Origin of the sequence: Pseudobutyrivibrio sp. ACV-2, assembly GCF_900107545.1 — a bacterium.
In the GTDB taxonomy this organism is placed as follows: Bacteria; Bacillota; Clostridia; order Lachnospirales; family Lachnospiraceae; genus Pseudobutyrivibrio.
In genome coordinates this window covers 115344-173014 of the sequence record NZ_FNQZ01000003.1, presented here as the reverse complement: position 1 = coordinate 173014, position 57671 = coordinate 115344, and the positions used below count along the sequence as shown (strand labels likewise).

The window sequence follows — 57671 nt, the reverse complement described above, 5'->3', positions numbered from 1 at the left end:
AGCTCCATGCCGTACTGCTTTGACATTTCCTCAAGCTTAGCATCAACGTCAGCATCTGTAGCTTCGATGTTCTCAGCCTTAACGATAGCTTCAAGAACAAGTGAAGACTGTGTACGTGAAAGTGCATCTGGACGAACCTGATCACGGAAAGCATCCATTGTCATGCCTGTGAACTGCATGTACTGCTGAAGTGAAAGACCCTGCTGAGCCATGTTGTTAGCGAAATCGTTAATCATGTTCTCAACCTGGTAGTCAAGCATTGCATCTGGGATTTCCATCTCAGAATCTTCTACGATCTTTGCGATAGCTTCGTCTTCCTGTGCACGACGGCCTTCTGCCTTTTTATTGTTCTCAAGACGTTCCTTAACTGAAGCCTTGTACTCTTCAACTGTTTCGAATTCTGTTGTATCTGCAACATACTCGTCATCAAGCTTAGGGATATCCTTGCCCTTTACTTCGTGGATGTGGCACTTGAATACTGCTGCCTTTCCAGCAAGATCAGCTGCGTGGTATTCCTCTGGGAATGTAACCTCAACTTCTACATCCTCACCAGCCTTGTGTCCGATAAGCTGCTCTTCGAAACCAGGGATGAATGAACCTGAACCAAGCTCAAGGTCGTAGTTCTCACCCTTTCCGCCTTCGAATGCTTCACCATCAACGAAGCCCTCGAAATCGATAACTGCTGTATCGCCCTTAGCTGCCTTGCCAGTCTTTGTAACTGTACGAGCTGCTCTCTCAAGCTCAGCCTTGATTGTGTTGTTAACTTCTGTAGCTGTAACCTTTGTGTCAACCTTTGATACAGAAACACCTTTGTACTTACCAAGCTTAACTTCTGGCTTAACTGCAACTTCTGCTGTGTAAACGAAGTCCTTGCCCTTTTCAAGCTCTGTGATGTCAATCTTTGGCTGTGAAACGATGTCAAGCTTAGACTCATCATAAGCCTGTGGGTATGTTTCCTGAATAAGGATATTAGCAGCGTCCTCATAGAAAATACCTGCACCGTACATCTTCTCGATCATGTGCTGAGGAACCTTACCCTTTCTAAAGCCAGGAACAGAGATGCTGTTCTTCTGCTTGTTGTAGGCCTTTGTGATAGCCTTATCGAGCTCAGCTGCGTCAACAGTGACTGTAAGCTTTGCCATGTTCTTCTCAAGATTTTCTACCTGTACGTTCATTTACTAATAATCCTCCTCTAACTATATACAAGCATGGGTAAAACCCTATAATTTACGTGTTAGTCTCACAGAGACTAAAAAAGTATATCAGAATTATTGCTCATTTTCAATAGCAGAAATCATATCTATTCTGATCTGATGTCTTCCGCCACCCTCAAATTCTGCCTCCAAGAAGCTTTTAACAATATCTTTTGCAAGCTCAGAGCCTACTATTCTAGCACCGAATGCAATCATATTTGCATTGTTGTGCTGGCGGATAAGACGAGCTGTTGCTGTATCTGAGCAAACTCCGCAACGGATGCCTTTTACTTTATTGGCTGCAAGAGAAATGCCTACACCTGTACCACAAATAAGAACACCAAGGTCTACTTCTCCGGAAGCTACCATATCAGCTGCTTTTTTGCCATATTCTGGATAATGGCAGCTTTCATTATCATCTGTGCCGATGTTAATTACCTCATGTCCTAGGCTTTCAATGTACTCCTTGATTTCGAATTTAAGGTCTGTTGCTGCGTGATCGTTTGCGATTACGATTTTCATTATATGTGTTCTCCTTTAGTTTATATAAATTTTATATATACAACACCTCATCCGCCCCTCGCCGGGGTGGCAGATAACGCTAAAGCATTATCTCTTCCCTCCGGGCACCTTCCCCTCAAGGGGAAGGCTATAAGTTCATTTTATATCCTAAAAGAATAAAAAATTCTAAGAAGCGTTTTAGGATAATTTGAGGCTCCTCATGCCATTTAAGAACTGGCTTTACGAGGATAGAATGAACCCCCGCTCTGTTTGCGCCCCATATGTCTGTAAGAATCTGGTCTCCGACAAATAATGTGTTTGTCTCGTCTGTACCCATTTGAGCCATGGCTTTTTGGTACCCTTTGGCGCTTGGCTTATTTGCCTTATAAATGTAGGAACAATAGGTGACAGCCTCTTTGAAGGTCTTGACCCTTGGTTCCTTATTGTTTGATAAAAGAAGCGCTTCAAAGCCTATGTCATGTAATTCTTTAAATAAAGCTTTTGCTCTGTCATCCGCTGGAGCGTTATGTGGAACCAAAGTGTTGTCCACATCAAATATGACACCCCTATACCCCTTGTTATATAACTCCTTGAAATTAATTGAATAAGTACTATCTACATAGTCTTTTGGATATAAATTACGTTTACTCATGGAGATGATTGTAGCACAACAAATCACATAATAAAAGAAGCACATCATTCGATGCGCTTCAAATTATTGTCCATTTTATAATGAAAAATTCTCTAATCCTCTAAATGAAGAAGAATCAATCACCGGTTTTTCCTGTACAAAATACTGATATTGATGAATGGTTGTGTCCTCTTCCATATCACTTACAGCTTTTTCAACATTTTTCTTGACTTCAACAAATCCTTCATACCTAATCTCTACTGTAGCAGCAGGTTCGTCTCCAAAAGTTTTTGTGGTATCTTTTGTGATATCTTCTACAGGCTGTTCCACAGGAATAGGATTAATATCTAGTCTGTTTCTTATTGAACTGTTATCGTAAAACTCCATTGATGGGCGAATACCTGATAAATTCATATGTGTCTCCATTTCTCGTAGACTAATTTCATCTCTCTGATCTATATGTCTGTGTATCGGATAGAAAGGATAAAAGCTTAATTTTACTTATCAAGAACTCGCTTAAGCTCATCCATAAATGTATTAACATCCTTGAATTCACGGTAAACTGATGCAAAACGAACGTAAGCTACCGGATCAACGTTTTCAAGGTGTTCCATTACGATTTCTCCGATTTTGGTGCTAGGAATTTCCTTTTCTTCTAATGAAAAGATTTCTGTTTCAATTTCATCTACTACTTTTGATATTTGAGCTGCAGAAACTGGTCTTTTACGGCAAGCTATGAGAACGCCCTTTTCAACCTTAGTGCGGTCGTATGGCTCTCTGTTATTATCTTTTTTTATTACAATAAGCGGAATAGTTTCCACCTTTTCGTATGTAGTGAAACGCTTTCCACACTCTGGGCAAGAACGTCTACGGCGAATAGAAGTATTGTCATCCGCAGGTCTTGAATCAATTACGCTTGTATCGTTGCTACCACAAAATGGACACTTCATAAATTCCTCCCTAATAGTTAATGGCTCGCACTGTTAAGGCATTAAATATTGGTATATCCCTAGTCCGCATTGTTACGCTATCAATCATGAGTATAGCTACGTTCGACTAGCATGTCTCACTGCGCAATACTCATAATTGATAGCTACAATGCTCATCTAATCACTATAGTGTGTTAATTTATGCTGTTAATTACAGTGCTATCTTTAATTTATTACACAATTAATTTATTTCGTTACGGATAATACCACAATATCTAGTATCATTTTATCAGTTTCGCTACTATGACGCAAGAAAAAAAGCCCCACGCTTTTAAAGCGCGGGGCTTAGATTATCTTGAATATCTATATCTTATGAATAGAGATCTACAAGCTTCTTAAGGTGTGAGTAACGCTCCTTAGCTGTCTCCTCGTTGAGTGCGAAGAGTCTCTCAGCACGCTCTGGGAATGCCTTTGTAAGACGAGCATAACGTGTCTCGTTCTTGAGGAAGTCCTGATACTTGCTGTAGTCACCTTCCTTAGAAGTAAGAGTGAATGGATTCTTTCCTTCCTTCTTAAGGTCTGGGTTGAATGAGAAGAGGTTCCAGTAACCAGCCTCTACAGCCTTCTTCATCTCATCCTGGCAGTGGTTCATACCGCCCTTAACACCGTGGAGCTCACATGGAGCGTATCCGATGATAAGTGAAGGTCCGTTGTAAGCTTCTGCTTCTGCAAGAACCTTAACAGCCTGAGCCATGTTAGCACCAAGTGCAATCTGAGCTACATATACATAACCGTATGACATAGCGATTTCAGAAAGAGACTTCTTAGACATCTCCTTACCTGATGCAGCGAACTGGCAAACTTCACCGATGTTAGAAGCCTTAGATGCCTGTCCACCTGTGTTAGAGTACATCTCTGTATCGAATACCATAACGTTTACGTTCTCGCCAGATGCAAGTACGTGATCAAGACCGCCGAATCCGATATCGTATGCCCAACCGTCACCACCGAAGATCCATACAGACTTCTTAGCGAGGTAATCCTTAAGAGCAAGTGCTGCCTTAGCGTCCTCTGAACCGTTCTTCTCAAGCTCAGCTACGAGTACGTCTGTTGCTGCACCGTTCTCACGTGTGCTGTTGATTGTCTCTTCGAACTTAGCGAATGCTGCCTTAAGCTCGTCTGAACCAGCCTCTGCTGCCTTCTTAGCAGACTCGATAGCGCGCTCGCGGAGGTACTTCTGACCAACTTCCATACCTAAACCGTGCTGTGCGTTATCCTCGAAGAGTGAGTTACACCATGCTGGACCCTTCTTAGAATCCTTGTTAACTGTGAATGGTGATGTAGCTGCAGGACCACCCCAAATTGAAGAACATCCTGTAGCGTTTGAAATATACATATGCTCACCGAAGAGCTGTGTGATAAGTCTTGCGTATGAAGTCTCTGCACAACCTGCACATGATCCTGAGAACTCAAGGAGTGGCTGGTTGAACTGTGAGCCCTTAACTGTAAGGTCAGAACCTGCTGCTTCCTTACGTCCAACATTAGCTACTAAGTAGTTGAATACTGGCTGCTCGTCTGCTTCTTCTGCCTGTGGAACCATTGTGATAGCACCAACTGGACATACAGTTGTACACTCACCACATCCCATACAGTCAAGTGGAGATACAGACATTGTGTACTTGTACTCAGAAGCCTTTGGCTTTGTATCAGCAAGCTTGATGTTTGCTGGAGCTGCCTTAACTTCATCCTCTGAAAGCATGTAAGGACGGATTGTAGCGTGTGAACATACGAATGCACACTGGTTACACTGGATACACTTCTCTGGATCCCATGTAGGAACTGTTACAGCTGTACCACGCTTCTCGTAAGCTGCAGCACCAAGCTCGAACTGTCCGTTTGGATTCTCTGTAAATGCAGAAACTGGAAGTGAATCACCATCCATCTTAGAGATAGGCTCAAGGAGATTCTTAACCATCTTAACAACCTCTGGGCGTCCCTCAAGCTCTGGCTTAACAGGATCTGCTACTGGGTTCTTCCATGAATCTGGAACTTCTACCTTATGTACAGCATCAACACCAGCGTCGATAGCGTTGTAGTTCATGTTTACAACGTCATCACCCTTCTTACCGTAAGACTTCTTTGCAGCCTGCTTCATGTAATCAACAGCCTCATCGATAGGCATTACATCAGCGAGCTTGAAGAATGCTGACTGAAGGATTGTATTTGTACGCTTACCCATACCAATTTCGATAGCCTTATCGATAGCATTGATTGTGTAAAGCTGGATGTTGTTATCAGCGATGTACTTCTTAGCTTCAGCGTTGAGCTTCTGCTCAAGCTCTTCATCTGACCACTGGCAGTTGATCATGAATACTCCGCCTGGCTTAACGTCCTGAACCATCTTCATGCCCTGTGTAACGTAAGCTGGGTTGTGGCAAGCTACGAAGTCAGCCTGGTTGATATAGTAAGGAGACTTGATTGGGTTGTCACCAAAACGAAGGTGAGAAATTGTAACACCACCAGTCTTCTTTGAGTCATACTGGAAGTATGCCTGGATGAACTTGTCTGTGTGGTCACCGATGATCTTTGTAGAGTTCTTGTTAGCACCTACAGTACCGTCACCACCAAGACCCCAGAACTTGCATTCCTTTGTACCAGGAGCTGAAGTAATAGGAGCTGGCTTAACCTCTGGAAGTGAAAGGTTAGTAACGTCATCAACGATACCGATTGTGAATCTAGCCTTAGGAGCATCCTTCTCAAGTTCCTTGTATACAGCGAATACTGATGAAGGAGGAGTATCCTTTGAACCAAGACCATATCTACCACCGCAGATAGTGATGTCGTTAAGACCTGCTTCACGAAGTGTTGTAGCAACATCAAGGTAAAGAGGATCAGCAAGAGCACCTGGCTCCTTTGTTCTATCAAGGATAGCGATCTTCTTTGCTGTCTTAGGAAGTGCAGCAAGGAATGCCTCTGAAGACCATGGTCTGTAAAGACGAACCTTAAGTACACCAACCTTCTCGCCATGTGCGTTGAGGTAATCAATAACCTCTTCTGCTACGTCGTTGATTGAACCCATAGCGATGATGATTCTATCTGCATCAGCAGCACCATAGTAGTTGAAAAGCTTGTAATCTGTACCAAGCTTTGCATTTACCTTGTCCATGTACTTCTGAACAACTGCTGGGAAGTTATCATAGTATGTGTTGCATGCTTCTCTGTGCTGGAAGAAAACGTCACCGTTCTCATGAGAACCACGCATTGTAGGATGCTCTGGATTAAGTGCACGAGCTCTGAACTCGTTGATTGCATCCATGTTAACCATTTCTTTAAGATCTGCATAATCCCACTTCTCGATCTTCTGGATTTCGTGTGATGTACGGAAACCATCGAAGAAGTTAAGTACAGGTACCTTACCCTCGATAGCTGCAAGGTGAGCTACTGGAGCAAGATCCATTACTTCCTGTGGATTTGTCTCGCATAACATAGCGAAACCTGTCTGACGACAAGCGTAAACATCTGAGTGATCACCAAAGATGTTAAGTGACTGTGTAGCAACTGTACGAGCTGATACATCGAATACACAAGGAAGCTGCTCTGCAGCGATCTTGTACATATTAGGGATCATAAGAAGAAGACCCTGTGAAGCTGTAAATGTAGTTGTGAGTGCACCTGCACCAAGTGAACCGTGAACGGCACCTGCAGCACCTGCCTCAGACTCCATTTCTACAACCTTTACCTGATTTCCAAAGATATTCTCAAGGCCTGCTGCTGACCACTGGTCAACGAAATCGGCCATTGGGCTGGATGGTGTGATTGGGTAGATAGCGGCAACATCAGTAAACGCATAAGCTACGTGTGCTGCAGCCTGGTTACCATCCATAGACTGTTTTGCTCTTGGCATTTCTAAATCCTCCTTATTATATGAGACATTTAAAGTTACCAGAGTGGACATATTTTCAAACCGGTGCCCACTCCCATAATGTCGTGATTATATATTAGAACTAATGAAAATAAATTTCAATAAAGCAAAAGGCCAATTCTGTTCATTTTGGGGTACAAAATTGTTAAATATTTTTGTCTGCTTATTTTCATTGGTAAAAATTTAACAAAATATCTCATTGACATTGTGAACTTTGTTAAATATAATTTTAAAAACTTTTATAGTTTTACAGTCATGAATTATAGAAAGCGAGGTTCCCCCTATGGCATCGATTATCGGTGATGGTATTACTTTCGACGACGTCTTACTGGTTCCACAGTATTCGGAAGTTACCCCAAATCTTATTGATCTTCACACAAAATTAACTTCAAAAATTACACTTAACATTCCTATGATGAGTGCTGCTATGGACACTGTTACAGAGTCACGCATGGCAATCGCAATGGCTCGTCAAGGTGGTATTGGTATCATCCACAAAAATATGTCTATCGAAGCACAGGCTGAAGAAGTAGACAAAGTAAAGCGCTCTGAGAACGGCGTCATCACTGACCCATTCTTCCTTGGTCCAGACAACACACTTGCAGAAGCAAACGAGCTTATGGGCAAGTTCAGAATCTCTGGTGTTCCTATCACAAAAGAAGATGGCACACTAATCGGTATCATCACAAATCGTGACCTCAAATTCGAAACAGATTTCACAAAGAAAATAAGCGAGTCTATGACCTCTGAAGGTCTTGTAACTGCAAAGGAAGGCATCTCTTTAGAAGAAGCAAAGGAAATCCTTGGCAGATCTCGCAAGGAAAAACTTCCTATAGTAGATGACAACTTCAAGCTCAAGGGTCTCATCACAATCAAGGATATTGAAAAGCAAATTAAATACCCTAACGCTGCAAAGGACGATCAGGGAAGACTTCTCTGCGGAGCTGGTGTTGGTATTACTGGAAATATGATGGAAAGAGTTGAAGCTCTTGTTAACGCTCAGGTTGACGTTATCGTTATGGATTCAGCTCACGGACATTCAAAGAACATCATCGAAGCTGTTAAGAAGGTTAAGGCAGCGTATCCTGATTTACAGGTTATCGCTGGAAATATTGCTACAGGCGATGCTACAAAAGCTCTTATCGAGGCTGGCGCTGATGCCGTAAAGGTAGGTATCGGACCTGGTTCTATCTGTACTACTCGTGTGGTTGCAGGTATTGGTGTACCTCAGATTACAGCTATCATGGATTGCTACGCTGTAGCTAAAGAATACAACATTCCTATCATCGCTGATGGTGGTTTGAAGTTCTCTGGTGACCTTACAAAGGCTCTTGCAGCTGGTGGTTCTGTATGTATGATGGGTTCAATGTTTGCAGGCTGCGACGAAGCTCCTGGTTCATTCGAACTCTTCCAGGGTCGTAAGTACAAGGTTTACCGTGGTATGGGTTCTCTTGCAGCTATGGAAAACGGTTCTAAGGATCGTTACTTCCAGGAAGGTGCTAAGAAGCTGGTTCCAGAAGGTGTTGAAGGACGTGTTGCTTATACTGGAAGCCTTGAGGATGTTATCTTCCAGCTCATCGGTGGTATTCGTTCTGGTATGGGTTATTGCGGATGCCCTACTATTCCAGAGCTTCAGGAGCGCGGCAAGTTCGTAAAGATTTCTGCTGCTTCACTTAAGGAGTCTCATCCACATGATATTCACATCACAAAAGAAGCTCCTAACTACTCTGTAGAAGGCTAAAGATAATAATTTAGAATTGAATAATATACGTTGAGAGGCCATTGTTACGGCTACAAACTTATAATCTCTACGCTCGGCTTAGAATGCCTCGCTTAAGAGATTATAAATTTGTTGCCTACAATGGCTTCTTTACGTTATTGAATTTTTTTATTGAATTAATAACGCTTCTCCGGAGAGGGCGTCGACGTCGGTGGGGTCGTGGGTGGTTAAGATTACAGTTTTGTTTGTAGTCAACTCTTTTATTAGAGAAATTACTTTTTCTTTTGTTTCTGTGTCGAGGCCTTTTAGAGGTTCGTCCATGATGAGTAAATCGAAGTCGGCTAGAAGCGCTCTTAGAATGGCTACTCGACGACACATTCCTCCGCTATATTCGGAAACTGTTTTTTTATCTGATGCATCTATGCCTATCTTTGAAAGCAGGCTGATTATTCTTTCATCAGAAATATGGCTGTTTTTTGGTAGCACCATTTTTATGTTTAAAAGTGCTGTAAGATTCATACATAGTCTGTCTTCCTGAAAAACAGCGCTTATTTTTTTGTCTGACAAACCATTTATCTGTCCTGAATCTGCGTTTTCAAGTCCCATCAGAATAGAAAGTAAAGTGGTCTTTCCTACACCGGATTTACCCATGATACAGGTGGTAGTGCCTTCTTTAAAGGTGTGAGTAAAATCATTTAATACGAGCTGCTCATCAAAAGCTTTCGAAAGATTTTTTATAGTTATATCCATTTATCTACCCTCCAGCTTGTTCATGATGAAATTGATAAAAACCATAAATAGCCTGTTAAAAATGATGCTCACTATGATTATGGTAATAGTCCAGGCGAAAAGCTCCGGCGTGTTGAAGTAAATTTTTGCTTCGTAAAGTCTCTCTCCTATTGAACCATTTGGCTGACCAATAACCTCGGCTGCTATTCCTGCTTTAAAACACAGGCCATTTGAAAGGGCGGCAGCTGCTCTATAATATGGTATGACCTGAGGGATGTATATAAACCTGATTTTTCTTGCTATTGAAAGTTTAAAGACCTGAGCCATCTCAAGCATATTTTTATCCATAGAATCAAGTCCCTGAAGAATGTTGGTGTAAATCACAGGAAATGACATTAAAAACGATATAAATACAGAGAGATTTTTAGATGGAATCCAAATCAAAACCAGAATAATAAAGGATGCTACCGGAGTTGATTTGGTAACCGCTATTGGTATGGAAATAAAGTCACGAAATGTTTTTGACAAATATGCGCCTACTGAAAAAAAAGTGCCAATTATATTGGCCAAAAAAAGCCCTACGCATATACGAATCAGTGTAAATAATATGGACTGCCAAAAAGAGGCTATTCCAAGCATATTCCATAGACATTTTAGGGTGTCTACGGGTGATGCTAATAGAATAGCCGAATCTACATACATTGATAGGAGCTGCCATACCAAAAGCCAGATAATGACAGCCCCTACTTTTATATTTTTTTGTTTTTTACTGGATGTAATAGAATTCATCTGTTGGTAATTTTCCGCCTACGGCCTGTGGATTCTGGTTGAAGAGCTCTTCAAGATAGCCTGAAAGCTTGTCCTTCATTTCAGAACCTGCGATAAATGTGATATTGCAGTAAGGAATAGCCTGTTTTGCCACTGCTGCTTTGATTATATCATATTTTTCGATAAGTTCAGAAGCTTCATCCACACTGTCATTTGTGTAGGCTGTAGATGCTTCATACTGCTCTAAGAAAAGCTTTACGGCATCTGGATGTTCATTAACAAAATCTGTTCTGGCAACAACTACACCTGTTACAAGGGAAGCTGATGATCCACTGTTCTTTGCTGAATTTTCCCACTCTTTTGTCATATCAAGAGCGATGCGCATGCTATCGTTTTGCATAAGTGCTGTAGTAACAAATGGCTGTGGAAGCATTGCTACTCCATCCTCGTCATTTGCAAGAGCTGCGACACATTCAGCATGCTCTGATTTGTATTCGATAGTTACATCTTTTTCTGGGTCGATACCATTTGATGAGAGCATGTAGTTAAGGGCAAATTCTGGGGTTGCGCCCTTTCCGCTGGCGTAGATCGTCTTGCCCTTTAGGTCTGAAACAGACTGGATTGTATCTCCGTTTTCAACGATGTAAAGTACTCCAAGTGTGTTGATGGCGAGTACCTGTACCTTACCCTCTGTCTTATTAAATAATACTGATGCAAGGTTGGCTGGAACTGCTGCGATGTCTACATTTCCCTGAACGATAGATGGTGTGAGCTCATCTGGTGCTGCTGAGATAGAAAACTCATAGTGATTTGTAGCGGTATCATCATTTTCTGCTGCTTCCATAAGCTGGACCATGCCCATAGCTGTAGGTCCTTTGAGGGCTGCTACTCTTACGTCGCAATCCTCTGCTGGAGTCTCTGCCTCTGCAGGTGCTTCCTCCTCTACTGTTTCTTCTACAACTGTCGCTTCCTGCTCTGCAGGTGCTGCTTCTTTAGAGGCACCACATGCTACTGTGCCTGATATAAGAAGTGCGGTGACACAAATAAGTGATAATAACTTTTTCTTCATATTGTTCCTCTTTTCTTTGATAGTTAAATTTTTAACTATGTTTACAGTTTGTTATGATAACACTAATTTGTGAAAAAAAATGTACTTTGTAGGGAACATGTAGGTACGGGCACCTCATCAGTCACCTGCGGTGACAGCTTCCCCTCAAGGGGAAGCCTTTTGGGTGTTGGTAGCATGGAGGTACGACACCTCATCAGTCACCTGCGGTGACAGCTTCCCCTCTAGGGGAAGCCTTCCCTCATCCGGCCTGCGGCCACCTTCCCCCAGAGGGGGAAGGCTTTTGTTGTTGGAAGAATGTAGGTATAGTACCTCTTCAGTCACCTAGCGGTGACAGCCTTTCCTCTAGGGGAAGGCTGTTTTTGGCTTCCCCCTGGGGGGAAGCTGTCAGCTTGCTGACTGATGAGGGGTCGTGTGTATAAACCCTTCTATAATACTACGGCCCTGTGGTGTCAAAATTGACTCAGGATGGAACTGGAGGCCGTAGATTTCGTGGTCAGTGTGCTTTACGGCCATGACCTCACCGTCCTCTGTGGTGGCTACTGCTTTAAGGTTCTGTGGTAGTGTGCCCCCATCCACCGCCAAAGAATGGTAACGGGCTACTGTTATTTTTTCTGGCATGTTTTTGAATAGTTTGCAGGATGCATCCAGTGTCACTTCGGATTGCTTGCCATGCATTAGTTCTTTGGCATAGGTGATGGTAGCCCCAAAGGTTTCACAGATAGCCTGATGCCCGAGACATATTCCAAGGATAGGAATCTTGCCTGCGAAATGGGCTATTACATCCTCACAGATACCTGCATCTATCGGGCGACCTGGACCAGGAGATATGATGATGTAGCTTGGAGCCATCTCTTCTATATCGCATATACGGTATTCGTCATTACGAATTACCTTTATGTCTGGATTTACACTTCCTATAAGCTGATAAACGTTGTAGGAAAAGCTATCGTAATTATCAATCAGTAATATCATATTAAGCCTCCCTCTGCCTGTTTCACAGCATTTACAACTGCCTTTGCCTTGTTGATGCACTCTACGGCTTCTTTTTCAGGAACAGAGTCATAAACTATACCTGCTCCTGAGCGGATGCAGATAGTATCAGCCTTTTTATATACAAGACGAATGGCGATACACACATCAAGATTTCCAGTGAAATCAATGTAACCCAATGCTCCACCATAGATTCCACGCTTGCTTTGCTCCAATTCCTCAATAATCTCACAGGCTCTAAACTTTGGAGCCCCCGAAAGTGTGCCAGCCGGAAGAATGGCATCAACTGCATCGATTACATCCTTATCATCAGCAAGCTCTCCGACAACAGTGGAACCTATATGCATTACATGGGAAAATCTCTCAATCTCCATGTACTTATCCACATTTACAGTGCCTATAGCGCTTATTTTTCCAATGTCGTTGCGGCCTAAATCCACCAGCATGTTGTGCTCGGCCTTTTCCTTTTCATCAGCCAAAAGCTCTTTTTCTAATGCCTTGTCTTCCACTTCATCCTCACCTCTTGGTCTGGTGCCTGCCAATGGAAATGTGCTGACCTTTTTCTGTTCTACTTTTACCAGCGTTTCAGGAGATGCTCCCGCAATTTCAATATCATCACTGGAAAAATAAAACATATATGGAGATGGATTACTTGCTCGAAGAAGGCGATAGGTGTCAAAAAGACTGCCTGTAGCCTTTGCACTCATAGGATTGGATAGAACCACCTGGAAAATATCCCCCTCTTTGATGTAATACTTTGCCTTTTCCACCAACGCACCGTACTGCTCATTTGTAAACTTTGGTGTGATGTCTGAATTAAGTATGAGAGGCTCAAACTGCTTTGGTTCACCTGCCATAAGCACTTCTTTTATCTCATATAAATGAGCCTCTGCAGCGGCATAGGCTTTGCTGATATTATCAAGTCTCTTTTCAAATGCATCATAGTAAGCATCTGTATCGCTGATATCAATTCCAGTTATCAGATATATCTTCTGTTTGAAATTATCAAAGGCGATGACATCATCAAACAGCATCAGATCCATGTCCTTGAAATCATCATCCCCATGATTTTCAAGGCGAAGCTTTGGTTCACTATATTTTATGTAATCATAGGAAAAATAGCCCACAAGTCCACCGGTAAATGTAGGAAGTCCTGGAACTGTCGGACTTTTGTATTTTGAGATAATTTCACGCAAGACCTCACCTGGATGCTTCACATCACGTTCTTCAATCAATAGCTTATCCTTGCCATCGTTTTCCTTTATTAAAACAATTCCATCCTGACAGGTAACCTCCAACTTTGGATTAAAACCTAAGAAAGAATATCTGCCCCAGGTTTCACTCTGGCTGGCGCTCTCTAAAAGATAACATTGATGGCTGGCATTTTTAATACGACGAACTGCCTCAATAGTAGTTAAACTATCAGAGAGCAACTCTATCGCTACAGGGACACGCTTATACTGCCCTGTCTCTGCGTATTTAATTACCTCATTTAAACTAGGAAACATAGTAGGCCTCTTTCATATCTTTAACCAGTTTTCCAACCTGAGCTGGAGCATCTTTACCATACTGTTCAATCACTCTAACTATGGCAGAGCCAACTATTGCACCATCTGCAATATCTGCCATCTGTGCCGCCTGTGCAGGTGTTGAAATACCAAAACCTACAGCACATGGAACGTCGGTATTTTTTCTTACTCTATCTACTAATGATTTAATATTTCCATTAAGCTCTGCTCTGGTTCCTGTGACACCAAGGCTTGAAACGATATAGATAAAGCCTTTGGCATCAGCAGAAATTTCATCAATTCTGTCCTCTGAAGTAGGAGCAATCATTGATACAAATTCAACATCATAGTTTAAAGCTACATCCTCAAACTCAGCCTTTTCCTCAAATGGAACATCTGGAAGGATAATTCCACAGATGCCAGTCTCCTGACAACGCTTAAAAAATCTATCGATTCCGTAAGAATAAACCACATTGGCATAGGTCATGAAAACAAGTGGAATGGAAACCTCACTACTTATTTCTGAAACCATTTCAAATACATGATCTGTTGTAATATTATTCTTAAGAGCTCTGATGTTTGCTTCCATAATGACAGGTCCCTCTGCTGTAGGATCTGAAAATGGGATGCCAAGTTCTATCAAATCCGCTCCATTTTTTTCCATCTGTCTGATGATTTCCTTTGTGGTTTCAAGGTCTGGATCGCCACAGGTGATAAATGGAATGAATGCCTTTTTATTGTTAAATGCCTCTGAAATCTTACTCATAAATATCTTCTCCTCTGTATCTAGCAATTGCTGCGCAATCCTTGTCGCCTCTTCCTGAAACTGTAACCATGATGATTTGATCTTTGCTCATGGTTGGGGCAAGCTTCATGGCATAGGCAATGGCATGTGAGCTTTCGATAGCAGCAATAATGCCTTCTGTTTTAGCGATATACTCAAAGGCTTCAACTGCCTCTTCATCTGTAACAGGCACATACTCTGCTCTTTTGATGTCGTGGAGATATGCATGCTCTGGGCCAACGCCTGGATAATCAAGTCCGGCTGAAATAGAGTAAACTGGAGCAATCTGTCCATATTCATCCTGGCAGAAATAAGATTTCATTCCATGGAAGATGCCGATTTTTCCTGTATTTACTGTAGCAGCTGTCTCAAAGGTATCGATTCCACGTCCTGCGGCCTCGCAGCCTATAAGCTTTACTCCCTCGTCTCCTATATAGTGATAAAAGCTTCCGATAGCGTTGCTTCCACCACCTACGCAGGCGATTACAGCATCTGGAAGACGACCTTCCTTTTCCAAAATCTGCTGACGGCTTTCCTTTGAAATAACAGCCTGAAAATCACGTACGATAGTAGGGAATGGATGAGGTCCCATTACAGAACCAAGGCAATAATGTGTGTCATCGATTCTGGTAGTCCACTCTCTCATACACTCTGAAACCGCATCCTTAAGAGTAGCTGTACCGCTTTTTACAGGGACAACATCAGCACCTAAAAGCTTCATACGATATACATTAAGTGCCTGGCGCTTTGTATCTTCCTCACCCATGAAAACCACACACTCCATACCAAGAAGTGCTGCTGCTGTGGCCGTGGCAACGCCGTGCTGGCCTGCACCTGTTTCTGCAATAAGTCTAGTTTTTCCCATCTTTTTAGCTAAAAGAGCCTGACCTAATACATTGTTAATCTTGTGTGCACCTGTGTGATTCAAATCCTCTCTCTTGAGATAAATTTTGGCGCCACCTAAATCCTCTGTCATCTTTTTTGCATAGTACAAAAGACTTGGGCGATTAGCATAGTCATTTAAAAGCTCTGTAAGCTCTCTATTAAATTCCGGGTCATCCTTGTAATGATTGTAAGCTTCCTCAAGCTCGTTTACTGCATTCATGAGAGTTTCTGGAATGTACTGACCTCCATGAACACCAAACCTTCCTTTGCTTTTAACCACTTTTTTATCCCCTCTGTTTTCTCTTACCGCATTTACGAATTCCTTCATCTTCTGACCATCCTTAAGCTTGTCAGTTTCGATTCCAGAGCTTACATCTACGCCATATGGCTTTGTCACCTGAATGGCTTCTGAGACGTTTTCCTGGTTCAGCCCACCTGCAAGGATAAATGGTCTATCTATATATGTAAGTAGCTTTAAATCGTTGATTGGCTTGCCCTCACCGTTTCCCGCATCAAGCATAATCATGTCTGCGCTGGATTTTTCAGCCTTAATAAGTTCCTCTGGTGAATTAGCTTTGAAGGTTTTAATGACAGGAATGTTATTGTCCATAAGCTCCTTGATGTAGTCCTCACTTTCATTGCCGTGAAGCTGAGCTACATCGATAATGTTTTCATCAAAAAGCTCTTCTACCTGCTTTACCGGCGCATCTACGAAAACTCCTACAGCCTTTATTTCTGGATTTAAAAGCTTTTTTAATTCCTTCGCTCTTTGCCTTGTAACATTTCGTCTGCTTTTCTCATAGAAAACAAATCCAATGTACTCTGGCTTTAATTCATTTGCCTTTTTTATATCCGCCTCTCTTGTGAGACCACAAAGCTTAATTGTTGTCATTTCTCTTACCTTCCCTTTAGCTCTTCTAGTTTTGCTTTTTTATCAGTTGCTCTCATTAAGGTTTCACCTATGAGAACTGCATCAACGCCAGCTACCCGCAGTGCCTTTATGTCGCTTGCTTCCTTTATTCCGCTTTCAGATACAAATAGCACATCCCCCGGAATGAGATTTCTAAGTTTGGTGCTGTTTGCTGTATCAACTGAAAAATCCTTTAGGTTTCTGTTGTTTACACCTATCACTCTGGCTCCTGCTCTTACCGCCTTCATGATTTCTATTTCATCATGAGCTTCAACAAGTGCTGTCAATCCCAGGCTATCGCATATACGAATATATTTAAAAAGCTCATTTTCTGTCAGTATTGCAACTATCAAAAGTACTGCCTTTGCTCCAAGGATTTTAGCTTCGTATATCATATATTCATCAACCACAAAATCCTTTCGGATGGTAGGGATGTTTACCGTATTTGCGATATCTCGTAAATATTCATCTTTGCCCAGGAACCATTTAGGCTCAGTCAGCACTGATATACAATCAGCTCCTGCTGCCTCGTAATCTTTAGCAATCTGTAAATAATCAAACTCTTCTGCAATTATTCCCTTTGATGGAGATGCCTTTTTACATTCACAGATAAAAGCAATATCACCTTTTGTCAGTGCTTTCTCAAATTCGAAATTACCCTTTTTAAGTTTTAAGGCGTCAGATTTGACCTGCGACAAAGGTTTTTTCTGTTTTGCCTGACTTACCCTATATTTAGCATGCTCCGCTATTTGCTCTAGTATGTTCATCCATATCCTCTTCTTTAATTTCGTTACTTACAAGAATGAATTTTTCAAGTGTCTCAAGTGCTTTTCCTGAATCGATTATTTCTTCTGCAAGTTTTACGCCTTCTGCAAAGCTGTCTGCCTTGCCGCCTATGTAAAGAGATGCTCCAGCATTTAATAAAACTGCGTTTCTCTTTGGTCCTCTCTCACCATTTAAAATGGCTCTTGTGATTTTTGCATTTTCTTCTGGAGTACCGCCCTTTAAATCTTCTTTAGTACATTTTTCAAATCCAAAATCCTCAGGCTCAATAATATAGGTTTTGTACCATCCATCATTTATCTCGCAAATCTTGGTTTGAGCACTAAGTGAAATCTCATCAAGCTTGTCCATTCCGTAAACCACCATGCCGCGTTTGACCCCTAAGCTGATAAGAACCTGAGCAAGTGGCTCAACAAGATATTCATCATATACGCCAAGGAGCTGCATGCTAGGTGTGGCTGGATTTGTAAGAGGACCTAGGATATTGAACACTGTTCTAAAGCCCAGCTCTTTTCTGATAGCTCCTACATATTTCATTGATGTGTGATATTTCTGAGCGAAAAAGAAGCACATTCCAACTTTTTCTAAAAGCTCCACACACTTTTCAGGATCCTGTGAGATATTAACCCCCAGCGCCTCAAGACAATCTGCTGTTCCACAAAGTGAAGATGCTGCTCTGTTACCATGCTTAGCTACCTTCATTCCACCTGCTGCAGCAACCAGGGCTGATGTAGTGGAAATGTTAAAGCTGTGTGCATTGTCTCCGCCTGTGCCTACGATTTCAAACACATCCATGTTTGTTACAACCTTTGTAGCATGCTCTCTCATGGCAGCTGCACAGCCTGCGATTTCATCTGTGGTCTCTGCTCTTGCACTTTTGGTAGATAATGCTGCAAGAAATGCTACGTTTTGTGTTGGGCTGGTGTCGCCATCCATAATCTCATTCATTACTGCATATGCCTCATCATATGTAAGGTCACCCTTGTTTACGATTTTTACGATTGCTTCTTTAATCATGTCAATTCCTCCTGCTGCTATCTGACGCTGTTTCTATCTGGAAATAAAAAAGTCCCTGATAGAAACCACTTAAATTAATAGTTTCTATCAAGGACGAAAATTCTTTTCCGCGGTGCCACCTTGAATTCATGAATGAATCATGCACTTTACAGGATACCATCATATCCCTGACGACTGACGCGCGCCCTACGTCGTGCAATACTCTAATGCCAAAGCACTATTTCCTCACGCCCTCAGGAGTCCATTCCCTAATTACTAGCTTACTGCATCCCACCATCGCAGCTCTCTAAAAAGCATCATAAAGAGGTACTCCTCTCCCTCATCGGTTTAACGCTTTATCAAGTTGAAGTAAGTGTATCATTCAAATACAGTTGTGTCAATCAATTTTTCTGAAAATTACAAAGTTTAATTTAGATTTATCAATCATATGTAAATGTCTTTAAAAATTTCTTGGCTCTGTCAGTTTTTGGCTCTGCAAAAAAGTCCTTTACTTCAGTTGTCTCCTCTACAATATCACCCTTATCTAAAAAGATAATTCTATCTGCAATAGCCTTGGCGAAATCCATCTCATGAGTAACGATAAGCATGGTTGAACCTGCTTTTGCAAGAGCAATCATGGTCTCTAACACCTCATGAACCATCTCAGGATCTAAGGCTGCTGTGACCTCATCAAATAAAATAACCTCAGGATGCATGAGCAGTGCTCTAACGATTGCAACTCTTTGCTTTTGTCCACCTGAAAGCTGGCGAGGATAGTAATCCTTTTTATCCACAAGGCCAACCTTGTCAAGAAGCTCTAATGCTTCTTTGATGGCGTCCTCTCTTGTTCTCTTTTGAACCTTTGTTGGGGCGAGAATGCAGTTTTCAAGTACTGTTTTATGAGGGAAAAGCTCGTAGGACTGAAATACCATTCCTATTTTCTGTCGAAGCTTTGTAATGTCACGCTTGCCTGCCTCCACTGGAAGACCGTCTACAGTGATAACACCGCCCTGAATATCCTCAAGGCCGTTTAAGCATCTAAGAAATGTACTTTTACCGCAGCCAGATGGTCCAATTATAACGACTACTTCTCCCTTCTTTACGGAAAGGTTTATATCCTTTAAAACTACATTTGCTCCAAATTCTTTGTGTAAATGTGTAACCTTTAATAATTCGCTCATTTATGCCCACCTTTTTTCTAAATATACGCTGAGCCTGCTGATTGGCCAGCACACTAGGAAATATAGTAAAAACACTACTGCAAATACTCCAAAAGCCGCATTTGGAGATACCTTTCTATTAGCTTCGATTATCTGCTGCGCTACCTTTAGCACTTCCACTATTCCAATCATCATTACAAGGGATGTGGTTTTAATCATTCTGGTAATGAGGTTAATAGAAAGTGGAATCAGACGTCTGACGGTCTGAGGCAATATAATGTAAAGGTATGTCTGAATTTTGTCCATGCCAAGGGCAAAGGCTGATTCAAACTGGATGTTTGGAATACTTTTAATAGAGCCTCTAACCAAGTCTCCCATTTCTGCTGTACCCCAGAACGTAAATACGAATATGGCAGAGGATTCAGCAGACATATCCCAGCCAAATACTCTGGTGGTGCCAAAATAAACAATAAATAAAAGCACCATCTGTGGCATGATTCTAACTGTCTCTAGATATATCTTTAGAATGACCTTTAATAGCTTGTTTTCTACTGTCATCAGCATACCAACAAGAAGGCCTAAAACTATACTAAGCACCACTGCAATTAAACTGATTTCAATGGAAACCCAAAGTCCCTGTAAGAGTCTAAGGAAATTTGTGCCTTTGAATAAAACATCAATCCCCAAACTGGCCATAGCGCATCCTCCTTTCAATAACTGCTCCCAAAATAGATATTGGAAGAAGCATAATCAGATAAAATACCACCAAAAGGAACAGACATTCTATTGTCTTTGCATACATTCCAATTAAATCCTTGGCTGTAAACATCAAATCCATCAAACTGATTGTGGAGAAAACTGATGTCTCCTTTAAGAGGAAAATAACATTTGCCAGAAGACCTGGAACACTTATAGAAACAGCCTGTGGCAAAATAACATGCCAAAGTGTTTGAAAATCGTTCATTCCAAGACTTAATGCGCTTTCATTTTGGATTGTTGGGATGGCCTCAAGACCACTTCTAAAGGTCTCTATCATGTAAGCTCCTCCAAGAAGTCCAAGACCAAGAATTCCGCAAGCCTCGGCACTAACCTGTATGCCCACCTTTGGTAAAGCAAAATAGATGAAAAACAGCTGTACCAAAAGTGGTGTATTTCTAAATAATTCAATATAGACTCCCACAATACTTTTAAGGACTCTAATTTTAAAATGTAAAATGGCAGAGCCAATCAGACCTATCACAAAAGCCAATAGTATGCCCTGCCATCCAATTTTAAGTGTGAGAATTAAAGCGTCCTTATACAGTGGGAGATATTCAATAAGAATATCTTTATTCATTGCTTAGGTTTCAATTCCTTTCATTTCGTAATTATCGTAATTACGTATTACTTTCCACCTTCTACAAGGTTAAAATGCAGTCAAGGAAAACTGCATTTTAATCCTCATTTCATTCGGACAACAATAAAATTGTTGCCAGTTACGTTAAACAATAATCTGATGATTATTGTTCAACTACTAATGTATCTTCGTAATCAGCACCGTATGTATCAAGAAGAGTTGCCTCATAATCTGCGTGGAAAAAGTTTTCTGTACCAAGAGACTCAATCTCTTCGTTGAGCCAGTTAAGGAGTGACTCGTTGCCCTTTGTTACAGCTGGAGCGATTGTGTCCTGATCACCAAGTGAAGGGATACCTACTGTGTAACCCTCGTTTTCAATAGAGAAGGCAATAACCTCTGTGTTGTCGTTTGCCCACGCTACACCGTTACCATTTTCAAATGCTGTCTTAGCCTCTGCATATGCATCATACTTCTGAAGCTTGATGTCTGGATAATTCTTTGTGAGATAAGTCTCAGCTGTAGTACCAGAGATAACGATTACTTGATTATCTGCTCCGATATCATCAAGGCTTTCGATTACAGCATCGTCAGGTGAAATAACACCAAGTGCTACGTTCATGTATGGAAGTGCGAAATCTACCTCTTCAGCTCTTTCTTCTGTAACTGTAAAGTTTGCAAGGATAATATCAACCTTTCCTGTCTGAAGGTATTCGATTCTGTTTGCTGCCTCTGTAGAAACATAGTTGATTTCCACACCAAGGTCTTCACCGATTCTCTCTGCAAAGTAAACATCGTATCCTGCATATTCACCATTTTCATCTACATAACCAAATGGGCTCTTGTCTGAGAATACGCCGATGTTGATTGTGCCGCTCTCTTTGATTTCATCTAGAGTTCTAAATGGTGCAGAGCTATCTGATGATTCTGATGATGCAGACTCAGCTGTAGCTGATGTGTCAGAAGATGTGTTATCTGATGAACCGCAGGCTGTGAATGATGCTGTGATGAGTGATGTTGCCAGGAGGGATGTTGTAAGTTTTTTTACTATTGTGTTTTTCATTGTTGTGTTCCTTTCATGTTGTGGGGTTATTTTTTATTTTTTCTCAAGGGCCAAGGTATGACACCTCATCCGCCCTTCGCCAGGGTGGCAGATAACGCTAAAGCATTATCTCTTCCTTCGGGCACCTTCCCCTCAAGGGGAAGGCTATTTAAGCAATTAGTTTTTTGTATATTGCTTCCGCTAGGAATCGATGGCTTTCTAGGTCCATGTGTTCCTGATCCGTTTCTGATGGCTTCGCCACATCAGATGCTGCCAAAAACATACAGTCGAATTCCTCTGCAAGCTTTTTAAATACTGCTTTTAATTCCTTTGAGGTGAGAACTGATTTCTCATCAAATTCAGGATCGTATTCTTCCTTCCATACTTTTTCACCAAGGTATATAGGGGATAAAAGAAGAATTTTCGCATTTTCATTATTTGCACGTATTTGTTTAAGAAGTATCTCTGCGCCTCTGGCAATAAGCCTTGGTGATGCGTTGTAAACTGTTTTGCAATCGTTTGTGCCAAGCATCAACACAACTGTATCCACCGGTCCGTGGCTCTCTAGCAATACGGGAAGTAGCTTTGAACCATTTCGACCAAGTCTGGTGCTATCCTCGAAAACTGTGGTACGACCAACAAGTCCTTCTTCTATCACATCGTAATCGTCAGGCCTAAGCATTTCTGAAAGAATACCTGTCCATCTTTCAGTCTTCTCAAATCTGCCGCTACCATCAGGTTTTAATCCGTATGTATTTGAATCTCCAAAACAAAGTACGCTTTTCATTTAACGCTGGCCTCCTTTCCTATCACTTGTGCCTCGTATGTTTTGCATGTTCGTATATTATACCTATTTACCTACTACGTCAATGGGTTTTATCATCGTTAAATTTTATAGTTCGTTATCAGATGAATTTATAGCAACCATATTGCATTCACCTACTTACCTATCGTATAATAGTGTTAAATCTTTATAGCGTTTTACAACGTAACCTAAATTATTATTTACATATGAAAACTTAGATGAGCCTGTAGCTAACAATGCTATACGTCCATTTTTGAGGAGTATAGCGACAGCGATCTCAAAAATGGACGTATAGTATTGTTAGCGTAACAGGCGGACTAAATTATTCACAGGAGGTTTTAATCATGTTTAGTACAAAAGGAAGATATGCACTACGTGTAATGATAGATTTAGCCCAACAAAATCCTGAGGATTATATCCCCCTCAAAGATATTGCAGAGCGCCAGGACATTTCAAAGAAATATTTAGAGATAATAGTTAAAGAACTGGTACATGGAGGTTTTGTAAAGGGCGTCAGCGGCAAAGGCGGCGGCTATCAACTCACTCGTGCAGCTAATGAATATTCAGTAGGAGAAATAATCGAGCTTATGGAAGGAAGTTTGGCACCTGTAGCTTGTCTATCAGATGAAAACTATGATTGTCCACGTGATGGAATTTGCAAGACTCTTCCAATGTGGACAGAATTCTATATGCTTGAGCGTGACTTTTTCTATGGTAAAAAGCTTTCAGATTTAATTAAATAAGATGTTAGAAAGGCTGGTAACAAAGTGAGTTACCAGCCTTTAATTTTGCTATTAAGATATGATTAATTCCATTAATCCTTCGTAGGAATTTTTTGATACCTCTAATACATTTTCTACTCCTGCTTTATTTATAACTCCGGTGCAGGTCGGACCTATTGAAAATATTTTGTCAGGATATACTTTTATGCTGTTTTTTACAACTTCAGCATTACTTCCACTTGTAAGGATAACACCATCACAACCTACAATCCAACTCTTCTGCTCTTCTGTAAGTTCTAAGTTAATTGGCTTATTTTCATAGGATATGATTTTTTCAAGCTTAAACTCACTAGAAAGATTTCTCTCAAAATCAGCTGCCTGTTCCTTTCCACAAAGCCAGAAAATATTGGCATCCTTTTGCACATTCTCATTGATAAGCTGTGCAAGGGCTGCTCCTGATTGTCTGTCAGGTATTAAATCTGCTTTTATCCCAAAGTACTTTAGCACCTCTGCTGTTTTCTTTCCAACAACTGCAAACCTGACATTTCCAATTGCTCTAAAGTCAAGCCCTGCGCCCTCGTATAGATTCCAGAAAAATGATCTAACTCCGTTGCCACTGGTAAATACCAGCAAATCATTTATTGTAGTACCTTCGAGAAATGATAAATCTATTTCAGACGGAACAATTTTACCTGTGGCAGGAGCAAATACATCTGCCCCCTTTTCTTCAAGCTTAAGTTCAAGCTCATTTAAGGATTCCTCATAAACACCTCGGCTTAAACTATAGTTAAATCCAAGTATCTTTGGTAAGAAATATTTTTTACCGAATAAAGGTCTGTTTTCGAAAAAGGCAAGCTCATCGGAAAGTGTTACTACTTTGCCCACTACGATAATAGCAGGTGACTCAAGTTTTGCTTCCTCTACGAGGGTCTGAATATTTGAAAGGTTTCCAACCACCTTTTTTTGTCTTACAGTGGTTCCATTTGAAATAACTGCGGCAGGAGTTTTACTGTCCCTGCCAGCCCCAATAAGTCCTCTTGCGATTTCTCCCACATGGGAAAGTCCCATTAAAAATACAAGAGTCACAGAATCATCAAGTAAGGTTGAATAATCAATATCTGCTAAAGCATCCTTTTTGCTGTGGGCAGTGATGACCTGAAAGCCCTTTGCAAGGCCTCTGTGGGTGATTGGAATTCCTGCTGCAGCAAGGGCTGCTATGGAAGAGCTTATACCAGGCACAACCTCAACTGCAATGTCACGTTCCTTTAGATATAGAGCCTCTTCACCGCCTCGACCAAACACATAGGAATCGCCGCCCTTGAGTCTGACTACAAGCTTTTTTTCAAGAGCCTTTTGATAAAGGATTTCGTTGATTCCATCCTGCGGCACTGTGTGATGATGATTAGCCTTGCCAACGAAAATCTTCTCGCAATCAGCTTTTGCCAGTTCAAGCATTCTTTTATTTAAAAGTCTGTCGTAAACTATGCAGTCAGCCTGCTTTAAATATTCTTTTCCTTTTAATGTGAGCAGGTCCAAATCTCCCGGACCTGCTCCAACTAATACTACTTTTCCTGATTTTGCCATAACATTATTCACCTAGCTGTACACGTATTTCCTGGACAGCTTTATCTATTAAATCCTGATTGGCATCAGCCCCTTCAACAACAGCCTCTGCCAATTTACTTCCATCTTCATTTCCAAACAACGCTCTAAGCTTAAAACCTGTAGCAGTTTTTTTGGCATATGCTCCAACAGGCAGATGACAATCTCCGCCGATAGCTTTAAGGAAGCCTCTTTCCAAAAACACTTCCTGTCTGGACTCTTCATCAGATATCGCATTTACGATATCAAGTAATTCGTGATTGTACTGAGCTATCTCTATAGCAAGACGTCCCTGGGCAGGTGCTGGAACCATATCCTCTACAGAAAAATATTCTGAAATATTAGCCTCTAGCCCTAAGCGATGCAAACCTGCTGCTGCCAGAATAATGCCATCAAGTGGCTCCTGCTTTGGATTTTCCTCGTAGAGCTTTCTGATTCTGGAGTCAATGTTACCTCTGATTGGACAAATCTGAATGTCTGGTCTTAGCTTTAAGAGCTGATAGGAACGACGCTTACTTCCTGTGGCTATTTTTGCTCCATGTGGTAAATCCTTTAGAGTTTTATATTTCTTTAAAATGAGAACATCCCTTGGATCCTCACGCTCCCAGGCATCTGCAAAAACAAGTCCTTCTTTCGCTGTATCAGGCATGTCCTTCATGGAATGTACTGCCATCTGTATATCACCTGCCAAAAGCGCTTCCTCTATCTCATTAACAAAAACTCCCTTGGAGCCGATTGCATCCAAGGGCTTTGTCAAATCTATATCGCCTTTTGTTGTGATAACTACTATTTCATATTCATTTTCTGGATATGCTGCCTTTAGCCTGTCCACAACGTAATTGGTCTGGGCTAAAGCAAGCTTAGAACCTCTTGTTCCGACTTTGATATGCATAAAATCTCCTAATGGTTTATATGATTGATTTTATTTTAGAAATAATAATCCTCTGAGGTGATGCGCAAATCTTCCTTGCTCCACTGACCTCCCTCAATATGAAATGAGTTTAACACAGGATTATCTGCCATTAAAGATAAAATGAAATAGCTTGCATGTGAATCATAAGCTAATTTTACATCCTCATCAGATGGACGAGATGGTGATTCTGGATGAGAGTGCCAATTACCAAGTGGCTTTAAGCCAAGGGCTCTCATATCCTTTATGGCAGCCATCTGATCCTTTGGATCAAGTGTAAAATGATCTGTGGCATGGTCTATATTTTCAAGGTAGTAGACCTTTTTTATCAGACGTCCATTTTCATCTTCCACACCTGCTATAAGACCGCAGGCCTCCTCCGGCAAATGTTCCTTTGCATATTTAACTACTTCATCGTATATACGATAATCTAATCTAATTATTCCCATTTGCTACTCCATCTACAACTTATTTTTAACCGAATAATGAATATGTTTGAATTACAACTATCTATCTGCTTCGAAACGTGATGCGGTCTCCTCGCAGACCTCCTGCTCATAGTCAATAAGCTCTGTGATAGTAGGATTCTTTCCACAGACTGGGCATGTGCTTGTGTCATGTGGAAGCTTAATCTTTCTGAACTCCTGATTTACTGCATCATAGGTGAGAAGCTTGCCTGTAAGCAAATCTCCTACTCCTACAATGTATTTGATGGCCTCCATAGCCTGAAGTGAGCCGATAACACCGCCCATAGCACCAATAACGCCTGCCTGCTTGCAGGTAGGAACTGCGTCCTTTGGTGGTGGATTCTTGAATACGCATCTGTAGCATGGACCTTCTCCTGGCACATAGGTCATGAGCTGTCCCTTGAAACGAATAATTCCAGCGTGTGAGAAAGGCTTTTTCTCCATTACGCAAGCATCGTTAATAAGGAACTTTGCCGGGAAATTATCTGTTCCATCAATTACAAAATCGTATTCACGAATTAACTCTCTGATGTTTGATGAATCCACAAACTTGTGATAGGTAACAACCTCCACATCAGGGTTCATGGCATTCATAGTCTCTTTTGCAGACTTTACCTTTGGTTTTCCAATATCTGCTGTAGAATGAATAATTTGACGCTGAAGATTTGATAAATCAACCTCATCCGCATCTACGATACCGATTTTACCTACACCTGCTGCAGCTAAATACATAGCTGCTGGTGCACCAAGTCCGCCTGCACCAATGATAAGTACGCTGGCATTTAAGAGCTTCTTCTGGCCCTTGGCACCAACCTCCTTTAAAATGATGTGGCGGCTATAGCGTTCGATTTGCTCATCTGTCATAGCCATTAGCAGCCACCTCCCATGAAGTATAGAAACTCTACAGAATCACCCTCTTTTAATACTGTAGATGCTTTATTTTCTGTAAGAATAAACTCATCATTGATGGAAACTGTAACATACTCTGGTGTCTCTACATTTTCAGCTTCAATAAGCTCTGGAAGTGTAAGTCCATCCTTGTATTCCTTCTTTTCACCTGCAACTGTAATTGTCATTATACTATTCTCCTTTGCATTTATTAGATAAGACTGTCAATCCAGTCTGTAATCTCATCGTAGTCCTTTGCCCCGATTTTTTTATCAAGGGCTTTGCCATCCTTAAAGAAAATAAGTGTAGGGTTTGACTGAATACCATAGTCCTCTACAAGCTTTGTGTCATAGCCTGTGTTGACCTTAAACACATTAACCTTGCCCTCGTAATCTTCCTCCACTTCACATAAAGTTGGAGCAAGCTTTTTACAGGCAACGCATGAATCAGAATAAAAGTCTACAAGTGATGGTATCTCACTATCTAGCACCTTTTCCTGAAAATCATTTGTATAAATTCTAGCTGCCATTATTCCTCCACCTTTCTAACATACAAAGTGTAAGTGCCATCTTCATTGTCAATAAGCTTTAAAATCTGGTGGCCGTCCTCCTTAAATGAACGAGGAACATTTTGCACTGGCTCGCCGTCGTTCATGCGGACAGCCAAGACTTCGCCGTCATCAAGCTCCTCGATTGCCACTTTTGCAGTGACAAATGTGAGTGGGCACACCTTATCTGTAATATCTACCTGATCGTCAAATTCTAAAATTTCTGCCATAGTTTTTCTCCTCTCCTGATCCGCTGGTTGAAAATTTTTTAGGTAGTTGAATAATTTAGTCCGCTGATTACGGTAACAATCTTGATATCCCTACGGTCGACTAGGGATGTCTCCCTTAAGGGATATCGAGATTGATACCTATCAGCTCACTTAGGATTTTTACTTTGTTGAATAATTTCAACCAGCTCATCTAATAGTTAAATTTTTATTATACACGCAACTAAATCATATAAATTTTGTCTGTCTCTACGCGTTTAAGGCGTTGTTTACGGCTTCGCGGAGACCTTCGTCGCCTAGGCGGGTAAGGGTTGCGCGGAAGCGTTCTGATGGTTTTGCATTAGCTTCGAAGTATTCAATTGCTGCATCTGTTACGCGGAAAAGTGTTTCCTTATCGCGAATGATTGGAACATACTGCTCAGCCTTGTAGATTTTGTTTCCAAAGGTTCCGCCGAAGGATACGATGTAGCCTGGTGTTCCTTCCCATGCATCTGTTGGGCAGCTCTTTACGCATCGTGCGCAGTTGTTGCACTTACTTCTGTCGATTGTAACCTTGCCATCTGTCATAGTAAGGGCAGACTCTCTACAAGCCTTTACGCATACGCCACAGGAAATGCAGGCATCCTCTTTGTACTCAACTGTCATGCCGCCCTTGATTCCTACGTCATTTTCCTCCGACTTAAGACAGTTATTCTGACAGCCAGTTACGCCAAATTTAAACTTATGTGGAAGCTCTCTTCCGAAGTATCTGGCATCAAGTTCTTTAGCAAGCGTATATGTATCGATACATCCGCTTGGACAAATCTCTGAGCCCTGACAAGCTGTGATTGTACGAACTCTAGGGCCACATACACCTGTGCCTACGCCACCGGCTGCAAGCTCTTCCTTTACCTTTTCCAAATCATTTACATGAATAAATGGAATTTCGATTCCCTGTCGAGATGTCATGTGGACATAACCATGTCCATATTTATCTGCTACCTCCGAAACTGTCTTAAGTGCTTTTGCATCGAGGTTACCACCGATAACTGCCAGTCTAAGTGAGCCATAGCCTTTTTGTACCTGCTTCATGAAGCCGCCAGCCTTCAAAGCCTTGTAATCAATTTTTTCTGCCATATTCTTACTCCTTTTTTAGTCCGCTGGATGAAAGTCTTTAGGTAATTGAATAGTTTATTCCGCTGATTACGGTAACAAACAAAATATATCTACGGTCGGCTGGAAACGCCTCCCTTAAGACATATTTAGTTTGTTACCTATCAGCTCATTTAGGGAATTCAATTCATAGAATAATTTCAACCAGCTCATTTAAAGTTTATAGTGAACTAAATATACGTATATACGATAAAAATTATGATAATGCGGTACGGAAGTCTTCTATGAGATCTTCTATATCTTCTATTCCTACGGATATACGAATTAAGTCATCATATACGCCTGCATCTTCCAGTTCTTGTGGGGTGCTGTGTAAGGAGATTGTGGATTCCGGATGAACTACTAAAGTTTTGGTATCTCCTATATTTGAAAGAATATAAGGGATTGTTAGTTTGTTCATCACTTCAAAAGCTCTCTCCTTGCTGCCCACTCTGATAGTGAGGATTGCCCCATAGCCTTTATCAAATATCGTATTTGCGATATCGTTCCATTTGCTGGATTTTAGTCCCGGGTAATTTACAATTATGTCTTTATACTTTTCTTCAAGCCAGGTAGCAAGCTTTAGTGCATTACTACATTGTCTTTCCATTCGAAGCCCAAGTGTTTCAAGTCCTATTACATTCAAATATGCATTGAATGGAGAAAGGCAGGTTCCCATATTTCTGTAAAGTCCGCTTCTAAGCTTTGCCACATATGCCATAGGACCAAACTTAACGTAATCTCCAAGAACCGGATATTTATCCTTAGTCCATTTAAAATGACCACTGTCTGTTAATACACCGCTTATGGAATTACTGCTTCCGTTGATATACTTCGAAGAAGAATTCACCACAATGTCTGCGCCAAGCTCGATTGCTCTAAGCAAATATGGAGTAGCTGTAGTATTGTCTACCACAAGTGGAACACCATGAGCATGAGCTATTTCTGCCAGTCGTCTAATATCTGTTACGTCCAAACAGGGATTGCCGATGGTCTCTGCAAATACCACCTTGGTGCGTTCATTAAAAGCAGCTTCTATTTGCTCAAAATCATTGTTTCGCACATAATTTGTCTTAATGTCAAATGCCTCAATATCTCTGAACAAATCAATTGTTCCACCATAGAGGCTGGCGCTTGAGATTATCTCATCTCCTGCCTGAAGGATGTTAAGCAACGCATTTGATAATGCCGCCATTCCCGAAGAGCATGCCACCGAAGCTATACCACCTTCAAGCTTTGTAATTCTATTTTCAAAAGCTGTAATAGTAGGATTTGCAACTCGGGTGTAACAATACCCCATCTTCTTATTGGCAAAAATTCCTGCCAAATCCTCAGCAGATTCCTGATCAAAAGCGCTGCTTTGGTATATAGGCGGAAGTGTTGCGCCGTTTGTCTCTCGATTCACTCCTTCGTGGAGTAGTCTAGTATTAAAATTCATTTTCCATTCCACCCTTTTTAAATTCTATTTACCTACTGGGTTGATAGGATATTACCAAATAAGAAGAACCAGGTCAATAAACCTAGTTCTACCATAAAATTATAGCCAGCTATCAATCCGTTTTATAGCTGCGCATCCCCTTATTTTGTGGGCCTTTTTCTATATTATAGTAGCCCTAGTCCCGCTTCCTGCGGCCCCACACCGCGTCCACCCGTCTGCATAGGCATGATTGAGCATGAATTTTGTATTTTCTTAATGCTGCAAACTAGCTTCACGTAGGTGTACTTTCGCTGATTTTACAATTCGAGGAAGATGTGTGACCTTCAAAGACACACCCCAAGGTCTACAAATACTTCTCCAGCCAGGTAGCAGGACACCCCTGCTCATACTCCATTCGCTAAGTGGAAATTGGCAAATGACTTTTGAGAGTTTAGGCACCAGTCGATATTCGCGTCCGTGCTCAGCATCTCCTTGACCTCGCCGTCCATGGCTCGGTCTGCCAAAACTCGCAAAAGTCACTTACCATTTCCACTAAGCTCATTCCAAAATCGCAGGGGTGTCCTGCTACCTGGCTGAAGAAGTATCCTAGAATTTTAATGTGTGTCTTTGTAGGGCATACAGCTGAGGCGAATTGTAAAATCATCGGAAGAACACCTACCAATAAAGGAAGCTAGTTTGTAGTATTTAGAAAATACAAATTCTTGATCTTTGCCTATGCAGAGGGGTGGACGCGGTGTGGGGCCGCAGGAAGCGGGACTAGGGCACTCAACCTAAAAATCCCACAAAAAAAGGATAGCCTGCGCTATCCTATTCTTCGTATATAACTGATTTGTCGATTTGATCTAAGGCTAGGTCAACCTGCTCTAGGAATTCTTTGCCCATTTTACTCATTACGGAGTTTTTCTTGGTGACGTATCCGATGTCCATGACGCTGTTTGGATTTTCCTCGTCGCCTCTGAATGGTACAACCATGTAGCCGTCTCCGTTGAGGTCGCCCCAGACGATGCCGGAGCATAACGTATATCCGTTAAGAGCACGGACGAGATTTAGCATTGTGGAACGGTCGGTTACACGAAGCTGCTGTGGGTAAAAGTTTTCACTAAGGATTTCCTCGGCAAGAACTTCGCTGTTGTCCCCTTGCTCAAAGAAAAGGCATGGGTAGTTTTGCAGGTCTTCGATGCCGATGGATTCCATTTTAGCAAGTGGATGATCCTTCCATAAGTAAACGTAGGCCTTGCATTTTATAAGTGAGTGGAACTCTAGGCCGTGTTCTGTGAAAAGACGGTTTAAGCCCTTTCGGTTAAGCTCGTTTATGTAGAGAATGCCTATTTCACTTTTTAATGTGCTGACATCTCTGATGATATCCATGGTGGTGGTTTCACGAAGGGCAAAGTCAAATTCGTTCATGTCGTATTGTTTTGCCATGTCTACGAAGGCACGAACCGCAAAGGTGTAGTGCTGGGTGGAAACACCGAATTTTCTTTTGTAGTTTCCCTCACCACTGTATTTTTGCATTACAATATCGTATTGACGATAAAATCCTCGAATGTCTTCAAGGAATTCTGCTCCTTCGGGAGTTACAATGACACCCTTGTTTGTACGCATAAAAATGGTGAGTCCCACCTCGTTTTCAAGCTCCTGAATGGCACTTGTAAGTGTTGGTTGAACAATGTAAAGCTTTTCAGCCGCCTTGTTCATGGAACCGCATTCCTGAATTGTAAGTGCATATAAAACCTGTTGTAGTGTCATTTGTTTTCTCCTTCTCCCTTTTATGTATGATTAATATTAAGTCAAGCGCTACACTCTACCGCCAAAACCACCTGATAAGTCTTTGATGACCTCGCTGGCCAAAACAAGACCGGCAACTGCCGGTGTAAATGCAATGGAACCTGGAATATCTCGTCTCTGGGTACATGTGTGTTCCGCACCAGGTGGACATATACAATTTGTTTTGCAGCTGCTAGCCATATCTTCGATAGGGCGTGTTGGCTTTTCATCTGAGAAAACAACCTTTAGGCTTTTGACGCCTCGCTTTTTCATCTCGCGGCGCATTACCTTTGCAAGAGGACACATGGTAGTCTTGTAAATATCGGCTACCCTGAATCGGCTTGGGTCAAGCTTGTTGCCTGCTCCCATGCAGCTGATAACAGGAACATCCTCTGCTTTGCATCTCATTATTATCTCAATTTTGGCTGTGACAGTATCTACCGCATCAACCACGTAATCATAAGATTTAAAATCAAAGTCGTCTGCGTTTTCAGGCAGAAAAAAGCACTTGTGAACAGTGATGTCTGCCTTTGGGTTGATATCAAGCATACGGTCTCTCATCACATCCACTTTGTGCTTTCCTACTGTGGAACGAGTGGCGATGATTTGACGGTTGAGATTGGTGAGGCACACCTTGTCATCATCTATAATGTCAAAATGTCCGATACCAGTACGCACAAGTGCCTCACACACGTATCCGCCAACTCCACCGATTCCAAAAATCGCTACTCTTTTATTTTGTAATGCTTCCATGGCTTCCTGACCAAGAAGCAGTTCTGTTCTAGAAAATTGATTTAACATAATATACCTACCTATTTACTAGGTCAAATTATATTTTCTAGAACAATGTTTGTCAACTTATATTGTTAAACTCATACTTTTTAAGCAGTTCAAATACCTCATCTGAAAGCTCCACCTCTTTCATTGGATAGGTTCTGTGAAGGGAAATGTATTTCGGCTCACCTAATCTGTGGTATTTCAAAAGCTCATATCTGACATTTTTACGGCATCTGAGGAATTCTGAAATGCTTTTTATAGAATCCTCTGTGTCGTTGACTCTAGGGATTACCGGGGTGCGTACATGCATAGGAAGGTTTGGGTAGGCTTTCCTTATGGATTCAAAATTATTAAGAATCACTTCATTGCTGACACCAGTTACCCTTTTATGAACTGAATCATCCAAAGTCTTTATATCCATCAAAATGTACTCAAGCTTCCCTGCAATTTTGATGAAATCACCAGTGTCGCCATAGCCTGTAGTCTCGATTGCTGTGCTGATACCATGCTTTTTTGCTTCCTTTAACAACTGATAAGTAAACTTCGGCTGCATTAGCGGTTCTCCACCACTGATGGTAAGACCACCTTCCTCATCTCCATAGAATATTTCATCCTTGTTAATCTGAGTAATTACATCGCAGACTGTAGTTTCATAGCCTATTACATGGAGCGCCTTAGAGGGACAGATTCGTTCTATATCATCTGTCTCATCAGGATTAAATTCATCCCAGTATAGCCCCTCATCATTAAAATGAGGGTTACACTTTAAATCTGAATTGATGCAGCTCTTACAGCCTATGCATTTACTTTCAGTCCAAGCAAGCTGTGGCTTTCCTATCTGTGATTCAGGGTTTGCACACCACAGACATCTAAGGGGGCAGCCCTTTTCAAAAACGACGGTCCTGATGCCTGGACCGTCATGTACTGAAAATCTTTGAATGTTAAATATTAATCCTTTTGTCTCGTTCATATTTATTAATTTTTGATAGCAAGCAGGACTAAATTACATAGTACCACTCATCACTTTGCTTTATTTCTTCGGCTTTAATGGCGTTTCCGGTAGTCCTGTATTCCATCTCAAGATTTTTCATGCTGACTACCGTATTTGCGTTAATAGAGCTTGTAATAAAAGTGTTACCACCTATTACAGCATTTTCACCAATCACAGTGTCACCGCCTAAAATGGAAGCTCCGGCATAAATTGTTACGTTATCACAGATGGTAGGATGACGCTTTTTGCCTGATAGCTTTTGCCCACCTCTTGTGGAAAGGGCTCCTATGGTTACCCCCTGATAAATCTTTACACTTTTTCCAATAACAGCTGTTTCTCCAATAACAATTCCAGTGCCATGATCAATAAAAAAGAATTTATCAATTGTAGCACCCGGATGGATATCTATACCTGTTTTTGAATGTGCTATTTCAGACATCATACGAGGTAAAATAGGAACCTTTTCAATATAAAGTTCATGAGCGATTCTATATACAGTGCTTGCCAGTAATCCTGGATAAGCAAGAATAATTTCCTCAAAGCAACCAGCAGCAGGGTCACCATCGTAAGCAGCCAGCAAATCACTCTCCAAGTACTCTCGTATTTGAGGGATTTTCTTAAAGAAGGCTTTACAAATCCTATAGCTTTCTATCTCACGCTCCCTATGGCTTTGTGGCTCTCCTCCCTTGGCAAAATCCAGTGCAAGTCTAATCTGTTTGTGTAGATGATAAAAAACATCCTCGATTATCACACTGTAGCTATTATTTGGATTATAAATCTTGTAGGATTTATCTCTAAAATAGCCTGGATAAACGATTCTAAACAGATTTTTTAAAAGCTCACTAACCTCGTATTTATCAGGAGTGTTAAAGCTATCTACAGCATCAATATTCTTTTTGCCATTGAAGTCAGCAAGAATCTCGCCGACAATCTGATTAATTTCCTCTTCTTTTACTATCTTGCTCACGATGATTCCTTTCTGCTTGTTTTAAGCAAACGTCTTCAATACTCTTACAAGGGCATCTATATCATCTGGTGAATTGTATAGTGCAAGTGTTGGACGTACTGAGCTTTCATAGCCAAAATGTCTAAGAACTGGCTGTGCACAATGATGTCCTGTACGAACCGCAATGCCATAGCTGTCAAGTCGCTTGCCTACCTCTTCATCAGAATATCCATCAAGCTTGAAGGATAAAACTGAAGCCTTGTTTAAAGCTGTTCCAATTAAGCGCAAGCCCTTTACTGTCTTCATTTCCTTTAATGCATACTGAAGCAATTCGTGCTCCCATCTATATACACATGGCATACCTATCTCTGAAAGATATGTAAGAGCTGCGCCTAAGCCTACCGCATCAGCGATGCTACCTGTACCCGCCTCAAATTTGTTTGGTGCCGGATTGTAGATGGTACGCTCAAAGGTAACATCCTTTATCATATTTCCACCGCCATGGTATGGACGTGCTGCATCAAGTAATTCTTTTTTGCCATAAACAACACCGATACCAGTAGGTGCAAATACCTTGTGTCCGGAAAATACAAAGAAATCGGCATCTAAGGCTGTAACATTTACCGGAATATGAGCTATAGACTGTGCTCCATCAATAAGGATTCTAACCCCATGTCTGTGGGCGATGGCAATAAGCTCTTCCACTGGTGTTACTGTGCCAAGCACATTTGAAACATGAGCCACTGATACGAATTTAGTTTTCTTGGTAAAAAGCTTTTCGTATTCTTCAAGCTTTAGCTGTCCGGATTCGTCTACAGGAATAACCTTGATAACAGCCCCTGTTTCCTGAGCCACAAGCTGCCATGGTACGATATTTGCATGATGCTCCAGAATTGAAACAATGATTTCATCTCCTGGGCTTAACAGCGGCTTTACATAAGCATTGGCCACAAGGTTAATAGCTTCTGTGGTGCCTCTTACAAATACAATTTCATCTGTTGAACCTGCGCCAATAAAGTCTCTTACAATACCTCTTGCATTTTCATAGGCATCAGTAGAGCGGGCCGCAAGTGCATGGGCACCTCTGTGGACATTTGAATTCTCATGCTGATAGTAATAAGAAATTCTGTCGATTACAGCCTGAGGCCTTTGAGTTGTAGCTCCGTTGTCAAGCCATACCAGCTGACGACCATTAATCTGCTCAGAAAGAATTGGAAAATCACTTCTAATCTGTGCTAGAGTCTTTGAACCGATACGAATTGACTCGTCTCTTGAGCTGTAAGAAATGTGTTCTTCACTCTTTTTTTCTACGCTGTCACCACCAAGTGAGGTTGGTGCATCAATAGCTTTTTCTGACTGGTCTGCCTGAGACTGGGATAAAACCACTGGGGCATAGCTTGTGTTTACCTGTCCGACTGAAAATGGATTTGCTAAAGCTTCAAAATAATTGTCAGGAATTGCAGGTGCACCAGGAACTGATGCTTCCTGAGGTGCTGCAGGTACAGAAGATATTGAAGATACTGCACCAGCTTCAGGAATTGTAGGAAGTACCGGTTCTGTGGGTGATACTGGCTCAATTGCTTCACTAGAACCATTTACACCTTCAGTTAAATCCGGAAACAACTGATTGGCTAAAGCTGCCAGCTCTGCTGCACTAGGAACTCCTGCGAGATTCTCAATCGTAGTCATAATACTCACCTACCTCTACATCTTCCAATACTGCTATAGCATCATCTGCAAGAATTGCTGCTGAGCAGTATAGAGACAAGAGATATGATGCTACGCCTTTATCATCGATTCCTCTAAAGCGAACAGATAATCCTCTTGAATGCTCATTTTTGAGACCTGCCTGGAATAATCCAACAACACCTCTCTTTGCTTCGCCTGTGCGAACAAGCAAGATGTTTGTCTTTCCACTCTGAGACTTTGGATTCTTTAAGCCGTCAACCAAAAGCTTGTCTGTAGGAATGATAGGGATTCCTCTCCATGCAAGGAATGTTCCGCCTCCAAGATTTACAGTTACAGGTGGTACTCCTCTCTTTGTGCACTCTCTTTCGAATGCTGCAATTGCACGTGGATGTGCAAGGAAGAATGAAGGCTCCTTCCATACCTTTGTGATGAGCTCATCAAGGTCATCTGGTGTTGGTGCACCGTTTCTTGTCTGGATTCTCTGTGATTCTGGAACGTTCTTGAGAAGACCGTAATCATCATTGTTGATTAACTGGCTTTCCTGGCGCTCACGCAATGACTCGATTGCAAGAGTAAGCTGCTCCTGAACCTGATCGTAAGGTGCGCTGTAAACATCTTCTACTGCTGTATTTACATTTACGATAGTAGAAATAGAGTTAAGTCTGTACTCTCTAGGTGATGTCTCGTACTCTACATATCCATCAGGGATGATATCAGTTTTCTTTGTCTGACTGCAGAGAACATCAAGTGGTGTCTCACCTTCGACAACCTTGTTTACTCTGTAGATACCAGTCTCTAATCCCTTGAACTCCAAAAACTTTGTAACCCACTTTGGTGTCAATGCGCCAAATTGAGGTCTTGTTTTTGTGACATTCGCAAGATTATAAGCTGCCTGAGCACCAAGAGCGTTAATACCTTCGTTCTTCACATTTGTTTCATTTGCCATTTTAAATCCTCCTAATAAAATCTATAGAAAACGTCTTATGACGTAATCTAACTTATAACCACGCTCCCTCATGGGAGAATATGATACCCTTCATTTCATCAAGGCCGCCCTTTAGGTTGTACATTGACCCGTCGTAACCAGCCTCCCGCAGGGTTCTTATAGCAAGAGCGCTTCGCTGTCCCTGCTTGCAAATAAATATGGTATCCACTGATTTATCTAATTCATTTTTTCTTCTAGCCAGTTGCCCTATCGGTATAACGATTGCATTTGGGAATCTAAGAACTGCTCTTTCATGAGGCTCTCTTACATCAACAAAGGTGATTGGTTCATTTGCCTCAATGCGTCTAGCCAGTTCATCAGGTTCAACGCTTTCTATAGGCTCTTCGTCCTCATCCTCTCTAAGTCCACAGAAATCCTCGTAATCAAAATCTTCCACCGTAGTAATAGTTGGTGCAAATCCACATAACGGGCAATCAGCATTTTTGTCCACATTAAGTGTGCGAAAATGTAAATATAAGCTGTCCACCACAAGAATCTGTCCGTCTAAGTGATTTCCAATTCCAATGATAAGTTTTAAGGCTTCATTGGCTGCGATGCTTCCTATGATTCCACCAAGTGGACTTATGGAACCGCCCTCTGAGCAGGTGGGCACCAGTCCCGGCTCTGGTGGCTTGGGATACAGACACCGCAGGCAAGGTCCATTATTTACATTGAATACACCTACCTGACCTTCAAACTGAAATATGGCTGCAAATATCAGTGGTATTCCTGCCAATACACAAGCATCGTTTATCAGGTATCTTGATTTGTAATTATCTGTACAATCGATTACCAAATCATAGCCATCTATCACATCGTAAATATTGTCTGCAGTAAGCTGTAGATTTACATCTTCAAACTGAATGCTTCTGTCAATGTTTCTTACCTTGTCTCTGGCCGATGCCACCTTAGGACGGTGAATATCGCGGCTTGTATGTAAAATCTGGTTTTGGATATTTTCAAGAGAAACCTCATCAAAATCCACCACCTTTATAGTTCCAACTCCTGCTGCAGCCAGATACTGTATGACAGGGGAGCCAAGTGCTCCTGCACCTACCACCACTACCCTTGCGGACTTTATTCTCTTTTGACCTTTGACTCCAATATCTCTGAGCATTAAATGCTTGCTGAAGCGCTCCACTTCTTTGTCATCAAAGGTAATAGCTTTTCTTCTATCATCCGAAATGATGCTTTCCACAGGAGCACCTCCTGCGATAGCTGGCAAAAGAAGCACTTCTTCCCCTGCATCAATCTCTTCTTTCCAATAGCTTTTATCGCTTTTGTTTTCTTCTCCTACGTAAATCTGTACAAAGCCTCTGAGATTCTCACTGTCATCAAACAAAATCTTTTTTGCTTCTGGATATTCATCTGTTAAATAATCTAAGATAGCTTTGATATTAGCAGCCTCAACATCTAAGCTTTCATTCTTGCCGAAAAAATTTCTAAGTGTAGCTGAAATATAAACCTTCATGATTTTATTTACCTCCCTTATCAACAATTTGAATAGATAGTTCACATATCTGATTCAAATCTGTGCTTGTGCGAACATATCCTTTTAGCTGTGATACATATGTCCTCTTAACTGAAGCCACAATGTATATCATGTCTGGAATCATATGCTTTTTATCTTCTTCAGATAGGACTGCAGGATAATCCGGATGTGAATGGTAAAACCCTATAGGCTTATAACCATCGTTTTCTAACCTGTATATATCAAGTGCACTAATTTCAAATGACTTCTTTCTCAGATCCAAAGCTGCGGTATTATTCGCATCTACGATATCGTATATACGATTTTCTATTTCCCCTCCTGTCAGCACTCCGCAGGCCTCATAGGGATATGCCTTTACAGCAATATCTTTAAGTGTTTGTAAATCTTTTTTGTCCATTTGAATGTCTGTATATGCCATAACTCCCTCCCATCATATCGCCTTTTTAACTACTAGGTTGGTAGGGATTATAAATCAGAAAAGCCTCAAATACAATAGTTCTGGTGCCCAAATAAAACTATAGCCAGCTATAGACTAAATCTATAACTGGCCTAATTTATTAAATATATTCACCGTCTGAAGCTACAGCATTGTTGATTGCAGATGCCTTGTACACATATTCTGCTGCATCAGCAGGGGTTTTAATATCCTCAGTCTGCCAACCGCTGACATATCCCCTTGTGGCTGTAAACACAGATGTATCAAGCTGATTATCTGCAAAAAGAAGTACCACTATTCCAGCGTCATTTAGATGCTTTACTATGCCCTTGATACCGTGACTGCTCTTTGGGTTGAATAGATAGGTGTGTCTTCCCTTGTTGCTAAGCTCCTTTTCTACCTTTTGAACATACTCAAGGTTTACCTGTTCGCTTTCTTTAAACTCAACAGTGATTGCACGCTGACCCTTCCAGTTGCTTCTGGTCTCTCTGTCAATGATAGTATCTGTTGATGATGAATCATCCTTGTAGGTCTGGGTTATAACACCGCAGGCCGAAGTCATGTTGGTGATTCTATCAATCAATATAAGCTCCCCAAGTGTCTTGTGCTTTGAAAATGCATCCACGACGATGCTGTCTGCTAGCTTCAATTCACAAACCGCTATCTCATTTTTCTCAAGTGTTGTTGCCTCTTTTTTCTCTCCTGTATTAACGTCTATGGTGTTTCTGATGCCTGTAACCACACCAGGAATCAGTTTTGTTCCAAGCTTTACAAAGAAGTTTTTACCAGGCTCTAGGATTTCATCATCCATCCAAAGCAAGGTTGCTTCCACAGATGATGTGACTGCAATATCAACTCCAGATGCAAGAACGCAGCCTCTTGAAACATCCACCTCTCTGTTAAGCTGGATGGTGACAGGGCGTCCGATAGAAGCAGTTTCTACCTCTTTATCTAAAATATGGATGCTCTTTACATTAGCCTTTTCTCCACTAGGTAAAATGGTCAGTTCATCTCCCACACTAACCTGACCTGCTTCAATCTGCCCCTGAAAACCTCTAAAGGTGTGATTTGGTCTGCAGACTCGTTGAACTGGCATATAAAATCCCTGCTCTTCCTTCTGGGAAGCCACATCCACCTGTTCCAAATATTCCAAAAGTACAGGTCCTGTATACCAGTCGATATTTTCAGACCGCTTTGTGACATTATCGCCCTCTGTTGCAGATACTGGAATTACTACATGATTTTCAAGCTTAAGTTCTGCCACAAGATCATTTATCTGGGCTGTGATTTCATCAAAACGCTCCTTGCTGTAGAGCACCAAATCCATTTTGTTGATTGCAAATACGAAATATTTGATACCCATAAGTGAGCATATTCTGGCGTGGCGTCTGGTTTGAACAAGCACACCTTGTTTTGCATCAATAAGAATTACTGCAAGGTCTGCAAAGGATGCTCCTACTGCCATGTTTCTGGTGTATTCCTCGTGGCCTGGTGTGTCTGCCACGATAAAGCTTCTGTTGTCGGTGGTGAAATAGCGATAAGCTACATCAATGGTGATGCCCTGCTCACGTTCTGCCATAAGACCGTCTAATAGCAGTGAATAATCGATGGCGCCACCGCGGCTGCCTACCTTGGAGTCAAGCTCTAAAGCCTTTTCCTGATCTGCATAGAGAAGCTTTGAATCGTATAATATATGTCCAATGAGAGTGGATTTTCCATCATCCACGCTACCGCATGTGATAAATTTTAGTAATTGCATTTAGAAATATCCCTCCCTTTTTCTTCTTTCCATAGAGCCTGCTGCCTCGTTGTCGATGACGCGGGTGGTGCGCTCGCTTGAAACTGCGCTAAGTGTCTCTTCAATGATTTCATCCAAAGTGTCAGCATCTGACTCCACACCACCTGTCAGTGGATAGCAGCCCAAGGTTCTAAATCTAACCTTTTTATTTACCACCTGCTCACCTGGAAGAAGTCTTTGCTCCATGCGCTCATCATCTACCATGATGATGTTGCCATCTCTATAGACAACAGGTCTTTCCTTGGCAAAATAAAGGGATGGAATCTCGATATTTTCCCTTTTGATGTACTGCCAGATATCTTTTTCAGTCCAGTTGGAAAGTGGGAATACTCGCACCTCTTCGCCTTTGAAAAGCTTTGTATTAAAAAGCTTCCACATTTCTGGGCGCTGATTTTTAGGATCCCAGGCATGGGCTGAATTTCTGAATGAGAAAATACGCTCCTTGGCTCTGGATTTTTCCTCGTCTCTTCTTCCGCCGCCAAATGCTGCTGTGAATCCATATTTATCAAGAGCCTGCTTTAGAGCCTGAGTTTTCATAATATCTGTATAGGCACTACCGTGGTCAAATGGATTGATTCCCTGAGCAACACCTTCTTCGTTGATGTATTCGAGCATTGTAAGACCATATTTTTCAGCCACATGATCTCTAAACTCAATCATCTCCTTGAATTTCCATGTAGTGTTTACATGCAAAAATGGAAATGGAGGCTTTTCAGGATAAAATGCCTTTAGTGCCAGATGAAGCATCACCGAGCTATCTTTACCGATTGAATAAAGCATGACTGGTTTTTCACACTCAGCTGCCACCTCTCTAATTATGTATATTGCTTCTGCTTCAAGCTCATCTAGATGTGTTAGTTTGCCCATAAGTTACCTCTCTAATATTTATTGGATTCCTTGGTATTGACTGTGATAGTTTTGGTGGTGCCTTCAGGGGATGTGACAATCCAGTGTCTTTCATCACCCTGCTCATTTACCGAAAGAATTGAACCCTTGCCGCCAATATCTGCCCCGAGGAAAAACTGGATTGCGCCAGTCTTGCATTCCTTTAGACAAGATGTGCAGCCCCAGCAATCCTTTGGTCTATTTATGTATGCCCTGCCATCTACAAGCTTGATAAGATTGCCAGGACATACCTCCACGCACCTTTTGCATCCCACGCAGGAAGGGGTATTTATTCTGATACTCATTAAAGCTCACCTCCTGCGTAAAGTAATGCTCCATCATGGTTAAATGAAAATACAAGTGGCTCATAATCATCAACCACAAGTGGTCTTTTGATGATTTTAAGCTGACCGTTTTCCAGTACTGAATTGATGTAGGCCTCGTAATCCTTATTAACCTCTGGATAACTCATATTTTCTCCAAAGCTGTGCCATCTGGTTTCTTTTCTGGCTCTTAAATGTGCGATTAATGACAGGCTAAGGTCGAGGCGCTCTTTTATCTCGTATATCTGTAGAAGCTCGTCTGTATTTTTAGCTTCAAGGGCGCTTAGCACATCATAAAGTCCCTTGATTTTTTCCTCTGCCAGATTAAGACCTGTCTCGTTGTACTGATAGCCCTTTGTGATTCCGCCTGCGTACTCATCCATGATTTTTTGCATGGCTTCCTCAAGCTGTTCAATGGAAATATTCGTATTTACGTTATTCAAAAATTGATTGTATTCACTGATGATGTTTTTCCAGCTGTCGTCTGATTCTGGAGATAAATCATTTTTTAGATAATCTGCAATGCTTAAGGCTGCAAGCTTGCCCTCTGCCAAGGCTCCTGTCACATACTTTTGTGGAGCACCGCCTGCCACGTCTCCTGCTGCATAAAGGCCCTGAACTGTGGTGGCTCTATTGTTGTCCACCCAGTATCCGCTGGCTGTATGTCCGCCTACGATGTATGGCTCAGTACCTTCGATTTCTACATTTTGTTCAGCTGGTCCCTGACCGCCCTCAAGCCATTTCAGAGTCTGAGATGGTGCCATGTTTAGATATGCTTTGTAAAGCTCATCCTCCTGCTGTGGTGAAATTTCATCTGTCTTCAAATAGCATGGACCATGGCCTTGTCGGTTTTCTTCTGTGGTGCCGTATACTCTCTCACAGGTTGCAACGCCGTATTTGGTCTCGTAGATTTCTCCTAAACCATTCATTTGCTTTGCCCTAACGCCTTGAGCGATAGTGCCTGTTGGTGCTATGGTGTCCTTGCATCGAAGTGCTATAAAACGCATTTCAAGTGTGGTCATCTCAGCACCTGCTTTTATACCCATGGCATAGCCTGCACCTGTGTTAAAAGGTGGATACCACATTTTATGACGGGAAAATCCTGGATTGTTTGGTCTATAAAGGCCTGCTGCACCACCTGTTGCAACTAGGACTGCCCCGGCGTAAAACACGTAAGCCTTGCTTTCATTTACGTCAAAGCCTACTGCACCCTGCACTCTATTGTTTTTTACAAGTAAATCAGTGATATTTACATGATTAATGACAGAAACATTTTCAGAATCCTGTGCCATTTTGGCCAAAATAGGCTTGATGTTTTCACCGTTGATTTTTATGTTACGATTTCCTCTGGTGACGTATTTTCCGTTTTCATCCTTTAAGATAACAAGACCGTTATCCTCTAAGGTATGTGTCACCTCGTTTAGATTTTCAGAAATAGATAAAAGTAAATCCTCACGAACAATGCCCTTGGCGTCCTGCTTGCAGTAGTCCACGTAGTCCTGTGGGACACGACCTTCTGTAATGTAGGCATTGATGGCATTAACTCCTGCTGCAAGACAGCCACTCCTTTTAATATTTGCTTTTTCAACGATTAGAACCTTGTGTTCACCAGTTATCCCCAATGTATAGGCAGCGTAGCATCCTGCGGTGCCGCCGCCTATTATCAATACATCAGTATTTTTTATTTCAACCTGTAATTCTTTTTCCATAAACATTCCTTAAATAACTATTGCCTCGTCTGCAAGTGAGCTGTTGGTAGCGAGTATTACCTCGTCCCCTTGCACTACGTATATACGATATATGAATACATCAACAGTCTCTCCAACCTTAATTTCTGGATTATTTATGCTTCTGATGGCAGAAATCAGATTGTCATGGATTCGCACCTTGACCTCGATGTTGCTACCTCTAAAGATAATATCTTCAACTACTGCCTCTTCTGCAGAATTGGCAAACTGTACGCTTTCGCCCTTTTTAAATATGCTTACAAACTCTGGTCTAAGATATGCAACAGAAGTCTCCCCTGTTTTATCGAAATAGCGGAACTTATCGTAGTTTTTAACCTCAACTGAATTTCCAATAAACTGTGCTACAAATGGTGTGGCTGGATTTTTATATAGCTCCTGTGGAGTGCCTGACTGCTCTACCCTGCCCTGATTGGTAACGATGATTTCATCTGCCACCTCAATGGCTTCATCCTGATCATGGGTGACAAATATGCTTGTGATATTTAGCTTTGTAATCATCTGTCTAAGCCAGGTTCTAAGCTCCAGACGTACCTTGGCATCGATGGCTGCAAATGGCTCATCCAACAGTAGTATCTGAGGATTTGGTGCCAAAGCTCTGGCAAAGGCCACTCTTTGCTTTTGTCCACCTGAAAGCTGGCTAGGATATCTTTTTTCAAGACCTTCACAGTTGATAAGTGTCAAAAGCTCTGTTACACGCTCCTTGATTTTATCCTCAGGCACCTTTTTTACACGAAGACCAAAGGCAATGTTGTCGTAGACATTCATATATCTAAACAATGCATAGTTTTGGAATACAAAACCTATTCCTCTCTCGCTGCCAGGTACGTTATTTACCACCTTGCCATCTATAACAATTTCTCCGGAATCAGGCTGTTCTAAGCCTGCTATCATTCTAAGGATTGTGGTTTTACCACTTCCCGATGGACCAAGTAAGGCTACAAGCTTTCCCTTTTCAATTGAAATATTTATATCCTTTGATGCGTGAAATTTTTTGAAATGTTTATTTATGTCATGAAGCTCAACGTAAGCCATATTTTTCACCCCTTTTATTTATTCAAATCAAGTTCTTTTCTGCCGTGTTTTTCAATAACAAGTCTTAAAATCAAAACTATTATAGCCAGTACCACGAGAATGGAAGATGCTGCAAATGCTCCAGTGAAATCATAGCCCTGATACAAAAGCTCTATGTAAAGGGGCAATGTGTTTGTTTTTCCCCTAAGATGACCAGATAAAACTGATACTGCTCCGAATTCTCCCATGGCGCGCGCTGTACAAAGTACAATGCCATAAAGAAGAGCCCATTTGATATGTGGGAAGGTAACCTTTCTGAAAATAGTAAAGGTGTTTGCCCCCATAATGGCGGCAGCCTCTTCTTCATCCGTGCCCTGTGCTGTAAGGACTGGAATAAGCTCCCTTGAAATAAATGGGAATGTAACAAAAATTGTTGCAAGTACAATACCAGGTACTGCAAATATGATTTGGATGCCATAGGAATCAAGTATTGGATATAGACTACTCTGACGGCCAAAGGTTAGAACATAGATAAGACCTGCTATAATAGGTGAAACCGTGACTGGCAAATCAATAAAGGTAGATAAAAGCTTTTTTCCTTTAAATGCGTATTTTGTAATAAGCCAGGCAGCGGCTACTCCGAATATCGTGTTTACGATAACCGCAAATACGGTGGCTTCAATTGTAAGCAGCGCCGCCTTTATAGCATATTCATCTGTTACCGCATTTACGTATCCTGCTATGCCTTCCTTTAAAGCTGTGATAACTATGTAAATCAGGGGTAGTATCAAAAATACCCCAAGAAATATAAAGCTTATAGTTACTAAAATATATTTTAGTGCCTTGTTTTCTTTTCTTAAATCCATGAGCCTCACCTATGCCTTTCCGTTTACTCTTTTTGACACCACGCTTTGAGCGATAGCATTTATTGAAAGAATAATTACTGCTATTCCAAGCATTACAAGTGCAATGGAAGTAGCTGCCGAATAATCATATTCCTGAAGCTCTGCCATTATAAGAAGTGGCGCAATTTCTGTTTCATAGGGTGTGTTTCCAGCTATGAAAACTACGCTGCCGTATTCGCCTATAGAACGAGCAAAGGCTAAAGTAAAGCCTGATATAATGGCAGGAAGTATCTCTGGGAAAATAACCTTTCTAAAGGTTGTTTTTGAATCTGCACCTAAGATAAAGGCTGCCTCCTCATATTGAATATCAATTTTTTCCAAAACCGGCTGAACACTTCTTACTACAAATGGTATTCCAATGAAGATAAGAGCAATTGTGATACCGATTCTGGTGTAGGCAATCTTTATTCCAAACAGGTTATAAAAAATCTGTCCTACCCAACCATTTGTGGTAGTTAAATGTGTAAGGGAAATGCCGGCAACTGCTGTTGGAAGTGCAAATGGAAGCTCTATAATTCCGTCTATGAATTTTTTGCCCTTGAAATCATATCTGACCAGAATCCAGGCAAGTATCAAGCCCATCACAACATTTACCAGAGATGCAAAAAATGCCGTAGATATGGAAACAAAATATCCTGAGAGAATTCTGGGTCTTGTTACCGTATATACGAATTCAGAAAATGAAAGCTTTGCAGAAAAGACTACCAGCGAACAAAGTGGAATCAAAACTACGATGCTGAGTATTGTTATTGTGATTCCCATTGATATGCCAAATCCTGGTATTACGCTTCTTCTTTTATTCATGCCATTAATCCTCTCTGTAAAGCCTTGGAACAGGTTGCCCTGCTCCAAGAAATTTTTTACTGCTCGTAAATTCTGTCGAAGTTTGCGCCGTCTGCAAAATGATCAGCTCTAGCTTTTGTCCAGCCACCGAAGTGATTGATATCTGTTAAAGTAATGTTGTCGTTAATCCACTTGCCATCTGCTGGAACCTCTGTGATTGTGTTTGAATCTGTACTAGATACATACTTGTCATAGATTGATTTTGTGCTTGGACGATAATAGTTTTCAGCTTCAATCTGCTGTGCCTCATCAGAGTAGAGATAGCTTAAATATTCCTTTGCAACATCTTCTGTGCCATGTTTTTTAGCTACTTCATCAACTACAGCAACTGTTGGCTGGCAAAGGATTGATACTGAAGGAACTACGATTTCGTATTCTCCTGGGTATTCCTTAAGTGAAAGGAATGCTTCGTTCTCCCATGCGATAAGTACATCACCCTGTTTATTTTCAACGAAGGATGTAGTAGCACCTCTTGCACCTGAATCAAGAACAACTACGTTGCTGTAAAGCTGCTTGATTGAATCAAGAATCTGGCTGTCGTTCTGCCCCGCCTGCTCGAAGTAGTACCATGCTGCAAGATAGTTCCACATTGCACCGCCTGATGTCTTAGGGTTTGGTGTGATAACTCCAACATCCTTTCTGGTTAAATCGTTCCAATCGTAAATCTTTTTTGGATTACCTGAGCGAACTAAAAATACGATTGTTGATGTGTATGGTGAGCTATCTACATCAAACTCTGCTGTAAAGCCATCATCTATAAGTCCTGCATCTGCAACTACCTGTACATCACCTTCAAGTGCAAGTGTAACTACATCTGCTTCAAGACCGTTTGCAACCTCAAGTGCCTGCTTTCCAGAACCACCGTGTGACTGTGTAACCTCTACAGTCTGACCAAATTCTTCCTGATAGTGCTTTGCAAATACTTCGTTATAAGCTGCATATAATTCTCTTGTTGGATCATAAGAAACATTTGTAAGCTCTATAACCTCACCTGCACTTGATGCTTTTATTTCATCTGAACCTTCAGCTACTGATGCGCTGCTGGCACTATTTCCACAACCAAGTAAAGAAGCCCCAATCGCTGCTACAACTATAAGTGACAAAAATCTCTTCTTTTTCATATCAATGACCTCCTGCATATTTTCCTATTTCCTATCTATCTACTAGGTTGATAGGATTATATTCTAGAAATGCCTCAAATTCAATATTTCTGGTTCCTAAAGAAAATGAGAGCCCGCTATAAAATGGGTTTATAGCAAGCTCTCATGTAAATGGTTAAGGCCGACTGTCCTGAGATGACAGCCGGCCTTTTGGTAATCATTATATGTTTTGAATTGCTTTAATTGTTTTATCTAAATCATCCTCTGTGTGGGCATCAGATACAAACATAGCCTCAAATTGGCTAGGGGCTACATAAATGCCCTGGGATAACATACTTCTAAAATATGCTGCAAATTTATTTGTATCGCATTTTAAAACATCAGCATATGATACTACTGGCCCTGATGTAAAAAATGGTGATAGCAAAGATCCCACTCTATTTACAGTGAAGCCTTTTTCAAGATATGCTTCTTCAAGCTTTTTCGCATAGCTATCGATGCGGTCATATATGGCTTTGTCTGATTTTAAAGCCTCAAGCTGCTTAATACCTGCAGTGACAGCTATAGGATTTCCTGACAAAGTCCCCGCCTGATAAACGCTACCAACTGGGGCGACCACATTCATAATATCAGCCTTTCCCACGTATGCTGCAAGTGGCATTCCACCGCCTACTATTTTTCCAAAGGTAATCATATCTGGCTGAATTCCAAAGTATTCTGAGGCTCCACCAAAGGCTAATCTAAAGCCAGTAATAACCTCATCAAAAATAAGCAATGAATCATTTGCTTTTGTTATATCACGCAGAAACTGAAGGAAGCCTTCCTTTGGTGGAACCACTCCCATGTTGGCGCTGACAGGCTCTACTATAACGGCTGCAATCTCACCTGGATTGGCTTTAAACAAAGCCTCAACTGATGTCGCATCGTTGTAGTCTGCTAAAAGTGTAGTGGCGGTATAGCCCTTTGGAACTCCTGCTGAATCAGGGTTTGATTCTGTGAGAAGTCCTGAGCCTGCTGTCACAAGAAGTCCATCACTGTGACCATGATAATTTCCGCGGAATTTTATTATTTTATCCCTGCCTGTGTAACCTCTGGCAACTCTGATGGCACTCATAACAGCTTCTGTACCGGAATTAACCAGGCGTACCTTATCCATAAATGGAACAGCCTCAAGGATAAGCTTTGCAAGAACTGTTTCATTTTCAGTAGGAGCACCGTAGGAAAGACCATTGTCACAGGCCTTTTTTACAGCCTCTATTACAGGTGGATAGGCGTGGCCTAATATCATAGGTCCCCATGAACACACGTAATCTACGTATTCATTTCCATCCACATCAAAGATATGACTGCCCTTGGCATTTTTTATAAAGACAGGATTTCTTTCAACTGCCTTAAAGGCTCTGACTGGTGAATTAACTCCACCTGGAATCACCTGTTTTGCATCATCAAATAAAGCTTCAGATCTATCACTCATGATTATAAATCCTCTTCCTCTAAAAACTTTGCCACATCAAGAGCATGATAAGTGATGATTCTGTCAGCACCTGCTCGTTTCATGGCTATCATATTTTCAAGAACTATTCTTTTTTCGTCAATCCATCCATTGGCTGCGGCCGCTTTTACCATGGAATATTCGCCGCTGACATTGTAGGTAATGAAAGGCACGTCAAAGCATTCTCTGGCTTCCTTCATGATATCAAGGTATGCAAGAGCAGGCTTTACGATAATCATATCTGCCCCCTCTTCCAAATCGTCCTCTATTTCACGCATTGCCTCACGACCATTTGCAGGGTCCATCTGGTAGGATTTTCTATCTCCAAAATGAGGTGCAGAGCCTGCTGCATCTCTGAATGGTCCATAGTAGCCTGATGCAAATTTAGCACTGTAGCTAAGAATTGGAGTGTTAATAAAACCTGCCTCATCAAGCGATTCCCTAATAGCTGCAACTCTGCCATCCATCATGTCTGATGGTGCCACAATATCAGCTCCAGCACGAGCCATAGAAACTGCCATTTTTGCAAGGAGTGGCAGTGTTTCATCATTTAAAATATGACCTTCACAAACAAGACCACAGTGACCATGTGAAGTGTATTCACAAAGGCAAACGTCTGCAATTACAATTAAAGAAGGATATTTTTCCTTGATATGTCTGATGCATCTTTGGGTGATGCCGTTGTCATCATAGGCACCGCTTCCTTTTTCATCCTTGTGTTCAGGAATGCCAAACAGTAAAACTGCAGGTATTTTGGCAGCCTTTACTCTATCAAGCTCTTCATCTATTTTATCTAAAGAATACTGATAAATCCCAGGCATTGAAGGCACTTCATTTTTGATGCCATCTCCTTCTATTACAAATAAAGGATAAATCAAATCCTTTACACTAACTTCGTTTTCTCTAACAAAGCTTCTCATTTCTTTCGTCTGTCTTAATCTTCTAAATCGTCTCATTTTCCACTTCCTGCATTTTATTTAAAACATTTATAAAGCTCTCAAATTCATCTGATGAAGCCATATCTCTAAATTTGTAAACAAAGTGTTCAAAGTCTTCTGTGCGATACTTTTTCATTTTCTGGAAGGACTCTCTATTGTTATGGAAGGTTAATTCCTTAAGTAAGTCATCCATTTCATCTTCAAGGATTGCCTCGCCACTTTCTTTTTCTTTGATTTTAAGGCGGTTATTTTCCTTGGCAATGGCTGTGAAATCATCGATGGAAATTAACTGGGCTCCATCTATTTTTGTGATATCTTCGTCGATATCTCTAGGCACTGCTAAGTCTATAAATAGCCTTTCTCTATCGTCAAGCTCTAGGCTTTTAAGCTTGCCGTAGGTGATAGTATAGTGAGGGCCTCTTGTGGCTGATACTATCACATCCATGTCCTTGATGTAGTTATACCTGTCGGAATAAGGAATGGATAAAGCATTGGGATTGCTGATATGGTGGATATGTTTAGTAGCATAAATCTGGCAATCGCCGTAAGACAAAAGATTCAGCATAACCTTGTTTCCTGTGTCGCCTGTGGCTCCCATAATCATAACCTTTTTCATGCCACGTTTGTAGTTATGAATTTTGGTAGCTGCAAGGGATGCTATAGATACAGATGTCTTTGAAAGTTTCGTCTTTGTCTTTATCTTTTTAGCACAACATATCGCCGCCTGAAAAATAGTATTTAGTTCGTAATTCGTATATCCGTTATCCTTGGAAAAATGATAAGCAGTCTTAATCTGTCCTAGTATCTCATCTTCCCCAAGCACCATGGAATCAAAGCCTGCTGCCACATGAAACAAATGAGCCACTGCACCCTTTTCATCAAAAAATAACAGCTGCTCTTTTAGCTCATCTATATCAACGTCTGCCATTTCAGCAAGTAGTCTAACCACCTTTGAGGCCTTTCCCATGCCATAAACCTCGCAGCGATTGCAGGTGCTTAAGTACACACACTGCTCAAAGCCAAGCTCCTTTAATCTATTTAAAAATACAAGCTTTTTTTCATCATCAAAAGACAGCTTTTCTCTAAATTCTGCCTTTGCTTTCTTGTGGTTTAGAGATACTACAAACATAACATAATCCTTTTAAAAATACTGTATGATTGTGCCTTAAGCACAGCTTCTCTTTACTATAATTATAATTACCTATCCGGTCAATAGGTTTATTCATATAAAAAATAATAGCCAGCTATCAAATTTGTTGATAGCTGGCTACTATACAGAGCTCCTGTTCCAATTAGTCCATATTAAGCAATGCATGTGCGGTTAGTCCCTCACTACTTTTTTGAAATTTGTACACATTTTACCTGTAAACACTCCTATATAGCATCTGAAGAAAATCATGAATATAAGCATGACAAATATAGAGTAGAGATATTGTTATATTTCCAGAGGTCATATCTCTTTTCATATAATTGCCACCTATCCTACACCAGCTCATCAGCTGAGATAACTAGCTGCTTTGTCTCAGCTGCGAAATCCAATACTTTAATAGAATCTGTTGTTACCTTGAAAATTACATTCACCTGAGGATCATAGTTTAACTGTGGTCTACGCTCCTTAATGAGATTTGCAGCCTGTTCGGCTTCTGTTTTACCAAGCTTTTCGGCTCTTCCGTAAATTGTAATATTCTTTGGCGCCTGCTGCCCTTCATGCTGAAACAGCAATGCCACATTATTGTTATTTTCTATTTCCTTTGACTTATCTGTATCAAATCTTGTCGAAAAAAGGATATCCTTACCATCAATTGTATATCCACCGATATGACGAAGATTTGGATTTCCCACCTCGTCTACTGTAGAAAGCACAAGGCTTTTGTTGTCATAAATATAGTCTCTGATTTCTTTGTAATTTGCCATTTTCTCTTCTCTCCTTTAAAACTGTTATACTGCTATTGATTTATCAATCTTATCGTCCTCATATGAGGCTACATTGCCTGCATTTAGCTTAGCTACCTTCTCATGTTTTTCCTTTGATGACCTGATTGCATTTTCCAGCTTCTCAGTGGTGTACTTTATAAAATCACCGATTCTTTTATCATTCACATCTCTAGGATATATATAAGGCACATTAATTTTTTCAACTATGCTTGCATCAGGTGCCACGGAGAAAATACTAATATTTTCACCTAAGTAAACAGCCTCTGAAATATCATGGGTAACAAATAATATCGTTTTGCCTGTCTTCTTCCAAATTCTGATAAGCTCATCCTGTAAAGTACGTCTGGTCTGAGCATCAAGTGCTCCAAAAGGCTCATCCATAATGAGTACTTCAGGATTTGCTGCAATGCTTCTGGCAATCTGTACTCTTTGCTTCATACCTCCGGAAAGCTCATCTGGGTATTTATGCTCATGGCCTTTGAGACCAACAAGTTCAATTGCATCCAACGCTATTTTCTTTCGTTCCTCTTTTTTCACTCCTCTCATTCTTAAACCATATTCCACATTTTTCTGGACTGTAAGCCATGGGAAAATAGCTGAATCAGCATTTTGAAAAACCACTCCTCGTTCTGAGCCAGGGCCTGATATTTCCTTGCCATCAAGCTGTACTGAACCTTCTGTTTTTCCTAAAAAGCCAGCTACAATATTTAATAGAGTAGTTTTTCCACATCCACTTGCACCAAGGAATACATGAAATTCACCTTCTTCAATTTCAAGGTTTACATCCTTAAGTACATAGTCCGTTTCATGACCCACAAAATTGTCATGTGCACTATTTCCTTTTGTGAATAAAAGGGCCTTGTTTTCTACATCATATTTCTTACTTATATGTTGAATTTTGATTTTTGCATTTTCTGACATAAGCGCCTCCTTTATCCTGTTACTCCATAGTGTTTCAGGGATTTCTTTGCCAAAACTCTAAGAGACTTGTCTGCAAAAAATCCTAGAACACCAAGTGTTACTATTCCTACAAATATCCAGTCTGTCCTGTAATATAATCTGGATGTGTATACCAGATATCCAAGTCCACTGTTGGCTGCAAGCATTTCAGCTCCGACTATTGAAATGATTGCCGTGCTAAGTCCAAGTCTTGCTCCAGTTAGAATGCTTGGCACCGCTCCTGGCACTGTCACTGTGACAAAAGATTGTAGCTTATTTGCCCCAAGGGACTCAGCTGCCTGATATTTCACAGGATTAATTGTATTCACACCAGCTATGGTATTGATAATGATAGGGAAAATTGAAGCGTAAGTTATCAAAATAAGCTTTGATTCCTCTCCTACGCCAAACCACATTAGAAAAAGAGTTAAAAAACCAATAGCTGGTACGAATCGAAAGAAGTTAATAAATGGTTCAATAAACCAGTTCACTATTTTGAATCTGCCAATTAAAAGGCCAATTGGGATACCAATCAAAAGCGCTCTGCTCCAGCCAAGCAGGACTCGCTGTACGCTGATGCTGACATCTTCCCAAAGCTTTCCATTTAGTAGTATTTCCTTAAAACCTGCAAATGTTTCTACTGGACTTGGAAAAAATGCTTCTGTGTATGCTAGTGATACCAGCCCCCATATTACAAATAGTACTGCCCAGGAAATCACACCACTTTTAATGATTTTTCTTGTAATATTGTTCATAGGCGCCTCCTATTTTGCCTGCCAGGTCACTTCATCAGGTGAAACCAGGGCTAAAGCATCTGTATTGATATAATCTGTAAAATCATACTCTGTAGGGAAGTTGCCATTTTTGTAGCACCAATCTTCTACCTTTAGCAGATCCTCATAAGCATCCTGAGAGAAGAAATACTTGTGTGTTGCTTCCTTCCATCCTTTAATTACCAATTCTTTATCTAATCCAATATCTGCCTGAACCCAATCTGCAAATTCATCAAGATTTGCATCGATGTATTCAAATGCTTCGTCGCTCACAGCTAAAAACTTGGCTACTTCAGCTTTATGCTCTTCCAAATATGAATTATTAGCTACAAGATATGAATACATTGTTGCATCTACATCTGCAATATTTACAAGGGGCTTCCAGCCTACTTCTTCAAACTTCCCAGCGATTTGGTTATTAGCCCAATAGCTATCAGCACCATTTGTTGATGCAAGGGCGATTGCTTCCTGAGCACTTGAAACATTGACAATATTTACCTTAGATTTATCAATATCATAGGTTTCAAAAAGCTTTCCATAATCATATTCAAATACAACGCCTGCCATTGAGACTGCTGTTCTGCCCTCTAAATCCTTTGGCTCCTTGATTGTTTCTGGATTTACATAAAGGTTATAGGCTGTAGATTTCCTGATAGTAGCAAAAGCTCTAAGCTGTGTATCTGCCAGTGTATTTCCGATTCTGTTAACACCTGCATAATCTGCAAAAAGTCCAACATCCAATTGGTCTGTAGTGATAGCATCTATCGTATTTATTCCTGCAGCAAATTCGGTGGTCTCAAGGTTAATCCCTTTATCTTTTAAAAACCCGGTATGATTATCAAGAATCTTAAGATATTGATTGTTATCTCCTGAGTTAACTCCAACTCTTATAGTGAACTCTCCCACATCATCAATGTTAAAATTATCTGCACTAATATCCGCATTTACGTTTTCATCCTCAGCTAAGGATGCTCCTGCCTCAATGACATCTGAACTTTCAGTGCCACATCCGACCACAGCCACTCCCATTAATGCTGCTGTTGCTATGGCTACGATTCTCTTTATATATTTATTTTTCATACAATCCTCCTATACGCAAAAAGGCCCCCTCATTTGAGGAAGCCTCCAGTCTTTCTGGTCAGCCTATGCAGTTTTTTCTGCCAGCTTTGAATCATTTTTGCCTACTACGCTATCTTCACCTACAAAGTGAACTCTATCTGCCTCGTGACGAGGAATATCAAGATGATCACCATCCAAATCATAGAAGTAATCAAATATTGAATTCTCCACATTTGCTGAGTGATACAAATCTTTATGTGTAAGTCCATTCTGTCTCAGTAGTGTATATGTCTTTTGATATAAATCAAAATACCACTCTGGTGTAGGCGCTCTATGTCCCTCAAGCTCTGAGCCTGGATTTGGTGTCCAGTGAAGTGGAATAGCTACAACACCAAGCTCTGTAAGATACTGAATGCCCTCTAACAATGTAGATTTTGGTTCAATACCTGCAACAAAGAATGAACGAACATTTCCTTTACCAAATACTTCAACTTCTCTCTTAAGTGCATTAATCCAGTTTTGTCTTCCACCACAAATCTGGTCTTTACCTGGGCAAATAGTTTTAAAGAAGTTTTCATCCCAAACCTCAAGGTTGGTTGAAATGGCACGATAGCCAGCTTCCTTGTATTTTTCAATTACTGCTAAATCACTAGGAGCACCTACGCATGCTGTTCCACCAAAATCCTGAAGACCTGTAAGATCCTGGATTGCCTCAGCCACATCTATATAGTATTCAACCTCGCGACGTTCAGGGACAAATCCACCTGTGATTGTGATTGACTCATAGCCCTCTTCTCTTGCCTTTGCATATGTCTCTGCAATTTGAATAGGTGTCTTCCAAGAAATACCCTGAACATCTGCAAAACGACTCTTTGTAGCATTGATATTACAGAACTTACAATCCAATCCCTTGTCCTTAAGGGCACATTCATTACTGTAGGCAACTGTAACCTTTGTTTTACCAACCTCGTTGGCTATGGTCTTCATATTTACACCATCTGAGGTTTTGAAATTATAGAATTTTGGTTTTTCCAAAAATGAAATCTCACTGATCTGATTACCTTTTTCTGTAAGATAATATTTGCCATTATCATGTTCAATAGAAAATGGAGCATCATGCTTGTATGACAATCTAATCCTATAGTTACTATCCAGTCTGAAGCCTACAGGAAGCTTTGACTTTAAATATGTTTCGTGATTCATATCAAAACATGTTCTCATCTGCTCCTGAACCTGATTTTCAAAGTCCAGTGTTGAAACCACTTCCGGGCTAATGTATACACCCTCGTTTGTGATTCTATTGTCCAGTTCAAGTTGCTGAAATAATTCTTCTCTTGTTATTGGTCGTGACATTTTTTCTCCTTTACTTTTTGAATATATTAATAGTTTTGCAAAACGATTTTTTATTTACCTGAAATAAAAAAGGGTTTAAGACCAGGCTAAATAGCCCTGTCTTAAACCTCTAGTTGTCTAGTCAGTATAAAACCTTCCTTAAATCTTTATTCTTTTAAATATTCTGTACAACAACAAAGGGACATACAAATTTCCTTAACCATTAATGTATTTAATTCTCTACACTTTAATGACTTCATTTTATTAATGCACTCCATTCGCAAGTTGTTGTTTTAGAATGATTAGATTATATTCAACCATGGTATTCAGGTCAATATAGCTGGTTCATGGTAATTATAATAACCGGCTATAAATATATACTATAACTAAATTAGATCCTCAATATCACATTTAAGCGTTTTAGAAAGGGCTAAAACTGTGGAAGCAGAAGCTTTGTTCAATTCTTTTGCCCCTATCTCATATTGCTGAAGAGTCCTAAGATTAATACCTGATTCTTTAGCCAGCTGGCTCTGAGACAATCCCAAAGCCTTTCTGTATGCCTGAAGTCGTCTTACTGTAGCTGAAGCATCTTTTTTCATATCGATATAATCCACTATTTTTTCTTCATCCATTTCATGATAAGGATGATATTTGGACTTAAGCTCTTCCATCGTTATTATATTTTGAATATCTCTAAATCTTTTATTGGTACACCATTGGTAGTAAGCTAATACCCAGCCGGTCCAGTATTCCTCCGTAGGTTCTTTATAAATAGGCTTAGGCATAATAACCTTTGATGCATTGGTTTTAGATACAACATCAGCAACTAATTCCGCACCAGACTTTCCAGAAACATATTTAGGATTACCTATTTCAAACTGAACAGCAATCCCCGAAATAATAAAAAGCTTTAAGAA

At 40.9% G+C, this 57671-nt stretch carries 56 protein-coding genes, 1 pseudogene and 1 other annotated feature (2 of these 58 cut by a window edge); of the genes and pseudogenes, 2 read left to right on the top strand and 55 right to left on the bottom strand.

Annotated features, from left to right (window positions below; translation table 11 throughout):
- The 6 genes from tig to nifJ form a co-directional block, all read right to left on the bottom strand.
- Nucleotides 1-1175: the 5' portion of a trigger factor gene (gene tig / locus BLV53_RS05470; RefSeq protein ID WP_090298240.1), read on the bottom strand. 166 nt of this gene lie to the left of the window's left edge; only the first 1175 of its 1341 coding nucleotides appear in the window; the start codon lies at nucleotides 1173-1175; the stop codon falls past the left edge of the window.
- Nucleotides 1176-1268: 93 nt separating this feature from the next.
- On the bottom strand, nucleotides 1269-1715 hold the full coding sequence (rpiB, locus tag BLV53_RS05465; RefSeq protein WP_090298238.1) for a ribose 5-phosphate isomerase B: 447 nt from the start codon (nucleotides 1713-1715) through the stop codon (nucleotides 1269-1271).
- Between the two features lie 127 nt (nucleotides 1716-1842).
- On the bottom strand, nucleotides 1843-2346 hold the full coding sequence (locus BLV53_RS05460) for a YqeG family HAD IIIA-type phosphatase (RefSeq protein ID WP_090298393.1): 504 nt from the start codon (nucleotides 2344-2346) through the stop codon (nucleotides 1843-1845).
- Between the two features lie 75 nt (nucleotides 2347-2421).
- Entirely contained in the window at nucleotides 2422-2739 is a 318-nt protein-coding gene (locus BLV53_RS05455) for a hypothetical protein (protein WP_090298235.1), read from the bottom strand.
- An 83-nt stretch (nucleotides 2740-2822) separates the two neighbouring features.
- A complete protein-coding gene (gene nrdR, locus BLV53_RS05450; protein WP_090298232.1) occupies nucleotides 2823-3275 on the bottom strand; it encodes a transcriptional regulator NrdR in 453 nt (150 codons plus the stop codon).
- 349 nt (nucleotides 3276-3624) lie between these two features.
- Nucleotides 3625-7158 carry a pyruvate:ferredoxin (flavodoxin) oxidoreductase gene (nifJ, locus tag BLV53_RS05445; RefSeq protein WP_090298229.1) on the bottom strand — a complete coding sequence of 1178 codons (3534 nt, stop codon included), beginning with the start codon at nucleotides 7156-7158 and terminating at the stop codon, nucleotides 3625-3627.
- Between the two features lie 301 nt (nucleotides 7159-7459).
- Between nifJ and guaB the strand changes: the two genes are divergently transcribed.
- The gene (guaB, locus tag BLV53_RS05440) at nucleotides 7460-8917 is read left to right on the top strand and encodes an IMP dehydrogenase (protein WP_090298226.1); all 1458 of its coding nucleotides are present in this window, start codon (nucleotides 7460-7462) and stop codon (nucleotides 8915-8917) included.
- 147 nt (nucleotides 8918-9064) lie between these two features.
- Here guaB and BLV53_RS05435 read toward each other — a convergent pair whose 3' ends face one another.
- The 15 genes and pseudogenes from BLV53_RS05435 to BLV53_RS05370 all read right to left on the bottom strand — a co-directional run bounded on the left by BLV53_RS05435 (nucleotide 9065) and on the right by BLV53_RS05370 (nucleotide 22640).
- On the bottom strand, nucleotides 9065-9646 hold the full coding sequence (locus tag BLV53_RS05435; protein ID WP_090298224.1) for an ATP-binding cassette domain-containing protein: 582 nt from the start codon (nucleotides 9644-9646) through the stop codon (nucleotides 9065-9067).
- Nucleotides 9647-10153, bottom strand: coding sequence for an ABC transporter permease (locus BLV53_RS05430; protein ID WP_442960178.1), 507 nt, complete (start codon nucleotides 10151-10153; stop codon nucleotides 9647-9649). It lies immediately after the preceding gene.
- Nucleotides 10154-10391: 238 nt separating this feature from the next.
- A complete protein-coding gene (locus BLV53_RS05425; RefSeq protein WP_090298218.1) occupies nucleotides 10392-11462 on the bottom strand; it encodes an ABC transporter substrate-binding protein in 1071 nt (356 codons plus the stop codon).
- Between the two features lie 384 nt (nucleotides 11463-11846).
- Nucleotides 11847-12434: an anthranilate synthase component II gene (locus tag BLV53_RS05420; RefSeq protein WP_090298215.1), complete on the bottom strand. Its 588-nt coding sequence runs from the start codon at nucleotides 12432-12434 to the stop codon at nucleotides 11847-11849.
- Nucleotides 12431-13960, bottom strand: coding sequence for an anthranilate synthase component I (gene trpE / locus BLV53_RS05415; protein ID WP_090298212.1), 1530 nt, complete (start codon nucleotides 13958-13960; stop codon nucleotides 12431-12433). The genes BLV53_RS05420 and trpE overlap by 4 nt, the downstream gene beginning before the upstream one ends.
- Nucleotides 13950-14726: a tryptophan synthase subunit alpha gene (trpA, locus tag BLV53_RS05410; protein WP_090298210.1), complete on the bottom strand. Its 777-nt coding sequence runs from the start codon at nucleotides 14724-14726 to the stop codon at nucleotides 13950-13952. The genes trpE and trpA overlap by 11 nt, the downstream gene beginning before the upstream one ends.
- On the bottom strand, nucleotides 14719-15909 hold the full coding sequence (gene trpB / locus BLV53_RS17295; protein WP_278335378.1) for a tryptophan synthase subunit beta: 1191 nt from the start codon (nucleotides 15907-15909) through the stop codon (nucleotides 14719-14721). Before trpB ends, trpA begins: the two co-directional genes overlap by 8 nt.
- 42 nt (nucleotides 15910-15951) lie before the next feature.
- Nucleotides 15952-16521: pseudogene (locus BLV53_RS17715) on the bottom strand (phosphoribosylanthranilate isomerase); the annotation flags it as partial.
- Nucleotides 16522-16526: 5 nt separating this feature from the next.
- Nucleotides 16527-17306 carry an indole-3-glycerol phosphate synthase TrpC gene (gene trpC / locus BLV53_RS05400; RefSeq protein ID WP_090298202.1) on the bottom strand — a complete coding sequence of 260 codons (780 nt, stop codon included), beginning with the start codon at nucleotides 17304-17306 and terminating at the stop codon, nucleotides 16527-16529.
- Nucleotides 17272-18339, bottom strand: a complete 1068-nt coding sequence (gene trpD, locus BLV53_RS05395) for an anthranilate phosphoribosyltransferase (protein ID WP_090298199.1) — start codon at nucleotides 18337-18339, stop codon at nucleotides 17272-17274. Before trpD ends, trpC begins: the two co-directional genes overlap by 35 nt.
- 86 nt (nucleotides 18340-18425) lie before the next feature.
- Nucleotides 18426-18671, bottom strand: a binding site (T-box leader).
- 87 nt (nucleotides 18672-18758) lie between these two features.
- Complete coding sequence (locus tag BLV53_RS05390; RefSeq protein WP_090298196.1) at nucleotides 18759-19499, bottom strand: amino acid ABC transporter ATP-binding protein; 741 nt, start codon at nucleotides 19497-19499, stop codon at nucleotides 18759-18761.
- Complete coding sequence (locus BLV53_RS05385; protein ID WP_090298194.1) at nucleotides 19500-20174, bottom strand: amino acid ABC transporter permease; 675 nt, start codon at nucleotides 20172-20174, stop codon at nucleotides 19500-19502.
- The gene (locus BLV53_RS05380) at nucleotides 20155-20814 is read right to left on the bottom strand and encodes an amino acid ABC transporter permease (protein WP_090298191.1); all 660 of its coding nucleotides are present in this window, start codon (nucleotides 20812-20814) and stop codon (nucleotides 20155-20157) included. Before BLV53_RS05380 ends, BLV53_RS05385 begins: the two co-directional genes overlap by 20 nt.
- A gap of 163 nt (nucleotides 20815-20977) precedes the next feature.
- Nucleotides 20978-21874, bottom strand: coding sequence for a transporter substrate-binding domain-containing protein (locus tag BLV53_RS05375; protein ID WP_090298188.1), 897 nt, complete (start codon nucleotides 21872-21874; stop codon nucleotides 20978-20980).
- A 148-nt stretch (nucleotides 21875-22022) separates the two neighbouring features.
- On the bottom strand, nucleotides 22023-22640 hold the full coding sequence (locus BLV53_RS05370; protein WP_090298185.1) for a GDSL-type esterase/lipase family protein: 618 nt from the start codon (nucleotides 22638-22640) through the stop codon (nucleotides 22023-22025).
- Nucleotides 22641-23002: 362 nt separating this feature from the next.
- Here BLV53_RS05370 and BLV53_RS05365 point away from each other — a divergent pair, with 362 nt between their 5' ends.
- Nucleotides 23003-23401, top strand: coding sequence for an RrF2 family transcriptional regulator (locus BLV53_RS05365; RefSeq protein ID WP_090298182.1), 399 nt, complete (start codon nucleotides 23003-23005; stop codon nucleotides 23399-23401).
- 51 nt (nucleotides 23402-23452) lie between these two features.
- On the opposite strand, the gene cobA is transcribed toward BLV53_RS05365, so the two are convergent.
- The 34 genes from cobA to BLV53_RS05195 form a co-directional block, all read right to left on the bottom strand.
- Complete coding sequence (cobA, locus tag BLV53_RS05360; RefSeq protein ID WP_090298179.1) at nucleotides 23453-24964, bottom strand: uroporphyrinogen-III C-methyltransferase; 1512 nt, start codon at nucleotides 24962-24964, stop codon at nucleotides 23453-23455.
- Between the two features lie 4 nt (nucleotides 24965-24968).
- The gene (gene hemC / locus BLV53_RS05355) at nucleotides 24969-25874 is read right to left on the bottom strand and encodes a hydroxymethylbilane synthase (RefSeq protein WP_090298177.1); all 906 of its coding nucleotides are present in this window, start codon (nucleotides 25872-25874) and stop codon (nucleotides 24969-24971) included.
- A 35-nt stretch (nucleotides 25875-25909) separates the two neighbouring features.
- Entirely contained in the window at nucleotides 25910-26341 is a 432-nt protein-coding gene (locus BLV53_RS05350; protein ID WP_090298174.1) for a M67 family metallopeptidase, read from the bottom strand.
- 57 nt (nucleotides 26342-26398) lie between these two features.
- On the bottom strand, nucleotides 26399-27229 hold the full coding sequence (gene thiF, locus BLV53_RS05345) for a thiazole biosynthesis adenylyltransferase ThiF (RefSeq protein ID WP_090298171.1): 831 nt from the start codon (nucleotides 27227-27229) through the stop codon (nucleotides 26399-26401).
- Entirely contained in the window at nucleotides 27229-27435 is a 207-nt protein-coding gene (gene thiS, locus BLV53_RS05340) for a sulfur carrier protein ThiS (protein ID WP_090298168.1), read from the bottom strand. Before thiS ends, thiF begins: the two co-directional genes overlap by 1 nt.
- A 23-nt stretch (nucleotides 27436-27458) precedes the next feature.
- Complete coding sequence (locus tag BLV53_RS05335) at nucleotides 27459-27776, bottom strand: thioredoxin family protein (RefSeq protein ID WP_090298165.1); 318 nt, start codon at nucleotides 27774-27776, stop codon at nucleotides 27459-27461.
- On the bottom strand, nucleotides 27776-28024 hold the full coding sequence (locus BLV53_RS05330; protein ID WP_090298162.1) for a sulfurtransferase TusA family protein: 249 nt from the start codon (nucleotides 28022-28024) through the stop codon (nucleotides 27776-27778). The genes BLV53_RS05335 and BLV53_RS05330 overlap by 1 nt, the downstream gene beginning before the upstream one ends.
- Nucleotides 28025-28270: 246 nt before the next feature.
- A complete protein-coding gene (locus tag BLV53_RS05325; RefSeq protein ID WP_090298159.1) occupies nucleotides 28271-29137 on the bottom strand; it encodes a 4Fe-4S binding protein in 867 nt (288 codons plus the stop codon).
- 232 nt (nucleotides 29138-29369) lie between these two features.
- Complete coding sequence (locus BLV53_RS05320; RefSeq protein WP_090298156.1) at nucleotides 29370-30590, bottom strand: O-acetylhomoserine aminocarboxypropyltransferase/cysteine synthase family protein; 1221 nt, start codon at nucleotides 30588-30590, stop codon at nucleotides 29370-29372.
- Between the two features lie 807 nt (nucleotides 30591-31397).
- Complete coding sequence (locus BLV53_RS05315; protein WP_090298153.1) at nucleotides 31398-32339, bottom strand: LysR family transcriptional regulator; 942 nt, start codon at nucleotides 32337-32339, stop codon at nucleotides 31398-31400.
- Nucleotides 32340-32387: 48 nt separating this feature from the next.
- Nucleotides 32388-33158, bottom strand: coding sequence for a tRNA threonylcarbamoyladenosine dehydratase (locus BLV53_RS05310; protein ID WP_090298150.1), 771 nt, complete (start codon nucleotides 33156-33158; stop codon nucleotides 32388-32390).
- A gap of 52 nt (nucleotides 33159-33210) precedes the next feature.
- On the bottom strand, nucleotides 33211-34104 hold the full coding sequence (locus BLV53_RS05305) for a glycyl-radical enzyme activating protein (protein WP_090298148.1): 894 nt from the start codon (nucleotides 34102-34104) through the stop codon (nucleotides 33211-33213).
- Nucleotides 34105-34132: 28 nt separating this feature from the next.
- Nucleotides 34133-35092: a serine O-acetyltransferase gene (locus tag BLV53_RS05300; RefSeq protein ID WP_090298145.1), complete on the bottom strand. Its 960-nt coding sequence runs from the start codon at nucleotides 35090-35092 to the stop codon at nucleotides 34133-34135.
- Between the two features lie 21 nt (nucleotides 35093-35113).
- Entirely contained in the window at nucleotides 35114-36760 is a 1647-nt protein-coding gene (locus BLV53_RS05295) for a cysteine desulfurase (protein ID WP_090298143.1), read from the bottom strand.
- Complete coding sequence (locus BLV53_RS05290) at nucleotides 36747-37706, bottom strand: family 2A encapsulin nanocompartment shell protein (protein WP_090298139.1); 960 nt, start codon at nucleotides 37704-37706, stop codon at nucleotides 36747-36749. The genes BLV53_RS05295 and BLV53_RS05290 overlap by 14 nt, the downstream gene beginning before the upstream one ends.
- 52 nt (nucleotides 37707-37758) lie before the next feature.
- The gene (gene moeB, locus BLV53_RS05285; protein ID WP_090298135.1) at nucleotides 37759-39216 is read right to left on the bottom strand and encodes a molybdopterin-synthase adenylyltransferase MoeB; all 1458 of its coding nucleotides are present in this window, start codon (nucleotides 39214-39216) and stop codon (nucleotides 37759-37761) included.
- 4 nt (nucleotides 39217-39220) lie between these two features.
- Nucleotides 39221-39655 carry a M67 family metallopeptidase gene (locus BLV53_RS05280; RefSeq protein ID WP_090298131.1) on the bottom strand — a complete coding sequence of 145 codons (435 nt, stop codon included), beginning with the start codon at nucleotides 39653-39655 and terminating at the stop codon, nucleotides 39221-39223.
- A 139-nt stretch (nucleotides 39656-39794) separates the two neighbouring features.
- Nucleotides 39795-41432, bottom strand: coding sequence for a sulfate adenylyltransferase subunit 1 (locus BLV53_RS05275; RefSeq protein ID WP_090298128.1), 1638 nt, complete (start codon nucleotides 41430-41432; stop codon nucleotides 39795-39797).
- The gene (gene cysD, locus BLV53_RS05270; RefSeq protein WP_090298124.1) at nucleotides 41433-42338 is read right to left on the bottom strand and encodes a sulfate adenylyltransferase subunit CysD; all 906 of its coding nucleotides are present in this window, start codon (nucleotides 42336-42338) and stop codon (nucleotides 41433-41435) included. It abuts the gene before it with no gap.
- 11 nt (nucleotides 42339-42349) lie between these two features.
- Nucleotides 42350-42661: an indolepyruvate ferredoxin oxidoreductase subunit alpha gene (locus BLV53_RS05265; protein WP_090298121.1), complete on the bottom strand. Its 312-nt coding sequence runs from the start codon at nucleotides 42659-42661 to the stop codon at nucleotides 42350-42352.
- Nucleotides 42661-44388: an adenylyl-sulfate reductase subunit alpha gene (locus BLV53_RS05260; RefSeq protein WP_090298118.1), complete on the bottom strand. Its 1728-nt coding sequence runs from the start codon at nucleotides 44386-44388 to the stop codon at nucleotides 42661-42663. Before BLV53_RS05260 ends, BLV53_RS05265 begins: the two co-directional genes overlap by 1 nt.
- 9 nt (nucleotides 44389-44397) lie before the next feature.
- Nucleotides 44398-45459: a sulfate/molybdate ABC transporter ATP-binding protein gene (locus BLV53_RS05255; protein ID WP_090298115.1), complete on the bottom strand. Its 1062-nt coding sequence runs from the start codon at nucleotides 45457-45459 to the stop codon at nucleotides 44398-44400.
- A gap of 14 nt (nucleotides 45460-45473) precedes the next feature.
- Nucleotides 45474-46304, bottom strand: a complete 831-nt coding sequence (cysW, locus tag BLV53_RS05250; protein ID WP_090298112.1) for a sulfate ABC transporter permease subunit CysW — start codon at nucleotides 46302-46304, stop codon at nucleotides 45474-45476.
- 9 nt (nucleotides 46305-46313) lie between these two features.
- Nucleotides 46314-47147, bottom strand: coding sequence for a sulfate ABC transporter permease subunit CysT (gene cysT, locus BLV53_RS05245; RefSeq protein WP_090298109.1), 834 nt, complete (start codon nucleotides 47145-47147; stop codon nucleotides 46314-46316).
- A gap of 56 nt (nucleotides 47148-47203) precedes the next feature.
- Nucleotides 47204-48307 (bottom strand): sulfate ABC transporter substrate-binding protein, encoded by a 1104-nt coding sequence (locus tag BLV53_RS05240; RefSeq protein ID WP_090298106.1) that lies wholly within the window; start codon nucleotides 48305-48307, stop codon nucleotides 47204-47206.
- A 199-nt stretch (nucleotides 48308-48506) separates the two neighbouring features.
- The gene (hemL, locus tag BLV53_RS05235) at nucleotides 48507-49760 is read right to left on the bottom strand and encodes a glutamate-1-semialdehyde 2,1-aminomutase (RefSeq protein ID WP_090298103.1); all 1254 of its coding nucleotides are present in this window, start codon (nucleotides 49758-49760) and stop codon (nucleotides 48507-48509) included.
- Nucleotides 49761-49762: 2 nt separating this feature from the next.
- Nucleotides 49763-50734 (bottom strand): porphobilinogen synthase, encoded by a 972-nt coding sequence (gene hemB / locus BLV53_RS05230; protein ID WP_090298100.1) that lies wholly within the window; start codon nucleotides 50732-50734, stop codon nucleotides 49763-49765.
- The gene (gene hemA, locus BLV53_RS05225) at nucleotides 50721-51845 is read right to left on the bottom strand and encodes a glutamyl-tRNA reductase (protein WP_090298096.1); all 1125 of its coding nucleotides are present in this window, start codon (nucleotides 51843-51845) and stop codon (nucleotides 50721-50723) included. The genes hemB and hemA overlap by 14 nt, the downstream gene beginning before the upstream one ends.
- Before the next feature lie 353 nt (nucleotides 51846-52198).
- The gene (locus tag BLV53_RS05220) at nucleotides 52199-52630 is read right to left on the bottom strand and encodes a pyridoxamine 5'-phosphate oxidase family protein (RefSeq protein ID WP_090298093.1); all 432 of its coding nucleotides are present in this window, start codon (nucleotides 52628-52630) and stop codon (nucleotides 52199-52201) included.
- Nucleotides 52631-52654: 24 nt separating this feature from the next.
- On the bottom strand, nucleotides 52655-53572 hold the full coding sequence (locus tag BLV53_RS05215; protein ID WP_090298090.1) for an ABC transporter ATP-binding protein: 918 nt from the start codon (nucleotides 53570-53572) through the stop codon (nucleotides 52655-52657).
- Between the two features lie 11 nt (nucleotides 53573-53583).
- Nucleotides 53584-54345: an ABC transporter permease gene (locus tag BLV53_RS05210; protein ID WP_090298088.1), complete on the bottom strand. Its 762-nt coding sequence runs from the start codon at nucleotides 54343-54345 to the stop codon at nucleotides 53584-53586.
- 9 nt (nucleotides 54346-54354) lie between these two features.
- A complete protein-coding gene (locus tag BLV53_RS05205; RefSeq protein WP_090298085.1) occupies nucleotides 54355-55443 on the bottom strand; it encodes an ABC transporter substrate-binding protein in 1089 nt (362 codons plus the stop codon).
- A gap of 63 nt (nucleotides 55444-55506) precedes the next feature.
- Nucleotides 55507-56775: a radical SAM protein gene (locus tag BLV53_RS05200; RefSeq protein ID WP_090298082.1), complete on the bottom strand. Its 1269-nt coding sequence runs from the start codon at nucleotides 56773-56775 to the stop codon at nucleotides 55507-55509.
- A 365-nt stretch (nucleotides 56776-57140) separates the two neighbouring features.
- Nucleotides 57141-57671, bottom strand: partial view of a helix-turn-helix domain-containing protein gene (locus BLV53_RS05195; protein ID WP_090298079.1) — the 3' portion only. The gene runs 102 nt beyond the window's last position; only the last 531 of its 633 coding nucleotides appear in the window; the start codon falls outside the window, past its right edge — the gene reads right to left on this strand; the stop codon is at nucleotides 57141-57143.

What these genes read in the sequence shown, in the direction of transcription:
- cobA (WP_090298179.1), bottom strand. Translation starts at nt 24,964, where the DNA reads ATGGCAAAATCAGGAAAAGTAGTATTAGTTGGAGCAGGTCCGGGAGAT.
- BLV53_RS05310 (WP_090298150.1), bottom strand. Translation starts at nt 33,158, where the DNA reads ATGTTAAATCAATTTTCTAGAACAGAACTGCTTCTTGGTCAGGAAGCC.
- BLV53_RS05215 (WP_090298090.1), bottom strand. Translation starts at nt 53,572, where the DNA reads ATGTCAGAAAATGCAAAAATCAAAATTCAACATATAAGTAAGAAATAT.
- BLV53_RS05275 (WP_090298128.1), bottom strand. Translation starts at nt 41,432, where the DNA reads ATGCAATTACTAAAATTTATCACATGCGGTAGCGTGGATGATGGAAAA.
- moeB (WP_090298135.1), bottom strand. Translation starts at nt 39,216, where the DNA reads ATGAAGGTTTATATTTCAGCTACACTTAGAAATTTTTTCGGCAAGAAT.
- BLV53_RS05320 (WP_090298156.1), bottom strand. Translation starts at nt 30,590, where the DNA reads ATGAATTTTAATACTAGACTACTCCACGAAGGAGTGAATCGAGAGACA.
- BLV53_RS05370 (WP_090298185.1), bottom strand. Translation starts at nt 22,640, where the DNA reads ATGAAAAGCGTACTTTGTTTTGGAGATTCAAATACATACGGATTAAAA.
- BLV53_RS05455 (WP_090298235.1), bottom strand. Translation starts at nt 2,739, where the DNA reads ATGAATTTATCAGGTATTCGCCCATCAATGGAGTTTTACGATAACAGT.
- BLV53_RS05315 (WP_090298153.1), bottom strand. Translation starts at nt 32,339, where the DNA reads ATGACACTACAACAGGTTTTATATGCACTTACAATTCAGGAATGCGGT.
- BLV53_RS05200 (WP_090298082.1), bottom strand. Translation starts at nt 56,775, where the DNA reads ATGTCACGACCAATAACAAGAGAAGAATTATTTCAGCAACTTGAACTG.
- trpD (WP_090298199.1), bottom strand. Translation starts at nt 18,339, where the DNA reads ATGATTAAAGAAGCAATCGTAAAAATCGTAAACAAGGGTGACCTTACA.
- BLV53_RS05240 (WP_090298106.1), bottom strand. Translation starts at nt 48,307, where the DNA reads ATGAAAAAGAAGAGATTTTTGTCACTTATAGTTGTAGCAGCGATTGGG.
- cysD (WP_090298124.1), bottom strand. Translation starts at nt 42,338, where the DNA reads ATGGGCAAACTAACACATCTAGATGAGCTTGAAGCAGAAGCAATATAC.
- BLV53_RS05335 (WP_090298165.1), bottom strand. Translation starts at nt 27,776, where the DNA reads ATGGCAGCTAGAATTTATACAAATGATTTTCAGGAAAAGGTGCTAGAT.
- BLV53_RS05325 (WP_090298159.1), bottom strand. Translation starts at nt 29,137, where the DNA reads ATGGCAGAAAAAATTGATTACAAGGCTTTGAAGGCTGGCGGCTTCATG.
- BLV53_RS05365 (WP_090298182.1), top strand. Translation starts at nt 23,003, where the DNA reads ATGTTTAGTACAAAAGGAAGATATGCACTACGTGTAATGATAGATTTA.
- hemA (WP_090298096.1), bottom strand. Translation starts at nt 51,845, where the DNA reads ATGTTTGTAGTATCTCTAAACCACAAGAAAGCAAAGGCAGAATTTAGA.
- cysW (WP_090298112.1), bottom strand. Translation starts at nt 46,304, where the DNA reads ATGGATTTAAGAAAAGAAAACAAGGCACTAAAATATATTTTAGTAACT.
- BLV53_RS05380 (WP_090298191.1), bottom strand. Translation starts at nt 20,814, where the DNA reads ATGAATAAAGATATTCTTATTGAATATCTCCCACTGTATAAGGACGCT.
- BLV53_RS05305 (WP_090298148.1), bottom strand. Translation starts at nt 34,104, where the DNA reads ATGAACGAGACAAAAGGATTAATATTTAACATTCAAAGATTTTCAGTA.
- BLV53_RS05420 (WP_090298215.1), bottom strand. Translation starts at nt 12,434, where the DNA reads ATGATATTACTGATTGATAATTACGATAGCTTTTCCTACAACGTTTAT.
- BLV53_RS05295 (WP_090298143.1), bottom strand. Translation starts at nt 36,760, where the DNA reads ATGACTACGATTGAGAATCTCGCAGGAGTTCCTAGTGCAGCAGAGCTG.
- BLV53_RS05255 (WP_090298115.1), bottom strand. Translation starts at nt 45,459, where the DNA reads ATGGCTTACGTTGAGCTTCATGACATAAATAAACATTTCAAAAAATTT.
- rpiB (WP_090298238.1), bottom strand. Translation starts at nt 1,715, where the DNA reads ATGAAAATCGTAATCGCAAACGATCACGCAGCAACAGACCTTAAATTC.
- BLV53_RS05460 (WP_090298393.1), bottom strand. Translation starts at nt 2,346, where the DNA reads ATGAGTAAACGTAATTTATATCCAAAAGACTATGTAGATAGTACTTAT.
- BLV53_RS05330 (WP_090298162.1), bottom strand. Translation starts at nt 28,024, where the DNA reads ATGGCAGAAATTTTAGAATTTGACGATCAGGTAGATATTACAGATAAG.
- cysT (WP_090298109.1), bottom strand. Translation starts at nt 47,147, where the DNA reads ATGAATAAAAGAAGAAGCGTAATACCAGGATTTGGCATATCAATGGGA.
- trpC (WP_090298202.1), bottom strand. Translation starts at nt 17,306, where the DNA reads ATGAACATACTAGAGCAAATAGCGGAGCATGCTAAATATAGGGTAAGT.
- hemB (WP_090298100.1), bottom strand. Translation starts at nt 50,734, where the DNA reads ATGAGACGATTTAGAAGATTAAGACAGACGAAAGAAATGAGAAGCTTT.
- hemL (WP_090298103.1), bottom strand. Translation starts at nt 49,760, where the DNA reads ATGAGTGATAGATCTGAAGCTTTATTTGATGATGCAAAACAGGTGATT.
- nifJ (WP_090298229.1), bottom strand. Translation starts at nt 7,158, where the DNA reads ATGCCAAGAGCAAAACAGTCTATGGATGGTAACCAGGCTGCAGCACAC.
- BLV53_RS05265 (WP_090298121.1), bottom strand. Translation starts at nt 42,661, where the DNA reads ATGAGTATCAGAATAAATACCCCTTCCTGCGTGGGATGCAAAAGGTGC.
- BLV53_RS05435 (WP_090298224.1), bottom strand. Translation starts at nt 9,646, where the DNA reads ATGGATATAACTATAAAAAATCTTTCGAAAGCTTTTGATGAGCAGCTC.
- hemC (WP_090298177.1), bottom strand. Translation starts at nt 25,874, where the DNA reads ATGCATATCAAAGTCGGAACAAGAGGTTCTAAGCTTGCTTTAGCCCAG.
- trpA (WP_090298210.1), bottom strand. Translation starts at nt 14,726, where the DNA reads ATGAGTAAGATTTCAGAGGCATTTAACAATAAAAAGGCATTCATTCCA.
- BLV53_RS05290 (WP_090298139.1), bottom strand. Translation starts at nt 37,706, where the DNA reads ATGGCAAATGAAACAAATGTGAAGAACGAAGGTATTAACGCTCTTGGT.
- BLV53_RS05260 (WP_090298118.1), bottom strand. Translation starts at nt 44,388, where the DNA reads ATGGAAAAAGAATTACAGGTTGAAATAAAAAATACTGATGTATTGATA.
- BLV53_RS05425 (WP_090298218.1), bottom strand. Translation starts at nt 11,462, where the DNA reads ATGAAGAAAAAGTTATTATCACTTATTTGTGTCACCGCACTTCTTATA.
- thiS (WP_090298168.1), bottom strand. Translation starts at nt 27,435, where the DNA reads ATGACAATTACAGTTGCAGGTGAAAAGAAGGAATACAAGGATGGACTT.
- BLV53_RS05385 (WP_090298194.1), bottom strand. Translation starts at nt 20,174, where the DNA reads ATGGCCAGTTTGGGGATTGATGTTTTATTCAAAGGCACAAATTTCCTT.
- thiF (WP_090298171.1), bottom strand. Translation starts at nt 27,229, where the DNA reads ATGGCTATGACAGATGAGCAAATCGAACGCTATAGCCGCCACATCATT.
- guaB (WP_090298226.1), top strand. Translation starts at nt 7,460, where the DNA reads ATGGCATCGATTATCGGTGATGGTATTACTTTCGACGACGTCTTACTG.
- BLV53_RS05210 (WP_090298088.1), bottom strand. Translation starts at nt 54,345, where the DNA reads ATGAACAATATTACAAGAAAAATCATTAAAAGTGGTGTGATTTCCTGG.
- BLV53_RS05350 (WP_090298174.1), bottom strand. Translation starts at nt 26,341, where the DNA reads ATGGGAATAATTAGATTAGATTATCGTATATACGATGAAGTAGTTAAA.
- nrdR (WP_090298232.1), bottom strand. Translation starts at nt 3,275, where the DNA reads ATGAAGTGTCCATTTTGTGGTAGCAACGATACAAGCGTAATTGATTCA.
- BLV53_RS05220 (WP_090298093.1), bottom strand. Translation starts at nt 52,630, where the DNA reads ATGGCAAATTACAAAGAAATCAGAGACTATATTTATGACAACAAAAGC.
- BLV53_RS05375 (WP_090298188.1), bottom strand. Translation starts at nt 21,874, where the DNA reads ATGAAAAACACAATAGTAAAAAAACTTACAACATCCCTCCTGGCAACA.
- BLV53_RS05205 (WP_090298085.1), bottom strand. Translation starts at nt 55,443, where the DNA reads ATGAAAAATAAATATATAAAGAGAATCGTAGCCATAGCAACAGCAGCA.
- BLV53_RS05390 (WP_090298196.1), bottom strand. Translation starts at nt 19,499, where the DNA reads ATGAGCGAATTATTAAAGGTTACACATTTACACAAAGAATTTGGAGCA.
- BLV53_RS05280 (WP_090298131.1), bottom strand. Translation starts at nt 39,655, where the DNA reads ATGGCATATACAGACATTCAAATGGACAAAAAAGATTTACAAACACTT.
- trpE (WP_090298212.1), bottom strand. Translation starts at nt 13,960, where the DNA reads ATGTTTCCTAGTTTAAATGAGGTAATTAAATACGCAGAGACAGGGCAG.